The organism is Streptococcus sp. SPS1, assembly GCF_030439915.1.
Taxonomy (GTDB): Bacteria; Bacillota; Bacilli; order Lactobacillales; family Streptococcaceae; genus Streptococcus.
Map to the genome: position 1 here is coordinate 1 of NZ_JAQFJG010000004.1, position 53,220 is coordinate 53,220.

Annotated in this window: 75 protein-coding genes and 2 pseudogenes (1 of these 77 only partly in view); 70 read left to right on the forward strand and 7 right to left on the reverse strand. The window is 40.0% G+C overall.

The features are described 5' to 3' along the window. Nucleotides 1–599: 599 nt before the first annotated feature. Both PCY12_RS04245 and PCY12_RS04250 read right to left on the reverse strand, forming a co-directional pair. Nucleotides 600–1,631 carry an Abi family protein gene (locus tag PCY12_RS04245; protein ID WP_301351724.1) on the reverse strand — a complete coding sequence of 344 codons (1,032 nt, stop codon included), beginning with the start codon at nt 1,629–1,631 and terminating at the stop codon, nt 600–602. A gap of 152 nt (nt 1,632–1,783) precedes the next feature. Then, nucleotides 1,784–2,590 carry a S24 family peptidase gene (locus PCY12_RS04250; RefSeq protein ID WP_301351725.1) on the reverse strand — a complete coding sequence of 269 codons (807 nt, stop codon included), beginning with the start codon at nt 2,588–2,590 and terminating at the stop codon, nt 1,784–1,786. 163 nt (nt 2,591–2,753) lie between these two features. On the opposite strand from PCY12_RS04250, the gene PCY12_RS04255 reads away from it, so the two are divergent. The 5 genes from PCY12_RS04255 (at nt 2,754) to PCY12_RS04275 (ending at nt 4,140) form a co-directional block, all read left to right on the forward strand. Next, nucleotides 2,754–3,029, forward strand: a complete 276-nt coding sequence (locus tag PCY12_RS04255; RefSeq protein WP_301351728.1) for a hypothetical protein — start codon at nt 2,754–2,756, stop codon at nt 3,027–3,029. A 268-nt stretch (nt 3,030–3,297) separates the two neighbouring features. Next, nucleotides 3,298–3,456 carry a hypothetical protein gene (locus PCY12_RS04260; RefSeq protein ID WP_166727863.1) on the forward strand — a complete coding sequence of 53 codons (159 nt, stop codon included), beginning with the start codon at nt 3,298–3,300 and terminating at the stop codon, nt 3,454–3,456. Nucleotides 3,457–3,471: 15 nt separating this feature from the next. Beyond that, nucleotides 3,472–3,681, forward strand: a complete 210-nt coding sequence (locus PCY12_RS04265; RefSeq protein ID WP_001166514.1) for a helix-turn-helix transcriptional regulator — start codon at nt 3,472–3,474, stop codon at nt 3,679–3,681. A gap of 117 nt (nt 3,682–3,798) precedes the next feature. Continuing rightward, nucleotides 3,799–3,984, forward strand: a complete 186-nt coding sequence (locus PCY12_RS04270) for a helix-turn-helix domain-containing protein (protein WP_000274132.1) — start codon at nt 3,799–3,801, stop codon at nt 3,982–3,984. A gap of 15 nt (nt 3,985–3,999) precedes the next feature. After that, nucleotides 4,000–4,140, forward strand: coding sequence for a hypothetical protein (locus PCY12_RS04275; RefSeq protein WP_301351729.1), 141 nt, complete (start codon nt 4,000–4,002; stop codon nt 4,138–4,140). Here the strand turns inward: PCY12_RS04275 and PCY12_RS04280 are convergent. Continuing rightward, a complete protein-coding gene (locus PCY12_RS04280) occupies nt 4,106–4,285 on the reverse strand; it encodes a hypothetical protein (protein ID WP_301351732.1) in 180 nt (59 codons plus the stop codon). The two genes, PCY12_RS04275 and PCY12_RS04280, sit on opposite strands and share 35 nt — an antisense overlap. Before the next feature lie 106 nt (nt 4,286–4,391). Between PCY12_RS04280 and PCY12_RS04285 the strand changes: the two genes are divergently transcribed. Next, nucleotides 4,392–4,589 (forward strand): hypothetical protein, encoded by a 198-nt coding sequence (locus tag PCY12_RS04285; protein WP_301351733.1) that lies wholly within the window; start codon nt 4,392–4,394, stop codon nt 4,587–4,589. A 115-nt stretch (nt 4,590–4,704) separates the two neighbouring features. Here PCY12_RS04285 and PCY12_RS04290 read toward each other — a convergent pair whose 3' ends face one another. Further along, nucleotides 4,705–5,361: a hypothetical protein gene (locus PCY12_RS04290; protein WP_301351734.1), complete on the reverse strand. Its 657-nt coding sequence runs from the start codon at nt 5,359–5,361 to the stop codon at nt 4,705–4,707. A 53-nt stretch (nt 5,362–5,414) separates the two neighbouring features. On the opposite strand from PCY12_RS04290, the gene PCY12_RS04295 reads away from it, so the two are divergent. The 49 genes from PCY12_RS04295 to pcp all read left to right on the forward strand — a co-directional run bounded on the left by PCY12_RS04295 (nt 5,415) and on the right by pcp (nt 38,402). Continuing rightward, on the forward strand, nt 5,415–6,122 hold the full coding sequence (locus tag PCY12_RS04295) for an ORF6C domain-containing protein (RefSeq protein WP_301351735.1): 708 nt from the start codon (nt 5,415–5,417) through the stop codon (nt 6,120–6,122). An 8-nt stretch (nt 6,123–6,130) separates the two neighbouring features. Continuing rightward, a complete protein-coding gene (locus PCY12_RS04300; protein ID WP_000389589.1) occupies nt 6,131–6,274 on the forward strand; it encodes a hypothetical protein in 144 nt (47 codons plus the stop codon). A 103-nt stretch (nt 6,275–6,377) separates the two neighbouring features. Further along, nucleotides 6,378–6,668 carry a hypothetical protein gene (locus tag PCY12_RS04305; RefSeq protein ID WP_020903598.1) on the forward strand — a complete coding sequence of 97 codons (291 nt, stop codon included), beginning with the start codon at nt 6,378–6,380 and terminating at the stop codon, nt 6,666–6,668. A gap of 11 nt (nt 6,669–6,679) precedes the next feature. Then, nucleotides 6,680–6,994: a hypothetical protein gene (locus tag PCY12_RS04310; protein ID WP_301351736.1), complete on the forward strand. Its 315-nt coding sequence runs from the start codon at nt 6,680–6,682 to the stop codon at nt 6,992–6,994. Nucleotides 6,995–7,006: 12 nt separating this feature from the next. Further along, a complete protein-coding gene (locus PCY12_RS04315; protein ID WP_301351737.1) occupies nt 7,007–7,348 on the forward strand; it encodes a hypothetical protein in 342 nt (113 codons plus the stop codon). Next, the gene (locus PCY12_RS04320) at nt 7,339–8,223 is read left to right on the forward strand and encodes a phage replisome organizer N-terminal domain-containing protein (protein ID WP_301351739.1); all 885 of its coding nucleotides are present in this window, start codon (nt 7,339–7,341) and stop codon (nt 8,221–8,223) included. The genes PCY12_RS04315 and PCY12_RS04320 overlap by 10 nt, the downstream gene beginning before the upstream one ends. Next, on the forward strand, nt 8,223–8,417 hold the full coding sequence (locus PCY12_RS10310; RefSeq protein WP_367316711.1) for a hypothetical protein: 195 nt from the start codon (nt 8,223–8,225) through the stop codon (nt 8,415–8,417). Before PCY12_RS04320 ends, PCY12_RS10310 begins: the two co-directional genes overlap by 1 nt. Next, nucleotides 8,417–8,644, forward strand: a complete 228-nt coding sequence (locus PCY12_RS04325) for a hypothetical protein (RefSeq protein WP_301351740.1) — start codon at nt 8,417–8,419, stop codon at nt 8,642–8,644. The genes PCY12_RS10310 and PCY12_RS04325 overlap by 1 nt, the downstream gene beginning before the upstream one ends. Nucleotides 8,645–8,767: 123 nt before the next feature. After that, complete coding sequence (locus PCY12_RS04330) at nt 8,768–9,295, forward strand: DUF1642 domain-containing protein (protein WP_301351742.1); 528 nt, start codon at nt 8,768–8,770, stop codon at nt 9,293–9,295. Then, the gene (locus tag PCY12_RS04335; RefSeq protein ID WP_301351744.1) at nt 9,295–9,633 is read left to right on the forward strand and encodes a hypothetical protein; all 339 of its coding nucleotides are present in this window, start codon (nt 9,295–9,297) and stop codon (nt 9,631–9,633) included. Before PCY12_RS04330 ends, PCY12_RS04335 begins: the two co-directional genes overlap by 1 nt. A 340-nt stretch (nt 9,634–9,973) precedes the next feature. Continuing rightward, a complete protein-coding gene (locus PCY12_RS04340) occupies nt 9,974–10,234 on the forward strand; it encodes a DUF1372 family protein (protein ID WP_301351746.1) in 261 nt (86 codons plus the stop codon). Next, a complete protein-coding gene (locus PCY12_RS04345) occupies nt 10,231–10,632 on the forward strand; it encodes a hypothetical protein (RefSeq protein WP_301351748.1) in 402 nt (133 codons plus the stop codon). The genes PCY12_RS04340 and PCY12_RS04345 overlap by 4 nt, the downstream gene beginning before the upstream one ends. Before the next feature lie 8 nt (nt 10,633–10,640). Beyond that, complete coding sequence (locus tag PCY12_RS04350; protein ID WP_301351749.1) at nt 10,641–11,132, forward strand: DNA-binding protein; 492 nt, start codon at nt 10,641–10,643, stop codon at nt 11,130–11,132. Further along, on the forward strand, nt 11,129–11,302 hold the full coding sequence (locus PCY12_RS04355; RefSeq protein WP_301351751.1) for a hypothetical protein: 174 nt from the start codon (nt 11,129–11,131) through the stop codon (nt 11,300–11,302). The genes PCY12_RS04350 and PCY12_RS04355 overlap by 4 nt, the downstream gene beginning before the upstream one ends. A 46-nt stretch (nt 11,303–11,348) precedes the next feature. Further along, entirely contained in the window at nt 11,349–12,212 is an 864-nt protein-coding gene (locus tag PCY12_RS04360) for a prohibitin family protein (RefSeq protein WP_301351753.1), read from the forward strand. Nucleotides 12,213–12,257: 45 nt separating this feature from the next. After that, a complete protein-coding gene (locus PCY12_RS04365; RefSeq protein WP_301351755.1) occupies nt 12,258–12,683 on the forward strand; it encodes a DUF1492 domain-containing protein in 426 nt (141 codons plus the stop codon). Nucleotides 12,684–12,767: 84 nt separating this feature from the next. Next, on the forward strand, nt 12,768–13,334 hold the full coding sequence (locus PCY12_RS04370) for a tyrosine-type recombinase/integrase (protein ID WP_006154871.1): 567 nt from the start codon (nt 12,768–12,770) through the stop codon (nt 13,332–13,334). Between the two features lie 165 nt (nt 13,335–13,499). After that, nucleotides 13,500–13,706, forward strand: a complete 207-nt coding sequence (locus PCY12_RS04375; RefSeq protein ID WP_301351756.1) for a hypothetical protein — start codon at nt 13,500–13,502, stop codon at nt 13,704–13,706. Further along, the gene (locus tag PCY12_RS04380) at nt 13,703–13,999 is read left to right on the forward strand and encodes an HNH endonuclease (protein WP_218757073.1); all 297 of its coding nucleotides are present in this window, start codon (nt 13,703–13,705) and stop codon (nt 13,997–13,999) included. The genes PCY12_RS04375 and PCY12_RS04380 overlap by 4 nt, the downstream gene beginning before the upstream one ends. Nucleotides 14,000–14,117: 118 nt before the next feature. Continuing rightward, on the forward strand, nt 14,118–14,456 hold the full coding sequence (locus PCY12_RS04385; RefSeq protein ID WP_000393461.1) for a hypothetical protein: 339 nt from the start codon (nt 14,118–14,120) through the stop codon (nt 14,454–14,456). Next, nucleotides 14,453–16,093: a terminase TerL endonuclease subunit gene (locus PCY12_RS04390; RefSeq protein WP_301351758.1), complete on the forward strand. Its 1,641-nt coding sequence runs from the start codon at nt 14,453–14,455 to the stop codon at nt 16,091–16,093. The genes PCY12_RS04385 and PCY12_RS04390 overlap by 4 nt, the downstream gene beginning before the upstream one ends. A gap of 101 nt (nt 16,094–16,194) precedes the next feature. Further along, nucleotides 16,195–16,929 carry an HIRAN domain-containing protein gene (locus PCY12_RS04395; RefSeq protein ID WP_138704235.1) on the forward strand — a complete coding sequence of 245 codons (735 nt, stop codon included), beginning with the start codon at nt 16,195–16,197 and terminating at the stop codon, nt 16,927–16,929. Between the two features lie 80 nt (nt 16,930–17,009). Then, entirely contained in the window at nt 17,010–18,158 is a 1,149-nt protein-coding gene (locus PCY12_RS04400) for a phage portal protein (protein ID WP_301351760.1), read from the forward strand. Then, the gene (locus PCY12_RS04405) at nt 18,139–18,861 is read left to right on the forward strand and encodes a head maturation protease, ClpP-related (RefSeq protein ID WP_138704236.1); all 723 of its coding nucleotides are present in this window, start codon (nt 18,139–18,141) and stop codon (nt 18,859–18,861) included. Before PCY12_RS04400 ends, PCY12_RS04405 begins: the two co-directional genes overlap by 20 nt. 19 nt (nt 18,862–18,880) lie before the next feature. After that, complete coding sequence (locus PCY12_RS04410; RefSeq protein ID WP_301351761.1) at nt 18,881–19,996, forward strand: phage major capsid protein; 1,116 nt, start codon at nt 18,881–18,883, stop codon at nt 19,994–19,996. Between the two features lie 13 nt (nt 19,997–20,009). Beyond that, nucleotides 20,010–20,300: a phage gp6-like head-tail connector protein gene (locus PCY12_RS04415; RefSeq protein ID WP_301351762.1), complete on the forward strand. Its 291-nt coding sequence runs from the start codon at nt 20,010–20,012 to the stop codon at nt 20,298–20,300. Further along, nucleotides 20,293–20,481, forward strand: coding sequence for a hypothetical protein (locus PCY12_RS04420; RefSeq protein WP_301351764.1), 189 nt, complete (start codon nt 20,293–20,295; stop codon nt 20,479–20,481). Before PCY12_RS04415 ends, PCY12_RS04420 begins: the two co-directional genes overlap by 8 nt. Further along, on the forward strand, nt 20,468–20,857 hold the full coding sequence (locus tag PCY12_RS04425) for a phage head-tail adapter protein (RefSeq protein ID WP_301351766.1): 390 nt from the start codon (nt 20,468–20,470) through the stop codon (nt 20,855–20,857). Before PCY12_RS04420 ends, PCY12_RS04425 begins: the two co-directional genes overlap by 14 nt. After that, nucleotides 20,850–21,248, forward strand: coding sequence for a hypothetical protein (locus tag PCY12_RS04430; protein ID WP_301351768.1), 399 nt, complete (start codon nt 20,850–20,852; stop codon nt 21,246–21,248). Before PCY12_RS04425 ends, PCY12_RS04430 begins: the two co-directional genes overlap by 8 nt. Beyond that, on the forward strand, nt 21,248–21,628 hold the full coding sequence (locus PCY12_RS04435; RefSeq protein ID WP_301351770.1) for a hypothetical protein: 381 nt from the start codon (nt 21,248–21,250) through the stop codon (nt 21,626–21,628). Before PCY12_RS04430 ends, PCY12_RS04435 begins: the two co-directional genes overlap by 1 nt. A gap of 22 nt (nt 21,629–21,650) precedes the next feature. After that, nucleotides 21,651–22,235 (forward strand): major tail protein, encoded by a 585-nt coding sequence (locus PCY12_RS04440; RefSeq protein WP_301351772.1) that lies wholly within the window; start codon nt 21,651–21,653, stop codon nt 22,233–22,235. A gap of 49 nt (nt 22,236–22,284) precedes the next feature. Continuing rightward, the gene (locus tag PCY12_RS04445; protein ID WP_301351773.1) at nt 22,285–22,578 is read left to right on the forward strand and encodes a hypothetical protein; all 294 of its coding nucleotides are present in this window, start codon (nt 22,285–22,287) and stop codon (nt 22,576–22,578) included. A 248-nt stretch (nt 22,579–22,826) separates the two neighbouring features. Then, nucleotides 22,827–23,057 (forward strand): hypothetical protein, encoded by a 231-nt coding sequence (locus tag PCY12_RS04450; protein WP_301351774.1) that lies wholly within the window; start codon nt 22,827–22,829, stop codon nt 23,055–23,057. Nucleotides 23,058–23,113: 56 nt separating this feature from the next. Further along, nucleotides 23,114–27,289 (forward strand): phage tail tape measure protein, encoded by a 4,176-nt coding sequence (locus PCY12_RS04455; protein WP_301351775.1) that lies wholly within the window; start codon nt 23,114–23,116, stop codon nt 27,287–27,289. Beyond that, complete coding sequence (locus tag PCY12_RS04460) at nt 27,289–27,987, forward strand: phage tail protein (RefSeq protein WP_301351777.1); 699 nt, start codon at nt 27,289–27,291, stop codon at nt 27,985–27,987. The genes PCY12_RS04455 and PCY12_RS04460 overlap by 1 nt, the downstream gene beginning before the upstream one ends. After that, nucleotides 27,984–29,789, forward strand: a complete 1,806-nt coding sequence (locus PCY12_RS04465) for a phage tail spike protein (protein ID WP_301351779.1) — start codon at nt 27,984–27,986, stop codon at nt 29,787–29,789. Before PCY12_RS04460 ends, PCY12_RS04465 begins: the two co-directional genes overlap by 4 nt. Continuing rightward, complete coding sequence (locus PCY12_RS04470; RefSeq protein ID WP_301351781.1) at nt 29,786–31,312, forward strand: collagen-like protein; 1,527 nt, start codon at nt 29,786–29,788, stop codon at nt 31,310–31,312. Before PCY12_RS04465 ends, PCY12_RS04470 begins: the two co-directional genes overlap by 4 nt. 11 nt (nt 31,313–31,323) lie before the next feature. Continuing rightward, nucleotides 31,324–32,757, forward strand: coding sequence for a gp58-like family protein (locus tag PCY12_RS04475; RefSeq protein WP_301351782.1), 1,434 nt, complete (start codon nt 31,324–31,326; stop codon nt 32,755–32,757). Further along, nucleotides 32,750–32,956: a hypothetical protein gene (locus tag PCY12_RS04480; RefSeq protein ID WP_301351783.1), complete on the forward strand. Its 207-nt coding sequence runs from the start codon at nt 32,750–32,752 to the stop codon at nt 32,954–32,956. Before PCY12_RS04475 ends, PCY12_RS04480 begins: the two co-directional genes overlap by 8 nt. Beyond that, entirely contained in the window at nt 32,953–33,543 is a 591-nt protein-coding gene (locus PCY12_RS04485; protein ID WP_301351784.1) for a hypothetical protein, read from the forward strand. The genes PCY12_RS04480 and PCY12_RS04485 overlap by 4 nt, the downstream gene beginning before the upstream one ends. Continuing rightward, nucleotides 33,536–33,688, forward strand: coding sequence for a hypothetical protein (locus PCY12_RS04490; RefSeq protein ID WP_301351785.1), 153 nt, complete (start codon nt 33,536–33,538; stop codon nt 33,686–33,688). The genes PCY12_RS04485 and PCY12_RS04490 overlap by 8 nt, the downstream gene beginning before the upstream one ends. Before the next feature lie 10 nt (nt 33,689–33,698). Then, nucleotides 33,699–33,977, forward strand: a complete 279-nt coding sequence (locus PCY12_RS04495) for a hypothetical protein (RefSeq protein WP_049512689.1) — start codon at nt 33,699–33,701, stop codon at nt 33,975–33,977. Between the two features lie 15 nt (nt 33,978–33,992). Continuing rightward, on the forward strand, nt 33,993–34,469 hold the full coding sequence (locus PCY12_RS04500) for a hypothetical protein (protein ID WP_301351787.1): 477 nt from the start codon (nt 33,993–33,995) through the stop codon (nt 34,467–34,469). Between the two features lie 2 nt (nt 34,470–34,471). Next, the gene (locus PCY12_RS04505; protein ID WP_301351788.1) at nt 34,472–34,792 is read left to right on the forward strand and encodes a hypothetical protein; all 321 of its coding nucleotides are present in this window, start codon (nt 34,472–34,474) and stop codon (nt 34,790–34,792) included. 5 nt (nt 34,793–34,797) lie between these two features. After that, a complete protein-coding gene (locus tag PCY12_RS04510) occupies nt 34,798–35,541 on the forward strand; it encodes a hypothetical protein (RefSeq protein ID WP_301351790.1) in 744 nt (247 codons plus the stop codon). 17 nt (nt 35,542–35,558) lie between these two features. Beyond that, a complete protein-coding gene (locus tag PCY12_RS04515) occupies nt 35,559–35,894 on the forward strand; it encodes a phage holin (protein WP_301351792.1) in 336 nt (111 codons plus the stop codon). Next, nucleotides 35,894–36,850 carry an N-acetylmuramoyl-L-alanine amidase family protein gene (locus PCY12_RS04520; protein WP_301351794.1) on the forward strand — a complete coding sequence of 319 codons (957 nt, stop codon included), beginning with the start codon at nt 35,894–35,896 and terminating at the stop codon, nt 36,848–36,850. The genes PCY12_RS04515 and PCY12_RS04520 overlap by 1 nt, the downstream gene beginning before the upstream one ends. 431 nt (nt 36,851–37,281) lie before the next feature. Beyond that, complete coding sequence (locus PCY12_RS04525) at nt 37,282–37,644, forward strand: DUF1304 domain-containing protein (RefSeq protein ID WP_301351795.1); 363 nt, start codon at nt 37,282–37,284, stop codon at nt 37,642–37,644. Between the two features lie 113 nt (nt 37,645–37,757). After that, nucleotides 37,758–38,402 (forward strand): pyroglutamyl-peptidase I, encoded by a 645-nt coding sequence (gene pcp / locus PCY12_RS04530; RefSeq protein ID WP_301351796.1) that lies wholly within the window; start codon nt 37,758–37,760, stop codon nt 38,400–38,402. A gap of 26 nt (nt 38,403–38,428) precedes the next feature. Here the strand turns inward: pcp and PCY12_RS04535 are convergent, their stop codons facing one another. After that, nucleotides 38,429–39,286 (reverse strand): DUF975 family protein, encoded by an 858-nt coding sequence (locus PCY12_RS04535; protein ID WP_301351797.1) that lies wholly within the window; start codon nt 39,284–39,286, stop codon nt 38,429–38,431. A 116-nt stretch (nt 39,287–39,402) separates the two neighbouring features. On the opposite strand from PCY12_RS04535, the gene tgt reads away from it, so the two are divergent. From tgt to PCY12_RS04600, 13 genes and pseudogenes are all read left to right on the forward strand, one after another. Continuing rightward, nucleotides 39,403–40,545, forward strand: coding sequence for a tRNA guanosine(34) transglycosylase Tgt (tgt, locus tag PCY12_RS04540; protein ID WP_173250001.1), 1,143 nt, complete (start codon nt 39,403–39,405; stop codon nt 40,543–40,545). 100 nt (nt 40,546–40,645) lie between these two features. After that, nucleotides 40,646–42,463: an acyltransferase family protein gene (locus PCY12_RS04545; RefSeq protein WP_120164283.1), complete on the forward strand. Its 1,818-nt coding sequence runs from the start codon at nt 40,646–40,648 to the stop codon at nt 42,461–42,463. 151 nt (nt 42,464–42,614) lie between these two features. Further along, the gene (nagA, locus tag PCY12_RS04550; RefSeq protein WP_173214452.1) at nt 42,615–43,766 is read left to right on the forward strand and encodes an N-acetylglucosamine-6-phosphate deacetylase; all 1,152 of its coding nucleotides are present in this window, start codon (nt 42,615–42,617) and stop codon (nt 43,764–43,766) included. Nucleotides 43,767–43,928: 162 nt separating this feature from the next. Next, entirely contained in the window at nt 43,929–44,987 is a 1,059-nt protein-coding gene (locus PCY12_RS04555) for a zinc-dependent alcohol dehydrogenase family protein (protein ID WP_173214454.1), read from the forward strand. Nucleotides 44,988–45,136: 149 nt separating this feature from the next. Continuing rightward, complete coding sequence (locus PCY12_RS04560; RefSeq protein ID WP_301351798.1) at nt 45,137–45,502, forward strand: DUF1033 family protein; 366 nt, start codon at nt 45,137–45,139, stop codon at nt 45,500–45,502. Nucleotides 45,503–45,578: 76 nt separating this feature from the next. Beyond that, nucleotides 45,579–46,520: a competence type IV pilus ATPase ComGA gene (gene comGA, locus PCY12_RS04565; RefSeq protein ID WP_301351799.1), complete on the forward strand. Its 942-nt coding sequence runs from the start codon at nt 45,579–45,581 to the stop codon at nt 46,518–46,520. After that, nucleotides 46,468–47,484 carry a competence type IV pilus assembly protein ComGB gene (comGB, locus tag PCY12_RS04570; protein ID WP_301351867.1) on the forward strand — a complete coding sequence of 339 codons (1,017 nt, stop codon included), beginning with the start codon at nt 46,468–46,470 and terminating at the stop codon, nt 47,482–47,484. The genes comGA and comGB overlap by 53 nt, the downstream gene beginning before the upstream one ends. Before the next feature lies 1 nt (nt 47,485). Continuing rightward, nucleotides 47,486–47,809, forward strand: a complete 324-nt coding sequence (gene comGC / locus PCY12_RS04575) for a comG operon protein ComGC (RefSeq protein ID WP_173278621.1) — start codon at nt 47,486–47,488, stop codon at nt 47,807–47,809. Next, complete coding sequence (gene comGD / locus PCY12_RS04580; protein ID WP_301351801.1) at nt 47,772–48,206, forward strand: competence type IV pilus minor pilin ComGD; 435 nt, start codon at nt 47,772–47,774, stop codon at nt 48,204–48,206. The genes comGC and comGD overlap by 38 nt, the downstream gene beginning before the upstream one ends. Further along, complete coding sequence (gene comGE, locus PCY12_RS04585) at nt 48,169–48,471, forward strand: competence type IV pilus minor pilin ComGE (protein WP_261195465.1); 303 nt, start codon at nt 48,169–48,171, stop codon at nt 48,469–48,471. Before comGD ends, comGE begins: the two co-directional genes overlap by 38 nt. Further along, complete coding sequence (gene comGF, locus PCY12_RS04590; RefSeq protein WP_301351802.1) at nt 48,434–48,895, forward strand: competence type IV pilus minor pilin ComGF; 462 nt, start codon at nt 48,434–48,436, stop codon at nt 48,893–48,895. Before comGE ends, comGF begins: the two co-directional genes overlap by 38 nt. After that, entirely contained in the window at nt 48,873–49,274 is a 402-nt protein-coding gene (gene comGG, locus PCY12_RS04595; RefSeq protein ID WP_301351804.1) for a competence type IV pilus minor pilin ComGG, read from the forward strand. The genes comGF and comGG overlap by 23 nt, the downstream gene beginning before the upstream one ends. 32 nt (nt 49,275–49,306) lie before the next feature. After that, nucleotides 49,307–49,432 (forward strand): annotated as a pseudogene (locus PCY12_RS04600) (SAM-dependent methyltransferase); the annotation flags it as partial. Between the two features lie 578 nt (nt 49,433–50,010). Here the strand turns inward: PCY12_RS04600 and PCY12_RS04605 are convergent. Together PCY12_RS04605 and PCY12_RS04610 are read right to left on the reverse strand one after the other, a co-directional pair. Continuing rightward, nucleotides 50,011–50,487, reverse strand: coding sequence for a GNAT family N-acetyltransferase (locus tag PCY12_RS04605; RefSeq protein WP_301351806.1), 477 nt, complete (start codon nt 50,485–50,487; stop codon nt 50,011–50,013). A gap of 148 nt (nt 50,488–50,635) precedes the next feature. After that, a pseudogene (locus PCY12_RS04610) lies at nt 50,636–51,391 on the reverse strand (IS5 family transposase). A 377-nt stretch (nt 51,392–51,768) separates the two neighbouring features. Here PCY12_RS04610 and PCY12_RS04615 point away from each other — a divergent pair. After that, nucleotides 51,769–52,722, forward strand: a complete 954-nt coding sequence (locus PCY12_RS04615; RefSeq protein ID WP_301351808.1) for a class I SAM-dependent methyltransferase — start codon at nt 51,769–51,771, stop codon at nt 52,720–52,722. 50 nt (nt 52,723–52,772) lie between these two features. Continuing rightward, nucleotides 52,773–53,220, forward strand: the 5' portion of a protein-coding gene (locus PCY12_RS04620) for an acetate kinase (RefSeq protein WP_301351809.1). 743 nt of this gene lie beyond the right edge of the window; the window shows 448 of its 1,191 coding nt (coding positions 1–448); the start codon lies at nt 52,773–52,775; its stop codon lies beyond the right edge, outside the window.

The window sequence follows — 53,220 nt, forward strand, 5'->3', positions numbered from 1 at the left end:
AAACCTCCTGTTAACTATTTGAACAATAGAACAAGAGGCTACTAGTAATTTTATTTTCATGCTCAAGGCATATTCGAGTTATCTCATGACTCTTGTTCATCCAGTTTTTTTAACAGGCTAGGAAAAGCCCTATTAGACACCACGGATTTGTATTGTTCATCTTCATTATAAGCTAAACTTCTTTTTCTGTCATGAGTTAGCAGGCTCTGCCTGCTTAGAGTTTTTTTATCATAAAAAGTCCTTTCTTTTCGATTGCTTGCCCGCATAGTTGAAAAGGTGTAGAACTTATGATAAACTATAGGTGTATTTTTTTATCATCTTTTCCATTACTTGCTTGATGGAAAGTTTAATCCTCACACTCAGAAGTTTGCCGATGGAGAGTGTGGGGATTTTTTTGTTTAAATTCAACAAAAAACGGTAACTAAATTTATAGTTACCGTTTCTGCGTGGCAGCTTGTGCCAACCAGATTATTTGCACTAGGATTTCTCCTAGGTTAGTAACTATATATTATCAAATATATATCATTTTGTCAAAAATGGAAAGTTGAGTCCTCACACTGAAAGTTTGCCGTTGGAGATTGTGGGGATTTTTTTATTTTCTATTTTTTAAATATATTTTTTATAGCATGCCACAGGTATCTCCAACGGTAATTTTTGTGGAAATTACGATGCCTTTGTAAATCTGTTTTTAGAACATCTTTTGGATATCCCATTTCGCTGGCTAAAACTAGCCAATCTGAGGGGTATGATGCGTCATGCTCCTTTATAGAATAGAGACATAGTTCTAATAAGTTAAAGCCTTCTTTGTTATCAAATAAGGCTAAAGAATGGAAGAAAGTATATAAATCTCTTTGCCCTTTACCATTTCGGTAATCAGCCGGTGTTATCTTTATTTGGTTATGAAACTTTTTGTGGTAACTTAGACTCGCACTTGCTTTATAATTAAACATGCGTCCACCATGAGCAGCACGATTTCTGAATGCTAATATTAAATCTAGTATTTCTATAAATAAAGTTTTATCTGCTGGTGTTAGTTGAGAGCTAGAAAGACCTGTACAAAGAGAAATAATCTTGTCTTTTTGTGGACCTTTTAGGATTTTAATAAAATTGGTGATATTTCCTAGTGTTGTTTCTTTAAAAAGTATCCATGGAGGTATGTGCTTATGTTTGATTCGATAAGAGTTTAAAGGCTCTACAGGTCTATTGGCTGCGATGTCTTTAAGCATATCCAGAAGAAAATCTCTTTGATATTTTTTGTGTTTACGTTGAAATTTCCCTTTATTGTAATTTTTTCTATCCAGATAATCTGATTCTAAAATACCAAAATCTTCTGCTAGAGTATAAGCTAGGGCTGTTCTTAGAGATAACTCTACTTCCAAAGTCGCTTGCATGACCAAACTTCTGATTTGTTTGTCAAGATTATAAAGTGAAACAAGGTGTTCAAATGTTTCCTTTTCTAAAAATGTTTCAACTTTTTTGGATGAATCAAGTAAAAAAATCTTGTATCCATTTACTATTTCGTAATAACCGTAGTTTCTGAGAGCAAAGTTAGCTGCTTTTCTATCTAAAATAGTTAAGTTTCTATTTTCTAATATTTTAATTTGTTTATTAAAATCGGAAAAAGGTTTCATTTTTTCTCCTATAAAGCACGAAAGAGCCTCAATAATGTATTGAGACTCTTTCGGTAGGATGCATCGGGCATCCGGACCAATTCGTATAAATACATTATAGAGTCTTTTGTTATTTTTGTCAAGCAACTATTTCCAAAATGGAAACAGTTGGTTTATTTCTCTCTATACACGCTGACAACTTCCCCGATAGTGCGGATATCGTTGCTTTCGTCTAGATGTATATCAGCACATTCAGGGTTAAGGCTTTCAAGATATCCCTGACGCAGTTTCTTGACATAGTTAGCGCCGTCTACTTGGAAGATACCGATGGTGTTATAGTCAACCTGTGGGGTATTCTTGATAAAGAGGTAGTCACCATTTTTTATCTTTGGCTCCATAGAGTTGCCGACGACATAAGCGATAGCATCGTAGTCGTCTGGGATTTCATCATCATAGAATGAAACCTCCATATCTAAATCGTCGTCCTGCATCGAGCCACTACCAGCAGAGACAACCCCAGTAACACGTCGGTAAGTAGTCTGTCTGTAGTCGTCCAGTCTGATGATGTTTTCCGATACTTCGTTTTTCTTCGTTTCTTCTTCGTTTTGCTCTGTGTACATCTCGCCGTTTGCTTTTTGTCTCTCCAGAAGCTCCTCAGAAGTCCGTAGGACGATTTTTTTATTATCTGGGGTTAATTGTACCACCTTGTCCGTTATCTGCTGTGTGAGCGAATCTGGGGACGCTGTGGGGGTGTCTGCTTTACGAATAGGTGGAAATAAATCGTCAATGGTTACGCTGAGAGCAGAGGATATTTTAAACAAAGTATTCTTTTTAGGAGTACGGAAACCTTTTTCATAGTTTGCTATAGTTGTATCCCCCATATCCACTAAAGTAGCTAATTCTTTTTGTGTTAATCCACGTTGCAACCGATATTCTTTTATTTTTGTACCAATGTATATAGCTAATTCTTTGTCAGTCATATATTTCTCCTGAGTGTTTTCTTAAGTAGATTATAACAAAATATTCACGGAAAGAAAAGTTTTTTTGTTTTTTCGCAAAAAAACTGTTGACACTTCACGAAAAGTGAGGTATAATATAATCAAGCTTAAGGAAATAACAAAAAACAAACCGGAGGGAAATAACATGAATACATTAAACGAGAAAGCAATCAACATCTTTAAAGCAGTAGCTAAGGAAACTTTAATCCAAGGCACTTACGAGGAAAACTTCCTTTACAGCCAACTTGAAGCATTCTGTACTAACTGCCGTCAATTCGCTTTTGGATGGACAGAGTTAGCAGAAGAGATTGAACGTCAAGAGCGTTACCTTCTCGATTCTGGTTTCACTCAAGAGGAAATCGATGACATTCGTTTTGATGCAGCATTTGCAGGAATGTTTGATAAACTAAATGTAGCCTGATTGGTATCACCAAGGTTCGAATCCTTGGCAGGTTGTTGCTCCAAGAGCAAAATAAAACAGGAGGTGCAGCCAATGAGGCGACAGGAACAAAGACCTAAAAAAAGAGAATTCGGCTTAAAAATCCAAATTCTCTGGTTCAAATTCGAACTTCACTACTCAATAGAGTGGTAGAAGTTTACAAGGGGCTGACCTAAAGCCCCTCCCCTTTAAAGGGGTACTGTCATTGTATCATATAGGCTGTATCTCCTGCAAGAAAAAGGAGAAAAAAATGGATTGGAAAAAATTCTTGTTTGGTAACTTTGATTACGAAAAGATAAATCAAGACAATCATGCAAAAACTTCCTTGGAAATTCGAGGTGGACTTATTCCGAGTATATTGTTCTGGTCTGGTATTATCGTACTAATTTTATATTTAATTTTCAGATAGGGAGGTGATTATGGTTTGCAAATTCTTTTATATAAACTGAGGAAGGAGAAAAATATTTCTCAGAAAGAAATGGCAGATGTTATCGGAAAAAGCGAGAATAGCTATCGTAACAAAGAATTAGGTAAACAAGATTTTAAACTGAGTGAAATGTTCAAAATCGCCCATTATTTCGGTAAAGAATTGGGCGATATATTCACACCTCAGACTTCACGAAAAGTGAAATAAAACACCTAAAATCAAAAAAGGTCAAACTTTTTTCAAAATCGATAGAATAATTCTATCAAAACTGTTGACAAGTACCAACAGTTTTGAAAAGACCTATTAGTAGAAAGGAAAAAGTCAATGTATGGAGCGAAAATGAGGGAGCTGAGAACGGCTCAAAAGCTGGGCTTGCGTGAGCTTGCCAAGCGAACCTTGATAGACTACACGACCTTGTCACGGATCGAGAACGACCTGAAGGCGGTGACGCTGTCGCAGGCGGTGGTCATTGCTAAGGCGCTAGGGTGTAGGGTAGAAGATATGTTGTAGGAGGAAGGAGAGGGGATGCTAAAACTGAATATCTCTTTAAGAAGTACGTCTGTAGATGAAGCTATTGAAAAAATAGCTCGCATTAAAGAAGCACATCCAGAAGATGTGCTCCAAATAGATGTTACGATTCTGGATGATTATCTTTTAAGTTCGTAACAGTTTCATAGAATCGCTTGTAGAATTGTTCAATGGCTTCTTCTGTTAATCCAGATTTTGGAACACTTTGTGCAACTCGAATATTAAAGTGTTCGACGGTAATTTTTGTAAGTTCTAAAGCGATTTCTTTGTCAGATAGTGTCATTACATCACCCCCTTTCTGATTTTATTATAGCAAAAAGGGGAGAACAATAGAAAGGAAGACAGTGGGAAACTATTTTAACACTGGGGAAAGTAAGAAGAGGAATAATATGAACAACGCAGCGCAAAAAGTAACACGGATTGACAAAGATGCCTGGGAGATTGCTGCAGAGCTGGCGAATGAGTACGGAGTATCTATTTGTAACATCATCAGCGAGAGCGTCCGCTACTGTGCAGAGAATGCCGAATTTAAGGAGATGGACGTTGTCGTTAAACGATTGGTAATCGGCAGTAAGGTGCTGGAGTAGGAGGAGAAGATGAATGAACTCGAAAAAAAAGCCCTCAATGAAGTATTGAGGACCGTTAGACTTATAAATGAAAAAGTTGCTGAGATTGGGGAACTGCAAAGTCAACAAGAGCTAGCTATTTCTTATCTTCGGGGAATAATAGACGGTTCTGTGTCCGATTAATCGTCTTTCCAGCTCGTCTAATAATTACCTTACCGCCATGCGATGTTTTAAAATCAAAATCATGCGTGTGTACGAGAGGAGAATAAGACTGTTGCTTTTCTAACAGATTTAGTATCTTGTTTAGCTTTTTAGTTATTTTATCATCAAGCTCATCTAATGTAACGCTTTTATCAATACGACTTTCAGGCATTTCGAAGTTTTCAAAACTTAGTATTTTAGATTTCAAATTCTCTTTAGACTCTTCAATTTTTGCCACATCGGTATCGTAGAATACGGTACGAGTCGTCATAACATCAAAAGGAAGATTTCCTCCTACTTTTATGATTGGGACTAGTGGAAGTTCAAGCGCCTGTCTGAAACCTAACTCGTAGAATGCGTTGGGATTATGGTCTGTCATATCTGCTATAACCATAGGAGCAGTTTTAAGGTAATTGATAATTGTAGTGTTGATGTTGTCAACCGCATTGACGTGGTCAACACGTACAGGCTTATAACCAAGGTCTTCACAAACGGGGGCGATAAGATATTTATATACATTGTCAGCTCGCTCTCTGGTAGGTGTTCCAGATTCGCCAATAGCAGTTACAATAAAACAAATTTTTTCAGTCATTTTTTTCTCCAATCGTTTTTATTTTCATTATACCAAATTTAGAAAGGAATACTATGAACGAAATTTTTAATTTTTACGGACAGGAAGTCCGTACTTTGACAATTGATGACGAGCCTTGGTTCGTCGGGAAAGATGTGGCGGATATTCTGGGGTACCAAAATGGTAGTCGAGATATTAATCGTCACGTAGATGATGAAGACCGTCAAAACTACCAAAACGGTACTTTTGGAAATAGAGGTGTTACTGTTATCAACGAATCTGGTCTCTACTCTCTTATCTTATCCAGCAAGTTGCCTCAAGCAAAAGAGTTCAAGCGCTGGGTGACATCAGAGGTTTTACCAGCTATTCGTAAGCAGGGCGGATTTATCCGCGAGGATTTGGACGAGGATGCCTTTATTGCTCTCTTTACTGGTCAGAAGAAATTGCGTGAGCAACAGGCGACCATGCTAGAAGATATTGACTACCTCAAGAGTGAGCAACCGATTCATCCAAGCTATGCTCAGTCGCTCCTGAAGAAGCGCAAGGCTAGGGTTGTGGCATGCCTGGGTGGTATTGATAGCCCAGCTTATGCGGATAAGATTTTTGCTCAGTCGGTATTTAGACAAGCTGAGATTGATTTCAAAGATCATTTCAATATTAGTCGCTATGACCTGCTACCCAAGAAGCATGCGGATGCCGCTCTTGCTTACTGGATGACATGGGAGCCAAGCACTAATACTAAAATGAAGATTATGGAACTGAACGCTTTTAGTCAAGCGTAGGGGTAGGCATGGAAGATAAAATCATCGAACTTGCTGATTACTTCATCAGCGAATCCACAACGTACAGAGAAGCTAAAATAGCGTGTGAGAAGCTATTAAAACAAGTCAGCCATGAGATAGAACTCAGGGCGATGGAAAGTAAGACAGTTTGACAACAACGCAAAAAAGCACCTAACGAAGTCAGGCGCATACTTAAATAATTAAAGCCATTATATCACAAAAATGCTTGCCCGCATAGTTGAGAGGATGTAGAAAATGGAAGGTATCACGTTACAATTACGATTGGACGGCGAAAGTGCTGAATTGTTCACCAATCAATTATTGGCCTTTGCTGAAAAGCAGGTCAAGGAGCAGTTAGAGAATGATCGCATGCCAATCAATCAACAAGCTTTGATGAAGAAGTTTGGCTTCACTCATGGCTATATCAAAAAGTTAGAACGTAAAGGATTGAGATTTCGTAAGCAAGGAAAAGATATTATGTATGATGTCAATGATGTTTATGAGATTTTGGAATTAGAGAAAGAAGTACGAAAATTAAGAGCGTAAGGAGAAATAAGATGTTTGAACCACCGATTTTAGACCAGTTAATGGGTGTTGGAGCCTTGCTGATTGGATTTGCAGGGGCTTATCGTCATATCAAACTACAAGAGGAGCGTAATGAAAAAGAGAGACAAGAAGAGCAAGAATTTGCGTCTATGATTATTAAAGGCTATAACCATGCTTACGAACGTGGTAGAGAGGCAGAACGTCAAGAAATCCGCAAGAATATTCGTCGTCCGTTCAAGGGCTTCACCTACGACAATGAACCGCCTGTAGGCTTGCGTCCTGAACCATTAGCATTGCCAGAACCTAAAATGCACATCTTGAAGTGAGGAGGTCAGGAAATGGAAAGATTGATTCAATGGCTGGATGATCAGATTATGTATATTAAAGAAGCGATAGAAAGGGGATCAGCTACAAGACATGCTATTACGATTTGGGAATATGATCATAAAAATCTATTACTAGTCAAAGAATACATAACTGACTATGAAAAATTAACCAAGGACTATGAAAAAATTGTTAAGGACTTTGAAAAACTAACAAAAGACTATCATGATGTGATCTCTCAAAATCGTCTGCTCAAGCTTGAAAAACTAGAGTTAGAAGGTAGGCACATCTATGAGGATATGCGGATGAAGTACCGCGCTAACCGTAGGAAATGGGGTGTGAAATTATGGCGTTAAAAAACAAGCGGTATTTCTGGATCCAGCTTGCTCAGGACTTCTTTAAGTCAAAGGAGATGAAACTACTTCGCAAGATTGCTGGCGGAGATACACATACCATCATTTATCTCAAAATGATGTTAATTAGCTTGGAAGACGGAGGGCATATTTACTATGATGGACTTGCAGACAATCTAGCCGAAGAAATCGCTCTTGTCATTGACGAAAATGTTGAAGATATTAAAATTACATTGATTTTTTTAGAAAGCAAAGGATTGTTGACTAGAAAAAATGACAGGGACTATTTCTTAGAGCAAGTTCCTGAGATGGTAGGTAGTGAAACAGCAACTGCCAGAAGGGTTCGCAAGTTTCGAGAGAACAAACAGGCGTTACAATGTAACACCGATGAAACAAAGTGTAACGGAGATATAGATATAGATAAAGAGATAGATATAGAGATAGAGAAAGATATAGATAAAGATAAAAATAAAAATCCAGTCGAGCTCATCGTGGAAGAATATCAATCTCGTATTGCTCCGTTAGATGGAACTCAATTTGAAATCTTGAAAGAGTTCATCATTTTGGATGGAATGGAAGCGAAAGTTGTTCTGAAAGCAATTGGTTTTGCTGCTGACAATGGTAAACGGAATTTTAGTTATATTAAAGCAATTTTGACGAATTGGAAAAAAGACGGGGTCTTGACGATTGCAGCAGTCGATGAACGTGAGCGAGCCTACAAAGAAAGTAAAATCAAGGGTCAGTCAGAGAATCAAAAATCAAATGTTCCTGAATGGTCTCAACCTAACTATGTGAATACCACGAGCGAGGAGGACAAGGAAGAGCTTGAAAAACGGAAACGTGAATTACTTGAAAGGCTTGAGAATAGAGGTGGCTGATGTTTATTTTAAGACATGGGACAAGAGAGGATAAGCCGTTTCTGAGGTCCGTGGTTATCGGAGTGACTGGATTGGACATTTCATGTTCTGAGGAGAAGAAAGCCATGCGGTTTGTTTCTCGGGCGGCTGCCGTACAGGTTGGAAAGGCTTTGAGGGGTTCCTTTGGGAACTTTTACCCTGTTGAGCTGGAGTGATGTTAAATCTCTACTTCGTCTACAACGGGCACTGCAAGTTTTACCTTGGGACGTTTGACAATGTGGATGAACTTATCGAACAGATGAAAGATCATCAGTGGGCTTTCTCAGGTATTACCAGACCAAAATTCAAGAAACACATCGGAAAAGACGATGTACGTTTTGATTATGGTGCGGTAGATTGCTATTACTTAGCAACAAAATCAACGTGCCGCGAACCACGTTAAAAGCGAGCTAGAATATACGTCAGACTTGGACGAATGACGTATAAAGAATTTGCTAGCTCTTGTGTCTTTGAGCCATGAGGGGCAAGAGCTGGATTTTTTAAAAACAAGTTGGAGGAAGCGAAGATGAATAAGCAGGAATTGATTGATTATTGTAACGTCTTAAAAGAAAGTAAAGGTAGATTTATCAATTGTATTGATGTAGACAGAATCATCAATACAATCAAACAACTAGACGAACCCAAACAGGTCAAAGTTAAGCCGTTTGTGGCGGATTGGTATGAAGAGAATAAGGATGATTTTGAAACAAGTTTGTTTCAATGTATCTATGAGCTTTTTAAAAAGCGTAATGATAGCGAGCTAAATGAATTTGAAAATTGGGTAATTGATGAAAATACCAAACCATTTAAAACCCTCGTCAACATGCACCAATTTGGCTACGAGGTCGAGAAAGAGAAGCGGTATCTTGTGAAGATGAAAGGTATGTCCGAAGAGAATACATATTTGACATTTAGATTTGGCCATACGTGGATGCTAAGCAATTTCGAAGAGTGCAAAGAATTTCGCTTGCACCACACCCGCAAACAACTCGAAGAAGCTGGCCTCGGCTGGGTATTTGATTGCCCAGGGATTGAGATTGAGGAGGTTGAGTGATGAGTTATGATTTGGAAATCTTAGGAAAAATAGAAAACGGACAATATATTTGTATCGATGAACCTAGATATAGTTCTCCAACTTACAATCTTGGAAAAATGTTTAGGGTGGCTATGGATTGGGATTTCGACCAAGGCACAATTTACAATATCGCTGATGTTTTAGATAACATTCAACGTGGTATCTCTGAATTAGAACGGTACCCTGAAAAGTATGTGCAGTATGAACCTAAAAATAGATGGGGAACAGCCAGCGATGCATTGGAGGTTTTAAAGTCATTGAAAGAGTGTATTTTAGAACAAGATATTGACGCTAAGTATTTATATGTGAGGTGGTAAATTGAAACGACCAAACAGATACCCGTACACTAAAAACCAATGGGTTGAAGAAACCGTTGATCACTATACATATAAAAGCGATATTTGCTATACAAGTCACATTTTAGAAAATAGACTTACTGGAGAAATTAAGAGCAAGGAGGTGTGGTGATGCAAAGATACAAGCAACGATTACACAAGATCTACATGACCATGTCGAAGCCGTAAAAGAATATGGTGGTTATAGAAGCATATCAGAAGTGGTCAATAAAGCACTTGAAAAGTTAGTAAATGAACATACCGACAATGAAATATATAAATATTATTTGCAAAAAGTAAGAGATGGAAGAGAGGTCACAGATTGAAACGATTCATAGCTATCTGGATTCTTCTATCTGCTGGACTAAACATCTGGCAGATGGACAGGATTGCAGAACTAGAAAAGAAAAAGCCGATGGTTATCTACAAGGCTGATAATGCAGGCGCTGAGATATTCGGTAAAGTCGTCGAGAAAGGACGACATGGAAAGCTATACACGCTAACGATACGTGATTACGGTGTGTTCGTGGTTACGAAGGAAGTGTATGATAAAGTGAAAGTTGGGAATGAGGTAAGAATATGAATTATAAAGTGACAGTCGATGGCAAGGAAATCGAATACGGTGCATTGGTTGAAAAATCGCGTTTTTCAGAAAAAGAATGGTCTGCTATTTATGCGGAAATCGTAAAACAAAATCAGCCAGAAGTTTTTGAAAGCAAGAAAGCAGATACTGACTACATAGATGTATTTGGTGCTCTAATTGCTCTTGAAGAGCGATATGAAGCATTGCTTGAGCTATTACCTCAAGATCAGTTCTCTTACGCTGGCACACATCCAAAATGGGTAGCTGATGCAGTGGCAGAGAACACGCTGAATAAAGAGGACACAATGCTAGATGTGTCGGATTTGATTGGACGATGTGAAACTCTGGAAGAATTGAAGAACGAACTGACAGAGTATTTTGATTTAGAAGAATTGTAGGAGTTATCATGAACACACTAGAAAATGTAAAACAATGGTTTATTGACCGTGATTTAGAAAACGGTGGACGGTTAGACAAGCAGTCACTTAAACTTAGCGAAGAGTTCGGTGAACTATGTTCAGGCTATCTTAAGAAGAACGAGCAACTGACCAAGGATAGTATCGGAGATTGCGCAGTCGTGATTGTCGGTTTGGGATTGTTGAGCAAAGTGGATGTGGATAGTATTTTTGAAGAGTCGAAGAATGTTAGAAAGAACGATATTATGACATCATTCGCGTACGCAAATACATGTATTAGCAACATTCAAACAGAACAACATCTGAAACTTATGACCTTACGTATAAAATCATTGACTCTATTGATTGGTCATCTAAAATCAATCAGTAAATCGCTAGGTTATAGCTTCGATGAATGTTTTGAGTTAGCATACCAAGAAATCAAAGACCGCAAGGGTAAATGGATAGATGGTTCGTTCGTCAAAGAGGAGGATTTGGTATGATACCGAAATTTAGGCTGTGGAATAGAATTACATCACAATTACATCTTGTTGATGGATTATACTTCGATGATAAAGAAGCTGAATATGTAGATGATGATAACGTACTAAGATTTATTGGCTTTAAAAACATCGAACTCATGCAATCAACAGAGATGGTACAGGTACAATAACACTAGTTTTTGATGGGAAAATAATTTAAAAAAAGGAGTAAAAACAATGTTTACACGATACAATCATGAAACAGGAAAAACGACACTCACAAAACTTGCTAAGGGCGGTATCATTACAGTTGCAGCTGTTGCTTCACTTGGTATTTTTCGTCTCACGGCCGTGAAGCTTATCCCGGCTAATACAGTTGGAGTTAAGGTTAGCGCAATTGGAGGTGTGCAAGAAAATACCATGCAAACAGGATATCATCTAAAAATGCCATTTATTGACAAAGTCTACACCTTATCTACATCTGTTCAAACAAAAACAATGGAGAAAATCACGACTCAGACAAAAGACGGTCAATGGTTGAATACAAATATTGATGTGAAATATCGTATCAATAAGGAGAAAGCTATGACGGTATTCTCTAACTACACTACCTTGGAAACAGTAAATGATAGTGTAGTATCTCCAGCAGTTCAACGTGCTATAGAATCGGTAACAGGTAATTATGATATCTATGATGTGCTGGGTGACAAGCGTAATGAAGTTTATGAAGCGATTGATAAGGCTCTCAAAGAAAAATTTGAGTCTTACGATTTGGAGTTTGTATCATTTACCATCACAGACCAAGATGCAGGAGACGAGATTGAAGCAGCAATCAAAAATGAATCTGTAAAACAAAAAGAAATTGATACTGCTAAACAGGAACAGGAAAAAGCTAAAGTTGAAGCCGATACCAAGAAAGTTCAAGCTCAAGCTGAAGCAGACGCAGGCATCATCAAAGCAGAAGGTGAAGCCAAGGCCAACAAAGCTAAGTCAGATTCAATCACAGATAATCTTATCCGGATGAAAGAAGCAGAAGCCAGAGAGAAGCATGGCTGGGTCACTGTTAACGGTGCAGGTAGTGTGATCACGAATCATGAGTAAAAATTATCAATTTGGTAAAAATAAAAACATGTCAGGAGGTAAGATTTGGCAATAGACATCAAAAAAAGATTGAAGGCTTTGCCTTATATCGATATCAAAGCTAAGTCAAAGCACCAAGAAATCATCAGTTTGAAGTCAGGTATTTTACGAGGGCAGCAGTTCGACAGCATGCCAAAATCAAAAAGTAATAAGAATCAAACTGAAGAATTGAATGTGTTGATTATTGACAAGTCAGAACAGCTATATAAAGAAATCAAACAAATGTACCACGAACGTGACGAACTCGTTCAAGCGATTGAGTCGCTCGATGATCCAGTGGAAAACATCGTGATGCGATTATTGTACATTGACGGATTATCTTGGAAAGAAGTTCAAATAAAACTAAATTGTAGCCCTGCCACCATCCAACGAGCAAAATATAAAGCGTTACTAAAATTATCTAAAATGTATGATAAGAATGATAGCAAATGATAATTTTAATGTGGTAAATTAGTATCATGAAGAATAGCAGAGAAAAACCTCTGCTTTTTTTGCATTAAAAGGAGGTGAGGATATGTGGTAGTTGTTGAACCAATCCGAAATAGAGATGATGTTCAGCTTATGATTGAATGGCTGACATTGCATAGCGCAGTCAAAGAGTCAGATAGACAACGTAACCTCATGCTCTTTTTGTCTGGTGTTAATCTGGGTTTTCGTATTGGCGATATTGTTAAACTTAAAGTAAAGCACGTTAAAGGCTGGCATGTCCAGATTGTTGATGAAAAGACAGACAAGCCAACCAAACGAAAGATGCCAAAGAAATTCAAGAATGCTATGCGACAGTACATCAAAGACAAGAAAGATGAAGACTTCCTCTTTCCAAGCCGAAACGGAAAGCACCAGCACATAAAACCTAACACAGCTTATAAAATCATCAAGAAAGCCGCTGAAGAAGTTGGTCTAGAAAATATAGCGACTCACTCGATGAGAAAAACCTTTGGCTTATTCATGTACGAACAAACCAAGGATGTCGCTCTGATAATGGACCTACTGAATCACTCAAGCCAGAGTATTTCACTTCGGTATATCGGCAAAAATCAAGATTCACAAGACAGAGCCATGACGAAATTTCAGGGCTTTTAATTTTTTTATTTTAACATCAATTCATTGTTTTAAGGTTATGATGATTTCATTTCGCGCATGCAAGATAAACGCTTGATAAAGCTGAGTTAAAACTCATGTAGCGAGTTCACTAGAATATGTAAAATAAGGAATTGAGAGAGTAAAAACAAAGGAGATTGAACAGTTATGAAAGGTATTATTAAAAGACTTTTTAATAAAAGAGCGACTAAACAGAAACCATTAGGAAAAATTGTAGCTGGAGTCGAAATTGAAAATTGCTCAGAATTAAAAGAGTTAACTCAAGAATATTGTGAAGCAATCAAACACTTGAACAATTGCATTGACAAGCTAAATAAATTTGAGCTCAAAGTATCAACATCAATAATCAAATGATTGAAGTTTCAACTCGAGAAGAACGAAACCAGTTTTACAATTCCAGCGAGTGGAGAACTATAAGAAGGCAAGCACTTAAACGAGATCATTACGAATGTGTATGGTGCAGGGATGAAGGTAAGGTCACGACTACTAACTTGGAAGTTGACCACATCAAGGAGCTAGAGTTCTATCCAGAGTTCGCTCTTGACTTAGATAATCTTAGAACACTGTGCAAAGCATGTCATAATAAGAGGCATAATCGTTTTGATAAGAATGACAGAAATTTCCGAAAAGATGAATGGTGGGGTTAGGTGAATGAACCTTAGACACCCCCCGGTCAAAAAAATCGGAAATTTTCAAAGATGTCGGTAAGCGGTCTGCACTCGACTGTCCAAATTTTTAACAAAAAATTAAAGGGGGTGGGGGGTAATGGAAGAATACTCGGAAAAAAATATAAAAGAATTAGAAAATCAGCTACTTTCTAAAATCGGCTATTTCAGTCCTAGAAAAAAGGATGCGATTCAGTATGAAAAAGTCAATCGCTATCTTTATCTTGTCCGGCTGCTTTATGAGCTGAAAGCTAAACTTCATGAAGACGGATTGGTCATCACTGTTCACAATGGACAACAGAGATTCCAAAAAGCGAATTCTCTCATCAAGGAAATCAACACAACCAGCAATCAGCTTTTGGCTATTGAGCGATCGTTTGATTTTGAGGTTGAAAATTCTCCTGTTGAGAAACCGACGTCTGGAAGTGACCTGCTATGATTTCTCATCCGCTGGTTGATGACTACATCAAAATGGCCGAACGTGAAGAAATTGTCGTCAACAAGGAAAGGAAGTTGCTGTTTAAAATCATCAAGGAGAAAATCTATCCTCGTGATGATTTGTATTTTGATAATGACTTAATTGACAAGTTCATTCGGTTTGCGGAAAAGAATTTTTTCCCTCTGGCCAAGTATCAGCTTTTCTTGACTCCGTTTATCTTTCTTTTTCGGAAGGAAGACGGGGAGCCGCACTTCGACGAGTATCTATACACACTTGCTCGTGGGGGTGGTAAGAATGGTTTTATGTCGGCGAGATCCTCGTTTTTTATCAGCCCTATCTATCCTATCAGAGATTATGATGTGACCATCACTGCTAACTCTGAGAAACAGGGTAAGGTTTCCTTTGAGGAAGTCTATGAGACTATTCAAAGGCGTGGTCTTGAGGACCATTTCTATCTAACTAAAATGTCTATCACAGGTCGAGCGAACAACTCGGTCTTTTCTTTTCGGACGAATAATCCGAAGACCATGGACTCGGCTCGAGATGGTTGTCTTGAGTTTGACGAGATCCACCAGTTTGAAGATGATAAGGCCGTGAAGGTTCAAAGGTCTGGTCTTGGGAAGATTGCGCATGCTCGGACTTTCTACAACGGTACGAATGGGTATGTGCGTGAGGGATTTTACGACAAGTTGATAGAGAAGTCTATGCAAATCTTGAATGGAGAGGTTGATGATTTCAGGCTATTCCCTTTTATCTGCAAGCTAGACAATGCGGATGAAGTGGATGACATGAAGAACTGGCCAAAAGCTAATCCGATGTTGGATGAAAGCACGCCTTACGCTAAGAGATTGCTTGCTCGAACCAAGGCTGACTATGATGATCTTGAGCTGGAGCCGTCTGGTCGCCAGGAGTTCATGACTAAACGGATGAATCTTCCTGAAGCAGACCTTGAGAAAGATGTGACGACTCGTGAAAAATTACTTGCTTGTTTACGTTCGCCTAGTATTGACTTATTGGGTAAGTCCTGTGTTGCAGGATTTGACTATGCTAGTATTCGAGATTTTGCGAGTGTTGGTTTGTTGTTTAAGAATGGGGATGAGTTTATCTGGAAACAACATTCATTTGCTCGTAAAGCGTTTTTGAAAGCTTTCAAACTAAAAGCCCCTATTCAGGAATGGGCAGATAGAGGTTTGTTTACGATTGTGGACGGTCCTAGCATTGATCCGCGGTTGTTGGTTGCGAAGCTGGAGGAATGGAGTAAGTTTTATCAGATTGAGCTTGTGTGTGCAGATGGTTTCAGAATGGACTTGTTAAAACCTCTTTTGGAAGAGGCTGGTTTTGAATATGAGTTCTTGCGCAATCCTGGGGCTATTCAATCCAAGGTTGCACCAATAATTGAAGACGGATTTGCCAATGAACGGTTTGTCTTTGAGAATGATAACTCTATGATTTGGTATACGGATAATACCTATATCAAAGAGGACAGGGATGGCAATAAGCGTTTCTTGAAGAAAGAGCCTGTCAGAAGAAAGACGGATGGTTTCCATGCCTTGATTGCTGCTCTATACAAACGTGAGCTTGTACATGAGTCAAACGTTGGGAAATTCCTTGACATGTTAGAGGATTGGGAGTTTTAGGTAATGACATTATTGTAATTGAATGTAGCTCTGTTTTTTGATATACTAATTCTGATATTTAATGCAATATTATTTTGCTAGTAGGATTAGGAGATGGACGAATGAACAGACAGGAACAATTACTTGAATTAGAGAATGAAATAGCTAAAGCAAATAAGGAAATTGATAATTTAAAATCAGGTATGACTCCTGGTCAGATGATTTCAGTGATTTTTCTTTTTATAAGTATTTTTATGATTTTTATACTTTCTGGTTTTTTTGTTAAATTCTTTGGTTTTATATTAGCTTTTCTGTCCATCTTAGGAATAATTGGTGCTTCTAATCAAAAAAGCGAGAGAGTTAGTTGGTTGGAACAATGTTGTATAGACTTGGAATGTGAAATAGAGAAAAAGAAACAAGAGTGGTTAGAAGAGGATATAAAACCAAAATCTGATTCAGGTAAAAAAACTGATAATAAGCAAGAGTTCACAGATAAAGAAATTGAAAGTGGTCTTGTTTGGAAACGAAGATTTACCGTTGTGGGGACTTTTTATCGAGATTCTGGAGAAGTTCCTTTTTATAAGTTACAAAAAGATTTAGATCATTTAGAAACGGTTAAAACAAATAATTTTCAATTTAAACCAGAACCAGACAATCCTTATCATGGTAATGCGATAAAAGTAATAGTTGAAGGTTATTTTGTTGGTTATGTACCTAGAGAGTTAGCAAATCAACTTATCCATTATATGGAACCGTCTAAGTATAGGACAGAGGGTTATGTAAGAATATCTAAGGTAAGCCTAAAACGAGGTAAAGAAATAAAATATGCAGTTGTTCCTAAAATCTACACTAAATAGTAGTTTAAAGCACTAGAGAAATCTAAGTGCTTTTAATTTTGGGTGGGTGGTCGGCAAAAATAAGAGGAAGGAGGGGAAGCATGGGGTTCTTAAATTTATTTAAGCGTGATGCGCCTGATGTTGGTTTTGATTTTGAAGAGTTGGAACGAATGTTGGGGCGTTTGCAGTTAAAGAGTTTAGCGATTGATAAGTCGGCGGAGTTTGTGGCTCGTATTTTTGCTAAGTCGGAATTTCGATATATGGTGGAGAATCATCATGTGGTGTCAGACTGGGATTATATTTTAAATGTACGTCCCAATAAGAACGAGTCGGCCTCAGAGTTCTGGCAGAAGGTCATTTATCGCTTATTGACGAAAAATGAAGTACTCATTGTTTTGTCTGATGATAAGCAGTTACTGGTAGCTGATGCTTTTACTCGTAGGCGTTATGCTCTGTATGATGACACCTTTGAGATGGTGTCTGTCAGGGATTATACATTTCAGAGGAAGTTTGCTATGAGTGATGTCATCTTTCTCCAGTATAATAACAATCGCTTGCAAGAATATGTATCTGACTTGTTTTCTGATTATGAAAAACTGCATACTCGTCTGGTGGAAGCTTTAGCTAGAAATAATCAAATTCGTGGGGTTCTAGCTACAAAAGCGAATGGAACCTTTGACGATGACAAGAGAAAGAAACTGCAGAGATATGCGGACAATCTTTTTAAGTCCTTTACGTCTAAGACGGTTGCCATTGTACCGACAATGGATGGTGTGGAGTATTCGGAGTTGACCAATACGGTAGGAACTTCAAATTTATCAGTTGAAGAATTGAAAAAACTGAGACGTCAATTTGATGATGAGGTTGCGGATATATTAGGTTTGCCGACGGCTTTGATGCATGGAGATATGGCTGATTTGTCTAATAGTCAGAAGATGTTTAACAGTTATTGTTATGAATCGCTGGTTAAAAAAGTAGGTGATGCTCTAAACCATGCTATTGTGAGCTCGGCTGGATACGCCAATCAGAAAAAATTTGTGATTTTTGGCGAGGGTGGACTGGATAAGTTTGCTCTGGCTGAGAACATAGATAAACTCATCTCATCTGGGGCTATGACTCGAAATGAGGTGAGATTGGAACTTGGTCTTGAGGCTGTTCCTGGTGGGGATTCTTTCCTTATCACTAAGAACTATCAGGGCGAAAACGAAATAGAGAAAGGAGGAAATGAGGATGACAATCATTCAGATTAAGGGAGCGATTGTATCCAATGATGACCGCTGGTTTTATGATTGGCTAGACATGGATGCAACTGCTCCTAAGGATATTGTACTGCCGACGACGGGAGAAGATGTGGAGGTGCACATCAATTCTGGCGGTGGTGATGTGTATGCTGGTAGTGAAATCTATACGGCATTGCGTGCTTATCAGGGGCATGTGACGGTAAAAATCGTGGGAATTGCTGCTAGTGCTGCAAGCGTCATCGCTATGGCTGGTGATCAGGTGGAAATTAGTCCTACAGCGCAAATCATGATTCATAATGTATCTGCTGGTGTGCGTGGTGACCATAAGGCGCTCTTGCATGAGGCTGGTGTGTTGGAAGGTTTTAATAAGTCAATTGCGAGTGCTTATATGGATAAGACTGGTAAGGCTTTAGATGATTTGTTGGAACTAATGGATCGTGAAACGTGGTTTGATGCTCGTTCTGCTGTTAATCATGGCTTTGCAGATAAGGTCATGTTTGAAAGTCAAGAAGCTCCTGTGTTGGTAGCTAGTCAGACACCTGTGATTCCTCGTGATTTTATCGAAAAAATCCGAACTGCGATGACACCAGATTTGGAGTTATTGGCAGACTTGGTTCGTGATAGGTTGAATAATAACTCATCTATTCTAGAAGATAAGAAAAAAGAAGACAAGACGACTGAACCTGTGGGGTTGGGTCGTTTTCCATTTTAAGAAAGGAAATAAAAAAACAATGATGAAACTTGGTAATGAATTTACAACTGCTCGTCAGAACTTTATGAATGCAGTAGAAACTGGTGCTCCTATGGAGGAGCAAAATAAGCTCTATAACGAGATGATTGAAGCATTGACAGATAAGTTGCAAGACGACGCTAGAGAGGCTGCTCGTAAAGAAATCGCAACTATGAATCCATACGATGCGCAGTTGACTGCTGAAGCTCGCGAATTTTTCAACAACATTGAGAAACTTCCTCCTGCAGGGATTGAAAAGTTCTTCCCTCAGGAAACAATTGACCGGATCTTTGAAGATATGGTGGCGGCTCGTCCCCTTCTTCAACACATCGGCTTGCGTAATGCAGGCATTCGCTTAAAATTCCTCAAGTCTAGTCGTTCAGGGCAAGCGGTTTGGGGTAAAATCCATGGGGAGATTCAAGGTCAGCTTAAACAAGAGTTTGCTGAAGAAGAAGCGATCCAGTCTAAGTTGACTGCTTTTGTTGTAATCCCTAAAGACTCTGAAAAATTTGGTCCTGCTTGGTTGCAATCTTATGTCTCTATTCAAATTACAGAGGCCTTTGCTGCTGCTCTTGAAGCTGGTTATTTGAATGGTGATGGGGACAACAAGCCTATCGGGCTATCTCGTACTCTTACAGGTACTGCAGAAAGTGAAAAAGTAACTTATGCTGAGAAACAGGCTCAGAAAAAACCATTGACTTTCGCAGACTCTGCTACCGTGGTAAAAGAGTTGACGGAGGTTTATAAATACCATTCTACAAAAGCTGACAATACCACTCCTGTTGCAGTAGAAGGTAATTTGGTTATGGTAGTGAATCCTGCAGACGCTTGGGATGTGAAGAAGCAATATACGTCTCTCAATGCTCAGGGTGTATATGTAACAGCGATGCCTTATAACCTCATCTTGGTTGAGTCTGTTGCTCAAACTTCTGGTAAGGTGACGACGTTTGTCAAAGGTCGCTACGATGCCTTTGTAGGTGGTGGTATTGAATTTGGACGATTTACCGAAACCTATGCTTTAGAAGACTTGAATCTCTACACTGCTAAGCAATTTGCTTATGGTAAAGCGCATGATGAAAAGACTGCTGCTGTGTGGACACTGAGCATTGCAAAATAAAAGGTGACGAAGGATGGAGACTGAAGCTAAACTTCATTCCCTCCTTATTCCTTTTAAGGAGCGGATGAGAATTTTTCATAGCGGAGAAGATGCGAATCTCTCAAGGATGTTAGAAAGTTCTCAAATGGTTATTACCCGCTTGGTAGGAAGTGGGAATATACACGATCATCAAACAAGGGAACTCATTTTAGAACGTGCTCGCTATGTCTATAATGACCAAGTTGAATTTTTTTATGAAAACTTTAAAGCGGATATTTTAGCATTATCGTTAAATGGGATAGAAATGGAGGATAGTGATGATTAAGGTATTAAAAGAGTTTTATGACCTCAAGGAAGGAGTCGTTAGGCAAGTCGGAGAAAGTTTTGAAGCGACAGAAGAGCGATTTGCTGAGCTAAAGGAACATTTACCTGACTATGTCGAGTTGGAAAAGTCGTCCAGAAGTCGTAGCTCTAAGGAAGTAGTGAGTGTAAATGACCAAGAGTGAGGGACCAAGCTATCGCTATAAAAAGCCTGAGGCTCAAAATGGAGACCTAAGAACTCCCTTGACTTTCTATACTTCTAAGGTTAAAGAGGGGGTTGATGGTCGTGATATGAGTTACGAGAAGGTTTTTTATACGATGGGTCAAATTTATTCTCCCAGTATGAAAGACTTTGAGATTGCGACTGGAAAAGCGATGAAAGCTAAGATGACTTTGAAAATTCGTGACCCTCTGACAGATTATCAGCCTGACAGTCGGCATTTTGTCGAAGTGGGGGATATCCGTTTAGTTGGTAAGAAATGGCAGATCATTGATGTGCGTCCGGATTATGATAATAGGGATTTTTTGATAGTTATTATCGGAGGTGGTCGTGATGTCTAGTGGAGCTAATCTGAAAGGATTTGATGATATTTTGAGGAATATTGAGGCTCGACTAGGAGAGCCAGTAGTTCGTAGAAAGGTCAATAAGGCTTTGAAGGAGACGGTTGAGGAGTTTGAGCCAACTTTCAAACAGGCTATAGCGGTGTACGCTGACACTGGGAAGACGGTTGGTGCGGTCGTTCATGGAAATGTGACTGGTACATCCAGCGGAGTTCCAATGGTTAAATTAGGTTTTAAAAGTCCTCGTTGGACTCTTATTCACTTAAATGAATTTGGCTATGCAAAGAATGGGCATCCTCGTGGCTTCGGTATTATGCGTCGCTTTTTTGAAGGCAGTAAACCAGTCTTCAAATCCAAAGTTGGCATGAAGTTAAAACAGGAGTTTTTGTAATGATTAAGGACAAATTAACTGAACTCTACAACGCTTTGGAAGAAGATGAGTCTTTATCTGGTATCAGCATCAAGTCATTTGAACGTCCTGAAACTTTGGGAGATGACGAGACCAGTATTGTCATTATTCCTGTCGGACCTCCAATGCAAACCGCTCATGGTAGTAATACTAGCCTGGCAAAGACTTTTCTCTATCAAATCAATGTAGAGTCTACTAATCGATTGGAGTGTAAAGAACTCCAAGGAAGAATTGAAAAAATAATGGAAGATCAGGGATTTTATCAGACCGAAGGTGGTCTGGAACAATGGATTCCTGATATCAAACGCTATGTAGATGCTCGGACCTATAAAGGTCAGAGTGCTCTATACGAAGAATACTAAATGAAAGAAAGAGGTGCTATAAATGGCATTAGTTGGTTTTAAACGTATGACAATTCGTGTGTTGGATGGTAACGCTACTCCAACGCTCGGACAAAACCTTTTCGTAATCGAAGGTAAAACTGGTGAGGGTGCAACTCGTACTGCTAAAATTTCTGGTCTTGCAAGTGATCCAATTAAAACGTATGGGAGCGATATTGCTTACCATGTTTCAAATCGTGGTGTTGGAGATGTGAAGATGGAAATGACTGCAGTTGATATTCCTTCTACAGTGCTAGCTAAAATTCTGGGTCATCAGGTCAAGGATGATATTATTGGAATTGGTGCTGAAACAGTCTCACCATTTTGTGCAGTGATGCTTGAATCTAAGACTGCAAATGGAACTCAAGCACAAGTAGGATTTTTCAAGGGTCAGTTCTCTATGGATGCTGAGGAACTTGAAACTCTTAAAGACAAACAAGAAGAACTTCCAGATGATAATTTGAGTTTTGCAGCAATCGCAAGTGATGATACAGAAACGAAAGGTTTATATTACATCAAATATATCGGTAAGGATGAGGAAAAGCTCAAAAAGTTCAAAGGTCAGCTTAAAATGGTTGCTGCAGGGTAAGAAGAGGGTGCAAGCTCTCTTTTTCTCTTTTTTCTAGAAAGGAAAGTATATGGCTAAGGTTAAATTTACAATCAAAAATGACAAGGGAGAAGATGTCCTAAAAACGAGCAAGGAAATCACAACTCGTGATTATCGTGATTATTTGGTCATGAACGACTCTTTGACAAGTGATTTATCTGAGGTAGAGAAGCTTGATAAGCAACTGGGATTTATTGCTAGTTTATTTGATGATGTGACAGTAGAACAATTGCTAGAATATACAGATTTTGCAAAAGTTATTTCTATTTTTACAGAAATCTATTCTCACCTGGTGGGTGATGTAGACCCAAAGGGAAAGAGCTAGCACCTGGGCAAGCTATTCAACGTTTTTATGGATTTATCAAGCAAGTTACAGAGGGTCCTTATGGTATGAGTATTCGTGATGTGATGGATACTAGCTGGGAGGACTTGATGGGGGTCTTGGGAACAATGGAAACGAGTGAACAAGAAGAAGTGCTTGACTTGGCAGATTTTTTAGAGAGTCTATAAGTCATTGCTTTACAAATAGGAAAGGTAGGCATATAATAGAGCTATATAAGGGAGGTGGAAGAAATGTCTCGAAAAGAAAAGGCACGCAAGCGATTTTGGTTTTGGTTTACCATTTTTATCCTTTATCTTGCTTTTGGCTTGTATTGTATTTGTACAAATTTTGGAGATACCTTGGGCATGCTCTTGCTATCACCCTTTATCTTTGCTTCCTTGCCACTCTATGCTTATCTATTTCTTGGTTTGTTTATCTGGGCTTTTATGAGCCTGGCGATGGATGATTTTTATAAAGAATGATGAAAAGTCCGTAAGGGCTTTTTTCTTTGCTCTGAGGAGTTAGGAAGGAGAACAAAATGGCAAACGGTACGCCGTTAGGAGCAATGTATATAGAGCTAGGGCTGGATGTATCGAATTTCAATCCTACTCTAACTGGTGCAAAAAACGCTGTAAAGTACTTTCAAAATAATGTCCGTTCTTTGGATAGTACTTTAAAAGGGAATGAAAAAAACGCTAGCTTACTTCAAGCAAAATACAAGACTTTAGGACAAGCCATTGATTCACAACGTAAAGTTTTGGATGAGATGAAGAAAAGTTTTGACAAACTTGATCCTGGAGCGGCTAACTTTGATAAGGCTGCTGCTGATATTCAGCGTGAGAATGCCAAGTTAGCAGCAATGGAAGGCCAGTTACGTGGTGTTGAAAAAGCTTTGCAAGATGTAGGGCGTGAAAATAGTTGGTCTGGTAAGATGGATGCCTTGAGCGAAAAATTTGCTAAAGGTGGAGAAAAATTGCGGGCTATGGGCGATGCAATGAAGCCTGTGTCTGCTGCTTTATTAGCTGGTTTTACGCTTTCTACTAAGAAAGCTATTGACTTTGAAAGTCAGATGAATACAACTAAATCTCTGTTAGCTGATACCATTCCAACAGCGGATGAACTGAACAGTACCACACAAAAGCTGGGAGAAAGTTCAAAAAATTGGGCGAAGCAGTATGGGATTTCTACTGCATCTATCAATGAGGGGATGCAAGAAATTATCAAGAAAGGTTTTGATGCCAATCAAACAATCGAAGCCATGCCTGCTATCCTAGACGCTGCAAAGGCGTCTGGTGAGGACTTCAATACGGTAATGAACGCCACTACGAATATTTTGCAACAATTTGGGCTATCTACTCAGGATACAGAGCGAGTAACCAATAGCTTAACCTTTGTCGCCAATAAAACGGCTGCTGGTTTTGCTGATATGGGGGCTGCAATGGAGTATGTTGGTCCCGTTGCTAAAAACGTTGGTATGGACTTGGAAGAGACTGCCGCTGCTGTTGGTCTTTTGTCCAACAATGGTATTGCTGGTGAAAAGGCTGGTACGGCTCTGCGTGGGGCTTTGACAAGGCTGCTAAAACCATCTGAGCAAAACGCTGAGGCAATGGAGAAGCTTGGTTTTTCTGCAGAAGAATTTCGTAGCGGCGCGATTAAGCTACCTGATATTTTGGATCGTATCAAAAAGAATACGGAAGGGATGACAGATGCACAGAAATCGGCCTTGATTGCTACAGCCTTTGGTACAGAAGCTCAGACAGCGATGAATATCTTGGTTGACCAAGGTGGAGATGCTTTGCGTAATCTTGCTAACGAAACCAAGGGGGCGACAACTTATACCAAGGATTTAGCAAATGAATTATCTAAGTCTTCTAAAAATGGTGTGGAACGTTTTAAATCTAGTTTAGAAGTTTTACAGATTAACATTGGTCAGAAATTATTACCATTACTAACTCCTGTGATTGATAAGGTGAACCAATTTATCGACTGGCTAAGTAAGGCTCCTCCAGCCGTACAGAGCTTGGCGGTTGGTATTGGTGGTTTTTTGGCTTTAGGATATCCTTTGTTAAACTTCCTAGGTAATGGTGCGACAGCTCTTAGTATCTTGATAAAACACGCTGGTAAATTAGGAGGACTGTTACAAGGTGGTCTCGGTCTTGCTAAATTGACAGAGCGTGCTGCTAAATTAAAAGGACTGTTACAAGGTGGTCTAGGTCTTGCTAAGGTAGGAAGCGAAGCTACTGTTTTAGCGGAAGGAGCTGGCGCTGCTGCATCTAGTTCTAGTCTCTTGTCTGGAGCTATTGGGGCTTTGACAAGTCCTATTGGTTTGCTGGTGGGTGGTGCTGCTTTACTAGCTGGAGGATTGGTCTATCTAGGGAATAAGAAAGACGAGGCGCGCATTAAGGCGGAGGAATTTGGGTCTCAGTTGAGTGATACTGCAAGGAAAGAGTTAAGAGATTTCCAAAGTAAGGTAGATGATACCAGCACAGCAGTTGCTAACTTTGGAACCCATGCTGGCGCTGCTGAAAAAGTTTCCGAGGCTTTTAGAAAACTTCATGAAGAGGTAGCTGCAGGCGCTGAAAAAGCCAGTCAGAGAATGGAAGAACTGGCTAAAAAGTGGGGTATTAGCGATGAAGAAATCGCTAAAATGAAAGCAAGAAATGACCAAGTAGTTTCAAATACCGATGCAATGGCTAATCAGGTCAGTGAAATCTACAAACGTCACAATGGCGACGCTAGCAAGTTTTCTCAAGAAGAAAAAGAAATCGTCTTGAATAACCAAAGAGAGATGATTAAAGCTAGAATCGAAATGATGGAATTATCTGGCGAACAACAAAAGGCTGCACTTCAGGCTCTGAATGGAGATATCGGCAGTTTAAATGAGACTCAATTAAAACACACAAGAGATGTGTTGAAGAAGGCTCTGGACGAAGAAAATCAGTTATACAAAACATCAAAAGATGAATTGAAACAGATGCTTGAAGGTAAACTCATTGATCGAGAGACTTATAACAAAAAACTGCAAACTCTTGAAACAGATCATAACCAAACCATGGAAGCTTTAGGTACTAAGTATTACCAGGTTATGCAAAATCTTGACTCTAAGGTCAAAGCTCGAACTGGTCAAAGCTGGAACTACTGGGAAGAGGCTAAGAGGGTTCTCGAAGAATATGGTTTGTCTTATGAAGTAATCGGTCAAAAGGCAGCAGAAGCTTCTCAAAAAATGGGTGATTCTAATAGTATCCTTGCTAAGTACACTAGCGAAATGAGCAAAGAGACAAAAGAAGCGAATGATGCTTGGTCTTTACTTGTTGGTAATATCAATGAGAATGGGAACTTTGAGATTAAATCCAATGTAAAAGAAGTAATTGGGGAAGCGACTAAATCTGCTGAGGGTTGGGAGCAATTGCAATTTATTGTTAAAAATGCGAATATCAACTCAAATGCTAGGGTAACGATTGCTGAGGCTCTTGTTGAGTCTGGTAAGTGGTCAACCATGACACTGGAAGAAAAACAGTTGATTGTCCAAAACCAAGCAGGACTGCAAGCTATCTTTGATAGTGAAAACCATCTTAGAATCTGGAACAGTATGCCTGCGGAAGTCAAGCAACTGCTTTTGGAAAATACAGATGTGATGAATAAGGCTGAGGAAGCTTCCAAAGCGCTCTATAACTACGATGTATTGACTCCTAAGCAGAAAGAGTTGCTGGCTACGGATGAGAATTTCAGAAAGGCTGTTGCGCGTTCGACTGACACGCTAACGACTTGGAATGCAATTACTCCATTTACAAAAGATTTGAAACTAGATCCTACAAATGTTTTGAACAACGGGCAATTGTCAATAGATAAAATCATGGCTTGGAATCTATCTAATCCAGAGAATAAGTCATTAAATGCTACTGACAATACTAGTGAAGCAGTTGCTAGTGCAAAAGCAAGTGTAAACTCTCCGAAACAAGAAGCTCCTATCAATTTGTTTGCGACCGATCAGACTGGTGGCGTAAGAAACGAAACGAGCAATGCTATCAACGCGATTAAGCAATATAATCCAGTGGATATCCTTGCCAAGAATAGCACTTCTAGTACTGTTAGTGAGGTCAAAAGTGGCGTTAATAGTATTCAAGACAAAACGGTTACAATCAATGCTCAAGATAATGCCTCTGGAGTTCTTGCAGGCATTAGGAGTTGGATTACTAGGGTAACTGGTGATTTCTTTACGAATGTTTTTGCTAGTCGGCATGCTCAGGGTACCAACTACCACCCTGGTGGTCTTGCTATGGTCAATGACCAACGCAATAGTACTTACAAGGAATTAGTCACTCTTCCAGATGGTAGGAGCTTCATTCCTGAAGGTAGAGATGTCTTGCTTCCTCTTCCTAAAGGAGCTAAAGTTTTACGAGCAGATAAGACGAAACGCTTGATGCGTGAGATGGGGGTTCCTAAATATGCTGCAGGAGTTGGCATTCCGAGTGATGCTAAATTTATTCGTGAGATGGAAGAAGCGCAAGCTAAAATAGTGGTTCAAGCCAAAGGAGATACAAATAGCAAAGACAGCGATAAAGTCGTGTCTGAGATAGCGATTCTGAGAGCAAGTATGGAGAAGATCCTTACTGCTATCCTTGAAAAGCCGTCAGATACTTACCTGGACGCTGATAAAATTTCAATGAGCGTCTACCAACGTCAAGGTGCGATTTATGCTAGGGAGGGAATTTAATGTTTTACATGATTATCAATGGTTTCAATACATCAACTATCCCTCACTGCGTGGTGACGGATTTTGGTCAGGTGGAGGGTGCTAAGCCTAGGGTGGTTGAAGATGCTAACCTCTATGGAGCCAACGGAAGTTATCGGGTGCTAGATGGGGGCTACGAGAGTTATGAACGGACTTTTTCGTTCTACATTCCTAAGTTACTGGATGTTTCTACTATCGTGGAGAAATTTCAGCCTAAGGACAATGTGCTAGAGTTTAGCTACCAGTTGGGGTCTGTCTTTTATGCGGATTTTATTGGTGCGACCTATAGCTCTCATGGTATGCATGCCTGGAAACTAGAGCTTAAGTTGAACATGCAACCGTTCCGCTATCAGAAAAATGTTGCTCCTCTTATCTTTACCGCAAGCGGTAATGTCAACAATCCAGGTTCTGTCTATAGTGAGCCTGTGATTGAGATTGAGGGGGACGGAGATATTTCTTTGACTATTGGACGGACAACTATGCACTTGACCATTAGACGAAAAGTGACCATTGACTGTAGGCATAAGAAACAAAATATCTATAATGCAGATGGTGCGGTTCAAAATACGCTACGTAAACGTGGAGGCTTCTTTGAGTTAGCAGTCGGGAATAACGGTCTGGTCTTTACTGGTGCGGTCCGTAAGGTCACAGTTAGGCCAAATTGGAGGTATATCTTATGATTTATCTTACTGAAGGCAATACGCCTTTAAATGAGGCCTACAATGACGAAATCGTCCAGGAACGGAACAATACCTATCAACTGACCTTTCGTTTTCCTACATCGGATCCCAAGTGGGAATTGCTGAAAGAGGAAAACTTTTTGACAGCAGATGACCTGCATGGCGAGCAGGATTTTTATATTTTTGAGGTTGAAAAGCAACAAGGATATATCCAAGTCTATGCCAATCAGGTTATCAGCCTGTTAAATAACTACATCGTCAGCTCTATTGAGGTTGACCGTGTCAGTGGTACAAGGGTATTGAGCGCTTTTGCTGGTGGTATTACCAGAGACAATCCTTTTTCTTTCTTCTCAGATATTGATAATAGACATACGCTCAACATAAAGGATAAGAATGCTATGGAGGTCTTGGCTAAAGACAAGCATTCTATCCTTGGTCAGTGGGGCGGAGATATGGTGCGAAATGGCTACAATTTACGCTTGTTGAAAAATGGCGGTTCTGAGAATGAATCGCTTTTTATGTACAAGAAAAACCTGTCTAGCTACCAGCATAAGACCTCAACGAAGTCTTTAAAAACTCGGATAACCTTTAAAACGACTGTTAAGGGTGAGGGAGAAAATGCGGTTGATCATGATTATATGGTGGTGATTGATAGTCCTTTGCTTGGGAACTATAGCCAAATCTACGAAGATGTCGTGGAGGTCAATGACCAAGATGTGACAGATGAGGCTAGCTTGATTGAATACGGTAAGCAGTATTTTCGGACGAGTATGTGCGACATGCTAGAAGATAGCCTTGAAATCTCGGTTGTCGGCCAGAGCGATGTAGCGGTTCGGATGTTCGATGTGGTCAGCATCTACCATGAATGGTACGGTCTTGATGTTCGTAAGAAAATCACGAAATACACCTATTCGCCAATGGCAAAACGCCTGAAATCAATTGGTTTTGGGACATTCCAATCCAGTCTTGCGAATGCGATAGGTGGGATTGTAAATGATGCCGTTTTGAATGAAAGCCGAAATCTGCATCAGATTTTTGAAGAACGTTTGAAAAAGGAAATCGCCAACGCTGACCGTGCGTTTGACGCTGAGTTTGCCAAGCGTGAGAAAGCTATCACGGATGCCATCGAGCAGTACAAGGCTAAGGCGGAAGAGTTTGGCGCTAAAATCCATGAGGAAATGGAGAAAGAGCGTCCTGAGTTCGTGAAGCGAATCCGTGAAGAGTTGATGAGTGGTGCGGACTCCATCTCTGAACTAAGCAAGAAACTGGAACAGGTTAGTGAGACTGCAAGAGTCAACGCTAGCTTGATTGGTGGGGACGGCAATACTCAGTACAATAAGAATCGCCTCAATGGTGGCACGGCTAAGAAAATCAGTTACGGAACGGATTTTGTGGAAGTCGGACACAATGGAGAGGGCTTTGAACTTGGTAAGCAGTACGTCATCAGCTGGTCAGCAACCTGCACGCCTTACGGTAAGACGGATGTGACTGTGGTAGTCAATAAGACACCCTTCTATGGTGGCCACGTTCATTTAGCGCCTGCTAATACGGTCATGCCAGCGATTGATAAAGACCTGACCCAGAAAGAAGAGCAGGTCTTAGCAGTTTACTACGGTGCTTATCGTCTGACATTCTCAGGGGACTGGTATCAGAACGTAGAGCAGTCTGTGACGATTGACAATCAGACAAGACGGATTGAACTAGCGCCAGTCTACAAGACGGTTGCGGATGGGCAAAATGCTAGATATGAGGGGAGTTGGAGCGAGAGTCCAACTTTTATTTTTGATGGAGGTAGAACATGACGGAAACAATCCCAGTAAGGGTTCAACATAAACGCATGTCAGCACGAGACTGGGCAAGTAGCACTCTGGTCTTGCTTGACGGAGAGCTAGGTATTGAGAGTGATACAGGAAAGGTCAAGGTCGGAAATGGCCGTGACCGATTTTCAGCTCTTCAATATCTAACTGGTCCTAAAGGTGACCGTGGAGAGCGTGGCTTGAAAGGGGAACAAGGTATCCAAGGGGAACAAGGTATCCAAGGAGTTAAAGGAGAGCGAGGGGAACAAGGTATCCAAGGGCCACCAGGACGCGATGGTGTGGTTACATTTGAAAGTCTAAGCACGGAACAGAAAAATTCGCTCAAGGGGGAAACAGGTTCAACAGGAAGCTCTGTATTTGTCAGATATTCAGAACATAGTGATGGGCATGATATGACAGATGTCGTTACAGAAAATAGTGTCTATATTGGAATTTGCACAGCTCCTACAGCACCCCAAGAATATACGGCTTATCAGTGGATGAGAATTAAAGATGACAATTTAGATGTCACAGTTGAAAATAATATTTTAAAAATCCAAAAAGGAAGTAAGGTGAGTGAAGTGACGCTACCAAAAAATGATCTTGTCATTGCCTACCAGTTGGCGAATCAGCTTGTCAATCCAACACAAAAGAATTCATTTACGTTGGCCTTAAATACAAAAAAAGGATTAGGAGCAGCGTTGATTGTCATAAAAGGAGATAACCCTGATAATCCATCCCCAGAAAACCGCCCTCTGCTATCTGTTGAAACTTTTGAAGATTTGAATCAGTTGGAGGGGGAACTATTATCGTGGATTTTACCGATTAGTGGCTATCAAAATTGGGAAACAATGCTCATCAGTAATTTTGAGATATTAGATTTATATTTAAAAAATGTGACAGTTGTTCCAGATAATGTAAAACAATATTTGAGTGCTGAAATGAATAAGAACTCAGTGCTGTTTCAATTCTTAGCAGGTCATCCGAATGTTTCAAAACTTATAAGCGGTACTCCGATTGACTTCGGCACACTGAATCACCTGAAAGAATACCTTGCTATAATCGAAAACGGCACCTTGCTAACACAATTGTTTAGCAATCCGAATAACTTAAATTATCTGTTCTCAAATGCAACGGCTGTCCAAACTCTGTTCTCAAATGCAACGTTTATCCAAGCTCTTATTGCTCATAATGATGTGTTACAACAACATGCTAAAACGCTTTACACTACTGTATCCACATCTAATAAATGGATCAATACGGGATTCAGATCAGCTTATTCCTCTATAATATTTCCAACTTCCGCAAAAAGTATTGTATTTGTAAATGCAGGAGGCTATTATTCTAATGGAGTAGGTCGAGTTTCCCATCCTGACAAAACAATTGCAGGGGAAGGTCGTATGACAAGGATATCTAGTGAACGCAAATTAAATACAGACAATCTAATTGTGACGCTTCCAGGTGGACAAGGTAATTCAACATCTGGTACCGCTGGTTTCATCTATGAGATTTGGACACTGAAAGAATAGGAGGCTAACACATGGACATTACCATTCAAAACGTTCGGTCGCCTGCTCTTGAGCACAACGGGCAGTATTACAAAGTCTTTCAGCCGCGGACACGAGATGAACAACTGAAACTTCATCATATGGGCTGTGTGGGAGACACGGTGCTAACGGATATCCAGCTGGAGCAGGGGGATTTCCCTACTAGCTTCGTGGAGCCCACTGTCACGCAACGCACCTTGTCAGGTCTCTTCAAGGATATGCGTTCTATTGAACTGGAATTGAGAGACCCAAACAGTACTCTCTGGAGCAAAATCCAGCAGAATAATCAAGGGGCGCTGACCCAGTTCTTTGATGAGAATGTCAAGAGTGCCATCGCTCAGACTGCTAAAGAAATCAGGCAGGAAGTGCGAAATGCTGCTAACAGTGCGAGGGTTGAAGTGACATCGGAAGGTGTGACCATCGGCTCTACTACTTTAACTGGTGAGCAGTTAGCCTCTACCATTTCCGCAAGTCCGGGAGGGGTCGATATCATCGCTCCAAAAGTTCGAGTGAAGTCTGACATGATTGTGGATGGTGCGGTGACTGCTGGGAAGTTAGCAGCTGGTTCTGTGACTGCTGACCATATCCAAACAGGTGCCATCGCAGGCGATAAAATCAGCGTAGACGATGCCCTGATTCGGAACCTGACCGCTAGAGATGCCTTGATTGACAAGCTGACATCTAAACGCATCTTTGCGACAAAAATTGAATCAGTCATTACTAGCTCAACTGTTTTAGAGGGCTATAAGGGATGGATTGGTGGATTTCAATTAGGAACACATGATTCAGGTTCTGGTCGTTGGCTTACTGGTCGGAATCACTTCTCGGTTGGAATGGGTGATGGTGAAGGTGGCAGCGGACGTACAGCACTTTGGGTAAATTGGGGATCTGATTGGAGCGAACCTGGATACTATGCATGGTTCGTAAAAAATAATGGCAAGATGTATTGTTATAATACTGCTGAATTTTGGAAAACACCAATTATCCACGGCGACCTGAAAGTTACAGGTAGAATATTCTATGACAATGGTACTTGGATATATTCAAGTGAGTACGAAAAGATAGGACGAAGCAGTAAAGATTATTTTTATTTGGAAAAAGCTAGTGGTTCCAGAGACTGGTTTCCAGCTTGGAATGATGCATCTGACCGACGATATAAGGAGAATATCAAAGATAGTGAAGTATCTGCTCTTGAAATAATCAATAACCTTAAAACTTACAGTTATCGTAAAAATATTGATGGACAAATTGAAGATATAGCTTGTGGTATCATGGCTCAAGATGTCAAAAAGTATGCATCTGACGCTTTTCGTGAAACGCCAGATGGAATCTATACCTATAATACCTTTGCTTTGGTTCCTTACTTAATCAAGGCCATCCAAGAACTAGACCAGAAAATCAAAGAAATGGAGAACACACATGGATAATAACACAATCGACAAGCTAGTCGCTGAGTCACTCGTTAACCGTTTGGGTGATATCGAATTGAACTATGCGTATTTAAATGTATACCATACGCTGGCTTTGGCTGAATTGCAGGCCTTTAAGGCAGTGCTGGAATATGACCCAGCCCTCAAAGAACTATTTGACGAAACGCAAGCAAAAATGAAAGGAGCTAACAAATGAGCTATGAACTTGCAATCAAGCCCTACTTGAAAGGTGGGGAAAATGTAACAGTTGTCGCCATCAAGATGGAAAACAAGGGGCGCTATTCTTATGAGCAGTGCGAATTGCCAGGGAATCGCACGCAGGACAATGAAGAGGTGTTGATTCAAGCAGTGCTAGACCATATCCGTACTGAGTTAGACCCAACCAGCGCCATTGTCAAAAACCAAGAACAATTGGCTAAGACGACGGAAGCGCTGGAGAGAGCCAATCAGCTCATGGATGGCATGCAGAAGGTCAATCTCCAGAATGCTCAGGATATTGAGGATATCTTAGCGCGATTGGAAGGGCTGGAAGCTCAAGGAGAGCCTGACCAGGCGGAGAAAGAGGAGACGGACGAGGACACCCCTCAGGTTACGGACACAGAAAACCAAGCTGATGAACCAGCCCCAGCGCAGCCAACTACTGAACAACCAGTAGCAGAAGCACCTACACAACCAACCCCAGCGGTAGAAGATAACAAAGAAAGCGAGAAAGAAGATGACATTTCTGAAACGACAAACCAAGAGAGCCCTAGTGAAGACAATGGAGGTAGCAACAATGAGTAAGATTACACTAGACCAAGCAAAAATCGACATGTACATCAACCTACTGGAACGTGGAGCAGTTGACTTTTCATGGGTACATAAACGCTGGAAAGACCGTGTGCGCAAGGAATTGAAGCGCCGTGGTTTGAACCATTTGGCAAACTAGCGAGGTGTTTATGACAGAGATTGAGCACTTATTGATTCGGTTTCTCTTTTCTCTGATTCCTGTGGTTGTCTTGTATTTTTCCATGAAGGACAGGGCAACCAAACAGGAAAATCGCATTACAGCCATAGAAAAAGACATTGAGAACTTACGCGAATTTCGAATGTCGGCTAACAAAAGATTGGATAACCATGACGAACAAAATAAGGCTATTCTGGTGCTGGCTGAACAGGTCAAATCGCTAGGTGAAGATGTGAGAGAACTGAAAACCTTGATACAAAGTAAACAGTAAAGAAAGAGGTGCAGAATGGTCTGTAATCTCAATATGACCAATTTGCGGCAAATTGACGGTGGGCACCTGATTAAGCAAGGGGACTTGGCTTCCACCTTTGGTTTTGCCCTCTTAGACGAGGACTACCAAGTCATTTCCTCTCTGGAAGGGGAGGAGGCGCTGATCAGTCTAACCAAGGAGGGCTACCAGTGGAAGAAGCAGGTAGCTGTTACCAGTCAAGGTGTGAGTTTTCATCTGGATGCTATCTTGCCGATTGGGAGTTATCGCTTGGAAATCACGGCTGGAGGCTATGTTTTCCCCAGTGATAAATCTGTCCATATCAAGATAGTCGCCTCAGATAAAGAATTGGTCACAGAAGAAGTCCATGCTTTAAAAGAGCTGGATATAGCAAAAGAAGTCGAAAAACAGCTTGCAGGTAGAACTGCAAGCGAAGGTGGAGTATGTCCGGAATTTCCAGACTTACTCATGCACTATAATTTAGGGAAGGTGTGAATATGGACACAAGTAAACTAATTGCATTCGCTCAAGCATTAGGAGCGGATAACAAGACAATGAAGCAGTTGGTCGATACGAAGATTGACAATGCTACTTTAATGCAGGCTATCGAGCAGGCTAAAACCGAAGTCAAAAACGACATTTTGGGCGAGGGTGTCCCTGAAAACCTTGACACACTTAAAGAAATCGCTCAGATGATTGCCAGCATGAGTGGCGATACTGAAGGCGCAGTTGTTCAAAAACTAGCCGACCTCGGCCGTCGTATTGATGAGTTTGCCAATCTTGATTTGGTCGCAACCTATAATGCAGCGAAAGCGTGATTGCTATGAGCAATTTAGAGGAATTTGCTCAAGCGGTTGGCCGTGATGTGAAGGTGCTGAACCAAAAGCCTGAACCAAGGCTGACCTTGACAGGCAATACCCTCGGTATTGTCGGGGGTAATAATGTCACTTTACCGCTACCAGATAACGTAGGCCATGAAATCCGTGGCACTGGCTCACCAGAAGGGCGTATCACTGCCGAAATCGGAACAACCTATGTAGATGTCAATGCGACGAATGGCGCTCTTAAGTGGATAAAAGAAAAAGGTAGTGGCAACACAGGTTGGCGTGTTTTGATTGGTGATACAGGTTGGAGAACGTTAAATGTTCTGAATAAGTTAGGAAACGCTAAAATTCAAATCAGAAGAATTAATGACGAAGTTATTGTTAAATTTGACGGGCTATCATACGGCTGGTTTGGAATGAAACCAATATCTCAACAGAGCGGTAATATCATTAATAAAACAATCGGCTCAAAGAAGTATACGTGGGTCAAAGTAGATATAGGTAAAGGAAACGAGGTTATTCCAAAAGGATTTAGAAGCTCTAGCTCAATACTCTCAGGATTATATGGAGATTTAGGAGATTTATTAGGTAGCACTTATTTAGGAGGAACATCGGACCAAAACGCTCTTCAATTGAGATACGCTATGTCAAAAGAAGAAGTAACAGATACTATACTATCTCAAATACGAGTTAGTCCTATCGTATTCACGACAGACGACCCGTGGCCAGCAACATTGCCATAAATAGAAAGGAAAAACATATGACACAATTTAATGAATTTATTATCGCTTTTGCGACAGGCTTTTTAGCGGTAGTCGCAGGCAGCATGGTAAAAACAGTAAAAGATTATCTTTTGCGAAAAGGCGGAGAAAAAGCGGTTATTATCGCTGAAATCCTAGCCAAGAACGCAGTTCATGCCGTGGAGCAGGTAGCTGTTGCGACAGGTTATAAAGGTGATGAAAAACTGGCACAGGCTCGTGCTAAAATCCGTGCAGAGCTGACCAAATATAACATCAGCATGACGGACAAGGACTTAGACACTTTTGTTGAGTCAGCCGTGAAGCAGATGAACGACGCTTGGAAAGGACAAGAGTAATGGATATCGATACAAGCAGACTACGTACGGACTTGCCACAGGTTGGGGTGCAGCCTTATCGACAAGTCCACGCCCACTCAACAGGCAACCGCAACTCAACAGCTCAGAATGAGGCGGACTACCACTACAGAAAGAACCCTGAGCTTGGGTTCTTTTCTCATGTCGTTGGTAACGGTCGTGTCATGCAAGTAGGCCCTGTAAATAACGGATCTTGGGACGTTGGAGGCGGTTGGAATGCTGAGACCTATGCAGCAGTTGAATTGATTGAAAGTCATTCAACTGAAGAAGAGTTCATGACAGACTACCGCCTTTATATCGAATTGCTACGAAATCTAGCAGATGAAGCAGGTTTGTCGAAAACGCTTGATACAGACGACTTGGCAGGTATCAAAACGCATGAATACTGTACGAATAACCAACCTAATAACAACTCAGACCACGTTGACCCTTATCCATATCTAGGCAAATGGGGCATTAGCCGCGAACAGTTTAAGCAGGATATTGAAAACGGCTTGACAATTGAAACAGGCTGGCAGAAGAACGATACTGGCTACTGGTACGTACACTCAGACGGATCTTATCCAAAAGACAAGTTTGAGAAAATTGACGGAACCTGGTATTACTTCGACGGCTCAGGCTATATGCTTGCAGACCGCTGGCATAAACACTCGGACGGCAATTGGTACTGGTTTGACCAATCAGGCGAAATGGCTACAGGCTGGAAGAAAATCGCTGAGAAGTGGTATTATTTCAACGAAGAAGGCGCCATGAAGACGGGTTGGGTCAAGTATAAGGATACTTGGTATTACCTTGACGGTAAAGAAGGGGCGATGGTATCAAACGCCTTCGTCCAGTCCGCAGATGGAACAGGCTGGTACTACATCAAACCAGACGGAACAATGGCTGATAAGCCAGAGTTCACAGTTGAATCAGATGGCTTGATTACGACTAAATAATTTTAAAAAATAAAATGAAAGGAAACTTTCTAAATTGTTCTTTCACCGCAGGCTCAAGCTTGCGGTTTTTTATTTTGCAAAAAGACGCATTTTGAACGATTAGAAACCAAAATAGAAGTCCTATTGTCCAAAAAAGCGTTTACATGAAGAATAGAGAGGTGTTTTGTCAAAAATAAAAACAGTGAAATTAGTCACTGATCCTTTTGTAAACTATTAGAATTAAATTAAAACATTCTCAACTATACGGGCAAAAATGAATACGAAGATGAATACGATTTAAAAAAATGATGGAAATTAGTGTAAATGATTTAAAAGAAAAATAAGTAAAAACTCAACTATCAACAAGCAACGGAAAGTGTTTATAAACGCAAATTCTTTATTAAATAAATTGGTTTTGGGTATTGAGAATATAGAAATTTAAGGAGAAATAGATGTCAATTATGACAATCATTTTAGCAACGATTGTTGCTTTGGAGCATTTTTACATTTTTTATTTGGAAAGTATTGCAACGCAATCAGAAGCGACTAGTCGTGTCTTTAACATGGACAAGGAAGAACTGGCTCGTCCGTCAGTAAGTTCATTGTTTAAAAATCAAGGGATTTATAATGCTTTGCTAGGAGTCTTTCTCTTGTATGGCATTTATTTCTCGCAGAATTTAGAAATTGTGACTATTTTTGTCTTGTTTGTGATTGGGGCGGCGACTTACGGTTCTCTAACAGCAGATAAGAAAATTATTTTGAAGCAAGGTGGGCCAGCTATTTTGACCTTGATTAGCATTTTACTTTTTAAATAAACTCAAAAGGTCAATCCTAGTCTCGCTAGTCCTTTTCACTCCAGAATAAGGGAAATATGTTATACTTGTCTTTAAGAAAAGAGTTTTATTGAAATGGTTTTGAGGAGTTAGAAATGAAAGTATTAGTGACAGGTTTTGAGCCCTTTGGAGGGGAAAAGGTCAATCCAGCCTTGGAGGCCGTTAAAGGTTTACCAGCTGAAATCCATGGTGCTGAGGTCCGTTGGTTAGAAGTGCCAACAGTCTTTCACAAATCGGCCCAAGTATTGGAAGAAGAGATGAACCGTTATCAACCTGACTTTGTTCTTTGTATCGGCCAAGCAGGTGGAAGAACCAGCTTGACGCCTGAACGAGTAGCCATTAACCAAGACGATGCACGCATTCCTGATAACGAAGGTAATCAACCGATTGACCTTCCCATTCGCCCAGATGGTGCTTCAGCCTACTTTAGTAGTTTGCCGATTAAAGCGATGGTTCAAGCTATAAAAAAAGAGGGATTGCCGTCCTCTGTTTCCAATAGTGCAGGGACTTTTGTCTGCAATCATTTGATGTATCAGGTCCTCTATTTGGTAGAAAAGAAATTTCCACATGTTAGGGCAGGGTTTATGCACATTCCTTATATGATGGAACAGGTAGTGAATAGACCGACTACCCCAGCTATGAGTTTAGTGGATATTAGGCGAGGGATAGAAGCAGCAATCGGCGCCATGATAGAACATGGGGATCAGGATCTCAAGTTGGTAGGTGGAGAAACTCATTGATAGAAAAAAGCTTGAGGGAAAAACCTTCAAGCTTTTGGACGTTTTCGAGCCAGTACTGCTCGGTAGAAAATTATTTTATTGATTTGAATGTAGGGTAGGAGTGTGAAACTAGCAATTCCAAAGGTAATCCAATTGAGGAAATACCAAGGAAGGAGTTGTAAGTCTAGAACAAAGCGCTGAAATTTGTAACCTTTCATTAAGAAACGGCTGGTTTTAAGGATTTGTCCTGGTTTGGCTTGTCCTAAGTCTAGGGTGTCACAGAGGAGAAATTCTACCTGCGAATAGGCATAGTATTGTGGAATATAGAGACTATTTCCGACAATCATCAAGAGGATACTTGCTAGAAAGTAAAGACCAAAGGTCATGAGGAAACGCTCAGTTTCAACTGACGTGAGATCCAGATTGGGAAATTCAGGATGAAGGGCAACGAATTTCTTTGCAAGAAAGCTACTGTAAAAAAGGAAGTGAATTCCAAGCAAACTAGGAATGCTCCATAAGAAGAGATAGAAACGTTTGAGAAGGAGAGTCAAAAAGGTTTGTGAAAAGTGCTCTTCGTTAAAGAGAGTGAGACTATTTTTGACGGATAGTTCTGTATCTGGATTCTTGATGAGTTTCAGAGTTGTATAAACTGAACTGGTTAGAAGAATAGTTCCGATAAAGGAGACTAATAGAGGAAAAAGGTAGGCTTGGAATACATGACCAAGAACGCTTAAAAAGGGTTGTTCTAAAACACTCTCATTGATACGCTCTAAGGGATTGAGGAAGCCAGACAAGATGACCAGTATACTAGGTAAGAGATAGACGAGAAAGAGGCGGGGATTTTCAGCCTGAAATTGTCTAGCTTGCAGACGAACGGTTTTTAAATCAATTTTTGGGTATTTCATTCTCTCATTATACCATAGTTCGTGACAGTTCCGGCTTTTTTTGATAAAATCATACAGTATGCCCTTGGGCACAAAGTATGAACTGGGACTGTCTTTCCCAGCTTCGGAGGTAAAAAATGTCAGATTCACCAATCAAATATCGTTTGATTAAGAAAGAAAAACACACGGGAGCTCGTCTGGGGGAAATCATCACTCCCCACGGTACCTTCCCAACACCTATGTTTATGCCAGTTGGGACACAAGCCACTGTCAAAACTCAGTCGCCTGAAGAATTGAAGGAGATGGGTTCAGGGATTATCCTGTCAAACACTTATCATCTCTGGCTTCGTCCTGGAGATGAACTCATTGCACGCGCTGGTGGTCTCCACAAATTCATGAATTGGGACCAGCCTATTTTGACAGATAGTGGTGGTTTTCAGGTTTATTCCTTAGCAGATAGCCGTAATATCACAGAAGAAGGAGTAACCTTTAAAAACCATCTCAATGGTTCCAAGATGTTCTTATCGCCAGAAAAAGCTATCTCTATTCAGAATAATCTAGGTTCAGACATCATGATGTCCTTTGATGAATGTCCTCAGTTTTATCAACCATACGACTACGTTAAGAAATCAATTGAGCGTACCAGCCGTTGGGCTGAGCGTGGTTTGAAGGCTCATCGTCGTCCGCATGACCAAGGATTATTTGGGATTGTGCAGGGAGCAGGATTTGAAGATTTGCGTCGCCAATCGGCTCATGACCTTGTCAGCATGGATTTTCCAGGCTACTCTATCGGTGGTTTGGCAGTGGGAGAAACCCATGAAGAGATGAATGCAGTCTTGGACTTTACAACTCAATTGCTACCTGAAAATAAACCTCGCTATTTGATGGGGGTCGGAGCACCAGATAGCTTGATTGATGGTGTGATTCGTGGGGTGGATATGTTTGACTGCGTCCTGCCGACTCGTATTGCTCGTAACGGAACTTGTATGACCAGTCAGGGGCGTTTGGTTGTCAAGAATGCCCAGTTTGCTGAGGACTTTACGCCACTGGATCCTGAGTGTGATTGCTACACATGTAAGAACTATACACGCGCCTACCTTCGTCACCTGCTCAAGGCCGATGAAACCTTTGGTATCCGCTTGACTAGCTACCACAATCTTTACTTCTTACTCAACCTGATGAAGCAAGTGCGACAAGCCATCATGGCTGACAATCTCTTGGAATTTCGTGAGTATTTTGTGGAAAAATATGGCTATAATAAGTCAGGACGCAATTTCTAAAATGGAATTGATATAAGCTAAAAATCCTAAGTTTTCTCTTAGGATTTTTCTTCTTTTTTTGATAGAATAAAGTGTACAATGAAAGGAAGAATAAACTCGTATGCGCATTAAATGGTTTTCCTTGATTAGGATTATAGGTTTACTTTTGGTACTCTTGTATCACTTCTTTCAGACCATCTTTCCTGGAGGTTTTTTCGGGGTAGATGTCTTTTTCACGTTTTCAGGCTTCCTGATTACGGCTCTACTCATCGAAGAATTTTCTAAGAATCACGAGATTGACTTGATTGGATTTTTTAGGAGACGCTTTTATCGGATTGTTCCACCTGTGGTTTTGATGGTCTTGGTAACCATGCCCTTTACTTTCTTAGTTCGACAAGATTATGTAGCTGGAATTGGGGGTCAGATTGCAGGTGTCTTAGGCTTTATGACCAACTTCTATGAACTTCTAACAGGTGGGAGTTATGAATCTCAGTTCATTCCTCATTTGTTTGTTCATAATTGGAGCTTGGCCGTTGAGGTTCACTACTATATTCTTTGGGGATTGGCAGTTTGGTTCTTATCTAAACAGGCTAAATCAAATGGTCAGTTGAAGGGGATGGTTTTTCTTTTATCTGCCACTGCCTTCTTGATCAGCTTCTTCTCCATGTTTATTGGTAGTTTTCTAGTAACCTCTTATTCCTCTGTTTACTTCTCCAGTTTAACTCATGTCTATCCATTCTTTTTGGGAAGTATCCTAGCAACTATTGTAGGCGTTCGTCAGACGACTTCCCTCGTCAAGCAGTTGGATAAAATCTGGGATTTACGAAAGACCCTGTTGATTTTTGCAGGAGGTTTTGCCTTCTTACTCATTTTGACCTTCTTTGTCAAATTTACCTATCTCTTTGCCTATCTTATTGGCTTCTTGCTTGCCAGCCTTGCAGCTCTTGCTATGATTCTGGCGGCGCGTGTCTTACATGAAAAGACTCCTAACGTGCAGGAGCCAAAGATGATCAGCTTTTTAGCGGATACTAGCTATGCGGTTTATCTTTTCCATTGGCCTTTCTATATCATTTTTTCACAGTTGACATCAAATCTTCTTGCTGTATTACTGACTTTGATTTTTTCTTATGGCTTTGCTAGCCTATCATTCTATGTATTGGAGCCGTGGATTGCAGGCAAGAACACACCTATTATACAAACTCTTCGTCCCCTGCCTTATATTCACGCAATTCTTGCAACAAGTACAGGAATCTTGGCCTTCATTGTCTTCTTAGTAACTCTGTTGGCACCACAAGTGGGAGCGTTTGAGACAGATTTAACTGTCAATGGCTTGAAGCAAGCTGCAACAAATATTGCCCAAACAAAAGTGATGGCAGAACGAGCAGAAGCTGATAGTTTGGGGATTGCTGATGGTACTATGTTAATTGGTGACTCAGTGGCTTTAAGGGCAAATACAGCTTTGCAGACAGCCCTTCCAGGAGCACAGATAAATGCTCAGGTCAGCAGAACAACCAAGAATGCCAATGAAATCATGCTAAACAATAGCCAGAATAAATTTTTACCTAAGATGGTGGTCATTGCGACTGGGGTAAATAATCCTGAAAATTACAAGGAAGACTGGGACAGTATCGTGAAAAATCTTCCTAAGGGCCATCATATGGTTTTGGTGACTCCTTATGAGGGAGATAAGACAAAAGAGACCTATGCCATCGTTGAGAAGGCGGCTGCCTATATGAGAGAATTGGCAGAGAAGACACCTTACATTACGATAGCAGATTGGAATCAAGTTGCGAAAGAGCATCCAGAAATCTGGGCAGGAACAGACCAAGTCCATTTCGGAAGTGACACTAGCACTATTGAAGTAGGAGCAAAATTGTATGCAGATACCATTGCTACAGCCTTGCAAACAGCTCAAGACAAACCAGTCAAATCAAAATAACCTGTATTACAGAGAAAAGAGTTGGAGAAATCCAGCTCTTTTAAAATATCTCTAGAAAATAGGTCTATACCATTTACAAATAAAAAAGAAAGGTTTATAATGTAATTGACATAATAAATTGTAGAATCAATCTTTTAAGGAGGTTAACATTATGCCTAACTATATTAAAGCAGATCAATTTTTCTACCCACACGGGGTTCGTCGTGGTGGATACTTGGAACTTGTGGACGGCAAGTTTGGAAAACATGTAGAGCAAATTCCTGAAGGAGCAGAGGTGATTGACTATACAGGTTATAGCATTGCACCAGGTCTTGTGGATACTCATATTCATGGATATGCAGGTGTAGATGTGATGGACAACAACATTGAAGGGACATTGCATACTATGAGTGAAGGACTTCTTAGTACCGGTGTTACCAGTTTCTTGCCCACAACTTTAACAGCCACTTATGAGCAATTGCTTGCAGTCACTGAAAATCTTGGAAACCATTATAAAGAAGCAACAGGTGCTAAGATTCGTGGGATTTATTATGAAGGTCCATATTTCACAGAAACTTTTAAGGGGGCACAAAATCCAACTTATATGAGAGACCCGGGTGTTGAGGAGTTTCATTCTTGGCAGGATGCTGCAAAAGGGATGCTAAATAAGATCGCTATTGCACCAGAACGTGATGGGGTGGAAGATTTTGTACGTACTATTACAGGTGAAGGTGTGACAGTTGCACTTGGACACTCAGATGCGACATTTGAACAAGCTAAGAAGGCAGTTGATGCTGGAGCTAGTGTATGGGTACATGCCTATAATGGGATGCGTGGTTTAACACACCGCGAACTCGGTATGGTAGGAGCTATGTATGAGCTCCCACATACTTACGCAGAATTGATTTGTGATGGTTATCACGTAGATCCAAAAGCTTGTGAGATTTTACTTAAGCAAAAGGGGACAGAAAACATCGCTCTTATTACGGACTGTATGACAGCTGGTGGGCTTGAAGACGGTGACTATATGTTGGGAGAATTCCCTGTTGTAGTAGCAAATGGAACTGCACGTCTCAAATCTACTGGTAATTTGGCAGGTTCTATCCTCAAACTTAAAGATGGTATGAGAAATGTAGTCGAGTGGGGTATTGCAAATCCACACGAAGCGGTCATGATGGCCAGCCTCAACCCAGCAAAATCCGTTCACATCGATGATGTCTGTGGTCAAATCCGTGAAGGCTACGATGCTGACTTTATCGTACTAGATAAAGATTTGGAATTGGTAGCAACCTACCTAGACGGTGTGAAACGTTATCAAGCATAAGAGAGAAGGCAGAAGTTAGAGACTAGCTTCTGCTTTTTTATCTATATTACTTTACCGGTAAATGAAAAAGTTAAAAATATCACAAAAAATCTTGAACAAGCAAATGAAAAGGTTTACAATTATATTATAAATAGTACAAATAAAAAAACGGAGGAGTGCTTTATGAAAGCCTATACTTATGTTAAACCAGGACTTGCTTCTTTTGTTGATGTAGACAAACCAGTTATTCGTAAGCCAACAGACGCTATTGTGCGTATCGTAAAAACCACTATTTGTGGAACAGACCTCCATATTATCAAAGGGGATGTTCCTGCTTGCCAAAGTGGTACCATTCTTGGTCACGAAGGGATTGGGATTGTTGAAGAAGTTGGGGAAGGAGTTTCTAACTTCAAAAAAGGCGACAAGGTCTTGATTTCTTGTGTCTGTGCCTGTGGTAAATGCTACTACTGTAAAAAAGGAATTTATGCCCACTGTGAAGACGAAGGGGGCTGGATTTTCGGTCACTTAATTGATGGTATGCAGGCTGAATATCTACGTGTCCCTCATGCAGATAATACTCTTTACCACACTCCAGAAGACTTGTCAGATGAAGCCTTGGTTATGCTATCAGACATTCTACCTACTGGATATGAAATTGGTGTCTTGAAAGGGGAAGTAGAACCTGGTTGCAGCGTAGCCATTATTGGTTCAGGTCCAGTTGGATTGGCTGCTCTTTTAACAGCTCAATTCTACTCACCAGCTAAATTGATTATGGTGGACTTAGACGATAACCGCTTGGAAACTGCTGTATCATTTGGTGCGACTCACAAGGTTAATTCTTCAGACCCTGAAAAAGCCATTAAAGAAATTTATGATTTGACAGATGGCCGTGGTGTAGATGTCGCTATCGAAGCTGTTGGTATTCCTGCAACATTTGATTTCTGTCAAAAGATTATTGGTGTAGACGGAACAGTTGCCAACTGTGGTGTACATGGTAAACCAGTTGAATTTGATTTAGACAAACTTTGGATTCGCAACATCAATGTAACAACTGGTTTGGTATCTACAAATACAACTCCACAATTGTTGAAAGCACTTGAAAGTCATAAGATTGAACCAGAAAAATTGGTAACTCACTATTTCAAACTCAGTGAAATTGAAAAAGCCTATGAAGTCTTCAGTAAGGCAGCAGACCACCATGCAATTAAGGTCATCATCGAAAACGATATTTCTGAAGCCTAGGTAGTAAAAAGATTTTGGAACACAAGCAAATAGAAATTCAGTCATCCATCAGATGACTGGATTTTTTATCAAAAAATTAAGAATGAGCATATTTCTTTTCTTGTCTGGCGGAATTGGTTATAATATACGGTACAAAGGAATGAATGAATATGTATCGTGTTATAGAAATGTACGGAGATTTTGAACCGTGGTGGTTCTTAGAAGGTTGGGAAGAAGATATTGTAGCAAGTAAGAAATTTGACCAGTATTATGATGCTCTCAAATACTACAAAACTTGCTGGTTTAAATTAGAACAAGAATCCCCTCTTTATAAAAGCAGAAGTGACTTGATGACCATTTTTTGGGATCCAGAAGACCAACGCTGGTGTGATGAATGTGATGACTATTTACAACAATACCATTCTTTGGCTCTTTTGCAGGATGAGCAGGTTATCCCAGATGAAAAACTACGCCCAGGCTATGAAAAACAAACCGGTCGGGAAAGGCATCGTTCTTGCCGTATGAAATTAAAATAGAGAAAAAGTAACTTTTTTGGAGTTGCTTTTTTTATTTTCCCAAATCTTTGCGAATAGTATAGGTGAGGAGGTAAGTATGGTTCAAGAAATTGCACAAGAAATCATTCGTTCGGCTCGGAAAAAAGGAGCGCAAGACATTTATTTTGTCCCCAAGTTAGACGCCTATGAGCTTCATATGAGAGTCGGAGATGAGCGCTGTAAAATCGGTTGTTATGACTTTGAAAAATTTGCGGCCGTCATCAGTCACTTTAAGTTTGTGGCGGGTATGAATGTGGGAGAAAAGCGACGCAGTCAACTTGGTTCCTGTGATTATGAATATGATCAGAAGATGGCGTCCCTACGTTTATCTACTGTAGGTGATTATCGAGGGCATGAGAGTTTAGTCATTCGTTTGTTGCATGATGAGAAGCAGGAGTTGCATTTTTGGTTTCAGGATATTGAAGAACTGGGCAAGCAGTACAGGCAACGGGGACTCTATCTTTTTGCTGGTCCAGTCGGCAGTGGTAAGACAACCTTAATGCACGAATTGGCTAAATCTCTCTTTAAAGGACAGCAAGTTATGTCCATCGAAGATCCTGTCGAAATCAAGCAGGATGACATGCTCCAATTACAGTTGAATGAGGCAATCGGACTAACCTATGAAAATCTGATAAAACTTTCCTTACGTCATCGGCCAGACCTCTTGATTATCGGAGAAATTCGGGACAGCGAGACGGCGCGTGCAGTGGTCAGAGCCAGTTTGACAGGGGCGACAGTCTTTTCAACCATTCACGCCAAGAGTATTCGAGGTGTTTATGAGCGCTTGCTGGAGTTGGGTGTGAGTGAGGAAGAATTAGCAGTCGTTCTGCAAGGAGTCTGCTACCAGAGATTAATCGGGGGAGGAGGAATCGTTGACTTTGCAAACAAAGGCTATCAAGAACACCAGCCAACTAGCTGGAATGAACAGATTGACCAGCTTTTTAAAGATGGACATATCACAAGTCTTCAGGCTGAAACGGAAAAAATTAGCTACAGCTAAGCAAAAAAATATCATCACCCTGTTTAACAATCTCTTTTCCAGCGGTTTTCATCTGGTGGAGACTATCTCCTTTTTAGATAGGAGTGCCTTGTTGGATAAGCAGTGTGTGACCCAGATGCTCACGGGTTTGTCTCAAGGAAAATCATTCTCAGAAATGATGGAAAGTTTGGGTTTTTCAAGTGCCATTGTCACTCAGTTATCCCTAGCGGAAGTCCATGGAAATCTCCACCTGAGTTTGGGAAAGATAGAAGAGTATCTGGACAATCTGGCCAAGGTTAAGAAAAAACTAATTGAAGTAGCGACTTATCCTTTGATTTTGCTAGGTTTTCTTCTCTTAATCATGCTGGGGCTACGGAACTACCTACTACCACAACTGGATAGTAGCAATATTGCCACCCAAATCATTGGCAATCTGCCACAAATCTTTCTAGGCATGGTAGGGTTTGTTTCCATACTTGCCCTTTTAGCACTAACTTTTTATAAAAGAAGTTCTAAGATGCGCGTCTTTTCTATCTTAGCACGCCTTCCCTTTCTTGGAATCTTTGTGCAGACCTATTTGACAGCCTATTATGCGCGTGAGTGGGGGAATATGATTTCGCAGGGAATGGAGCTGACGCAGATTTTTCAGATCATGCAGGAACAAGGTTCACAGCTCTTTAAAGAAATCGGTCAAGACCTAGCTCAATCCCTACAAAGTGGCCGCGAATTTTCTCAAACCATAGCAACCTATCCTTTCTTTAAGAAGGAGTTGAGCCTCATCATCGAGTATGGGGAAGTCAAGTCCAAGCTGGGTAGTGAGTTGGAAATCTATGCTGAAAAAACTTGGGAAACCTTTTTTACCCGAGTCAACCGCACCATGAATCTGGTGCAGCCACTGGTCTTTATCTTTGTGGCACTGATTATCGTTTTACTTTATGCGGCAATGCTGATGCCCATGTATCAAAATATGGAGGTAAATTTTTAACATGAAAAAAATGATAACATTCTTGAAAAAAGCTAAGGTTAAAGCTTTCACACTTGTGGAGATGTTGGTGGTCTTGCTCATCATCAGTGTGCTTCTCTTACTCTTTGTACCTAATCTGACCAAGCAAAAAGAAGCAGTCAACGATAAAGGAAAAGCTGCTGTTGTTAAGGTGGTGGAAAGCCAGGCAGAGCTTTATAGCTTAGATAAAAATGAAGATGCTAGCTTAAGTAAGTTACAAGCAGATGGGCGAATCACAGAAGAGCAAGCTAAAGCTTATAAAGAATACCATGCTAAACAAAATACCAGTCAAACCGTTGCAGATTAAGGCATTTACCATGTTTGAAAGTCTATTGGTTTTGGGTCTTGTGAGTATCCTTGCCTTGGGCTTGTCAGGCTCTGTTCAGTCCACTTTTGCAGCGGTAGAGGAGCAGATTTTCTTTATGGAGTTTGAAGAACTCTATCGGGAAACCCAAAAACGCAGTGTAGCCAGTCAGCAAAAGACTAGTCTAAACTTAGATGGGCAGACGATCAGTAATGGCAGTCAAAAGTTGACAGTTCCTAAAGGGATTCAGGCACCATCGGGACAAAGTATCACATTTGACCGAGCTGGGGGCAATTCGTCTCTGGCTAAGGTTGAATTTCAGACCAGTAAAGGAATGATTCGTTATCAATTATATCTAGGAAATGGAAAAATTAAACGCATTAAGGAAACAAAAAATTAGGGCAGTGATTTTACTGGAAGCAGTGGTTGCTTTAGCTATCTTTGCCAGCATTGCGACGCTCCTTTTGGGACAAATTCAGAAAAATAGGCAAGAAGAAGCAAAAGTTTTGCAAAAGGAAGAAGTCTTGAGGGTAGCTAAGATGGCTCTGCAGACAGGTCAAAATCAGGTAAACATCAACGGAGTTGAGATTCAGGTGTTTTCTAGTGAAAAGGGATTGGAGGTCTACCATGGTTCAGAACAGTTGTTGGCAATCAAAGAGCCATAAGGTCAAGGCTTTTACCCTGTTAGAATCCCTGATTGCCCTCATTGTCATCAGTGGAAGTTTACTTCTCTTTCAAGCTATGAGTCAGCTTCTCATTTCAGAAGTTCGCTACCAGCAACAAAGCGAACAAAAGGAGTGGCTCTTGTTTGTGGACCAGTTGGAGGCAGAATTAGACCGTTCGCAGTTCGAAAAAGTGGAGGGCAACCGCCTCTATATGAAGCAGGATGGCAAGGAAATTGCGATAGGTAAGTCAAAATCGGATGATTTTCGAAAAACTGATGCCAGTGGACGAGGTTATCAACCTATGGTTTATGGCCTCAAATCCGCTCAGATTACAGAGGACAATCAACTGGTTCGTTTTCGTTTCCAGTTCCAAAAAGGCTTAGAAAGGGAGTTCATCTATCGTGTGGAAAAAGAAAAAAGTTAAAGCGGGTGTTCTCCTTTATGCAGTCACCATGGCAGCCATCTTTAGTCTTTTGTTACAATTTTACTTGAACCGACAAGTCGCCCACCATCGAGACTATGCTTTAAATAAAGAAAAGTTGGTTGCTTTTGCCATGGCTAAACGAACCAAGTATAAAGCCGAGCAAGAAAGTGGGGAACAGGTTTTTAATCTAGGTCAGGTAAGCTATCAAAACAAGAAAACTGGCTTAGTGACGAGGGTTCGCACGCCTAAGAGTCAATATGAGTTTCTGTTTCCTTCCGTCAAAATCAAAGAAGAGAAAAGAGATAAAAAGGAAGAGGTAGCGACCGATTCAAGCGAAAAAGCGGAGAAGAAAAAACCAGAAAAGAAAGAGAATTCCTAGCCAATCAAACTACTTTGTGCTAAACTAAAAACATGAAACATGATTTTAACCACAAAGCAGAAACTTTCGATTCGTCTAAAAATATCTTCCTTGCAAACTTGGTTTGTCAAGCAGTCGAGAAACAGATTGATCTTCTATCAGACAAAGAAATTTTGGATGCTTCTTGTATGAATAATCGGGGTAGATACCTATCCGAATTTTTAAATTTTTCTAGTACAAAGAAGTTACTAAGGAACATCGCGAAAGGTTCTGTTAATCAATCCAATATAAAGGCAAGGAGTAGTAAATACGAAACAAATTTTAAAATTTTTTAAATTGAAATTTGGCTTTTAACATGAGGGGTCTCCCTTCACCAAATTTGAGTCTGCCTATCCCTTGACTATTCTTTCCTTTCACAAACGAGTCGCTTATTCAATTATAAGTTTACGTGCTCCTAGTCACAGTTCTTGTGCTTGATGGAAAGAATGACACCTATAAAAATGCGAGGTAGTGGCTGTACCACTTACTTATTCACCTCCCCGTGATTTGTAGTAGTGATAGGCTTTCTCACTATTATTATAAAACAAAATAAAGAGCACAACACTTTTTCATTCTGTATTGTACCTTGAGTGAAACGAAAGGAATGAATTATAAACATAAAAGTTTAGTATATAGATTATTTCTCTCAAAATATGTAAATAAGATAGAATACTAAATTTATAGCAGACTTAGAGAAAAGCAGAAACTAGCAATGACACTAGTTTCTGCTTTTCTCCATAATAATTAATTTCCCCCTTTTTCCTTCTAAATCTTTTTTCACAACAAAAAAACCGGAATTTCTATATGCTTTTTGAGCCAATATATTTTTCTCATTTACAGCTAATACAATATGGTTAATTTCTAATTTTAAAGTTAAGTCTATGAACTCAAATATTTCATTCAGAGCATTAGAACCATATCCTTGCTTTCTGAAATTATCATCAATAGAAAATCCTCTAATAAGCGCATAATCATTTTGATAATAGCCATACTCTTTAGGACCCGTGTTTAGGTGTAGGCAAAAAAATCCAATTACTTTATGGTCTTTATTAAGTATTACTATTGGGTATCTATACTTATCTTCTTTAGACTTTTCAATAATATTTTTTGGGGTATCAGTATGTGTAATATCATTTAAAGAATAAGAACTTAAAGAATGGTAATGGTCAACTTCACTATACAAAGATAATTTCATGATAATTAATTCCGTTCTCTTTATGTAGGATACATAACTAAATAGGACTCTAGGTATGTAGATTTTTTATGAAATGTCCTATAAAAATCAGATATATTTAGAGTTATTACTTTAGTCCTTTATTTTCATTATTAGACTTCCTGCAAAACTAGAATCCTAGTTCATGATTGATAATGCCAGCAATCGAATTCATTCGTAATCCGAAGCGTTTACGATGATTTCGATAGGTTGTTGAAAACATTTTAAACGTTTTTACTGTGGCAAAAATATTCTCAACCTTGCTGCTCTCCTTAGATAGTGCATGGTTACAGGCTTTGTCTTCAAGAGTTAATGGCTTAAGTTTACTTGATTTCCTCGGAGTTTGTGCTTGAGGATATATCTTCATGAGTCCTTGATAAGCACTGTCAGCCAAGATTTTACCAGCTTGTCCGATATTTCTGCGACTCATTTTGAACAACTTCATATCGTGACAATAGTTCACAGTGATCTCCAAAAAACAATTCTCCCTTGACTTGTGACAATTGCTTGAACCTTCATAGCGCGGCATTTCTTTTTACCAGAATAATTCTCTAATTGTTTTTTTAGGGCGATTGATTTTTACTTCCGTCGCATCAATCATTACCGTGTCCTCAGAACTGAGAGGAGTTCTTGAAATCGTAAAACCACTTTGAACAAGAGTTACTTCAACCCATTGACTCCGATGGGTTAAGTTGCTTTCGTGAATACCAAAATCAGCCGCAATTTGTTCATAAGTTCGATATTCTCGCAAATATTGAAGAGTGGCCATAAGAAGGTCTTCTAGGCTTAATTTGAGTTTTCGTCCCCCTTTTGCGTGTTTACCTTGATAAGCTGTTTTTAATACAGCTAACATCTCTTCAAAAGTCGTGCGCTGAACACCAACCAGGAGCTTAAATCGTGCATCAGTTAGTTGTTTACTTGCTTCATAATTTTATTGTATCATATTTTTGTTTCACAGGAAGTCTAATAAATAAAAACTCTTTAAAATTTTGTTGGGAAAATGGGAAAAGATATAAATGGAAACTTAGTATAACACTTGGAAAACTCTGTAAAAATAGTAAGTCAATTCATGCTTCGTTTTTTCTCTAGGGAAGTTGGGCGGCTATATTTCTATGACCATTTGTCGGAATAAACATCCCTGCCAAGGGTCTATAGAAAAACTTTTGTTATCAGATTTAGATGCCCAACTTGTCATTTATACTCTTTCATATAGGACTTTCTATAAGGATGGAAAAAAGAAGGGAAATTTGATAAGATAGGAATATGGATTTTGAAAAAATTGAACAAGCTTATACCTATTTACTAGAGAATGTCCAAGTCATCCAAAGTGATTTGGCGACCAACTTTTATGACGCCTTGGTGGAGCAAAACAGCATCTATCTGGATTGTGAGACTGAGTTAGAGCAGGTCAAGGAGAACAATCATGCCCTTAAACGCTTAGCGCTTCGCAAAGAAGAATGGCTCAAGACCTACCAGTTTCTCTTGATGAAGGCTGGGCAGACAGAGCCCCTACAGGCCAATCACCAGTTTACACCAGATACCATTGCTTTACTTTTGGTGTTTATTGTGGAAGAGCTGTTTAAAGAGAAGGAGATTACGATCCTCGAAATGGGTTCCGGGATGGGAATTCTAGGCGCTACTTTCTTGACCTCGCTTGATAAAAAGGTGGATTACTTGGGAATGGAAGTGGATGATTTGCTGATTGATTTGGCAGCAAGCATGGCAGATGTAATTGGTTTGCAGGCTGGCTTTGTCCAAGGAGATGCTGTTCGTCCACAAATGCTCAAAGAAAGCGACGTGGTCATCAGCGACTTGCCTGTCGGCTATTATCCTGATGATGCCGTTGCGTCGCGCCATCAAGTTGCTTCTAGTCAAGAACATACTTACGCCCATCACTTGCTCATGGAACAAGGGCTTAAGTACCTCAAGTCAGATGGATATGCTATTTTTCTCGCTCCGAGTGATTTGTTGACCAGTCCTCAAAGTGACTTGTTGAAAGGCTGGTTGAAAGAAGAAGCAAGTCTGGTTGCTATGATTAGTTTACCTGAAAATCTCTTTGCCAGTTCTAAACAATCTAAGACTATTTTTATCTTACAGAAGAAAAATGAAATAGCAGTAGAACCCTTTGTTTATCCACTTGCTAGCTTGCAAGATGCAAGTGTTTTAATGAAATTTAAAGAAAATTTTCAAAAATGGACTCAAGATACTGAAATATAAAATAGATTTTGTTATAATAGATGAAAACGCTTAAAAAGGGGTATCGTGTTATGACAAAAACAATTGCAATCAATGCGGGAAGTTCAAGTTTGAAATGGCAATTATACTTAATGCCAGAAGAAAAAGTGTTAGCCAAAGGTTTGATTGAACGTATCGGTTTGAAAGATTCAATTTCAACTGTAAAATTTGATGGCCGTTCTGAACAACAAATTTTGGATATCGAAAATCACACTCAAGCTGTTAAAATCTTATTGGATGACTTGATTCGTTTCGATATTATCAAGGCTTATGATGAGATTACAGGTGTTGGACATCGTGTTGTTGCCGGCGGAGAATATTTTAAAGAATCAACAGTCGTTGAGGGAGATGTTTTAGAAAAAGTTGAAGAGTTGAGCTTGTTGGCTCCTCTTCACAATCCAGCCAATGCGGCAGGTGTTCGTGCCTTCAAGGAATTGTTGCCAGACATTACCAGTGTAGTTGTTTTTGATACTTCATTCC

Bases quoted from the DNA above. Each gene is read 5' to 3' on its own strand.
- PCY12_RS04245 (WP_301351724.1), bottom strand. From the start codon at position 1,631: ATGAAACCTTTTTCCGATTTTAATAAACAAATTAAAATATTAGAAAAT.
- PCY12_RS04250 (WP_301351725.1), bottom strand. From the start codon at position 2,590: ATGACTGACAAAGAATTAGCTATATACATTGGTACAAAAATAAAAGAA.
- PCY12_RS04255 (WP_301351728.1), top strand. From the start codon at position 2,754: ATGAATACATTAAACGAGAAAGCAATCAACATCTTTAAAGCAGTAGCT.
- PCY12_RS04260 (WP_166727863.1), top strand. From the start codon at position 3,298: ATGGATTGGAAAAAATTCTTGTTTGGTAACTTTGATTACGAAAAGATA.
- PCY12_RS04270 (WP_000274132.1), top strand. From the start codon at position 3,799: ATGTATGGAGCGAAAATGAGGGAGCTGAGAACGGCTCAAAAGCTGGGC.
- PCY12_RS04275 (WP_301351729.1), top strand. From the start codon at position 4,000: ATGCTAAAACTGAATATCTCTTTAAGAAGTACGTCTGTAGATGAAGCT.
- PCY12_RS04280 (WP_301351732.1), bottom strand. From the start codon at position 4,285: ATGACACTATCTGACAAAGAAATCGCTTTAGAACTTACAAAAATTACC.
- PCY12_RS04285 (WP_301351733.1), top strand. From the start codon at position 4,392: ATGAACAACGCAGCGCAAAAAGTAACACGGATTGACAAAGATGCCTGG.
- PCY12_RS04290 (WP_301351734.1), bottom strand. From the start codon at position 5,361: ATGACTGAAAAAATTTGTTTTATTGTAACTGCTATTGGCGAATCTGGA.
- PCY12_RS04295 (WP_301351735.1), top strand. From the start codon at position 5,415: ATGAACGAAATTTTTAATTTTTACGGACAGGAAGTCCGTACTTTGACA.
- PCY12_RS04300 (WP_000389589.1), top strand. From the start codon at position 6,131: ATGGAAGATAAAATCATCGAACTTGCTGATTACTTCATCAGCGAATCC.
- PCY12_RS04305 (WP_020903598.1), top strand. From the start codon at position 6,378: ATGGAAGGTATCACGTTACAATTACGATTGGACGGCGAAAGTGCTGAA.
- PCY12_RS04310 (WP_301351736.1), top strand. From the start codon at position 6,680: ATGTTTGAACCACCGATTTTAGACCAGTTAATGGGTGTTGGAGCCTTG.
- PCY12_RS04315 (WP_301351737.1), top strand. From the start codon at position 7,007: ATGGAAAGATTGATTCAATGGCTGGATGATCAGATTATGTATATTAAA.
- PCY12_RS04320 (WP_301351739.1), top strand. From the start codon at position 7,339: ATGGCGTTAAAAAACAAGCGGTATTTCTGGATCCAGCTTGCTCAGGAC.
- PCY12_RS10310 (WP_367316711.1), top strand. From the start codon at position 8,223: ATGTTTATTTTAAGACATGGGACAAGAGAGGATAAGCCGTTTCTGAGG.
- PCY12_RS04325 (WP_301351740.1), top strand. From the start codon at position 8,417: ATGTTAAATCTCTACTTCGTCTACAACGGGCACTGCAAGTTTTACCTT.
- PCY12_RS04330 (WP_301351742.1), top strand. From the start codon at position 8,768: ATGAATAAGCAGGAATTGATTGATTATTGTAACGTCTTAAAAGAAAGT.
- PCY12_RS04335 (WP_301351744.1), top strand. From the start codon at position 9,295: ATGAGTTATGATTTGGAAATCTTAGGAAAAATAGAAAACGGACAATAT.
- PCY12_RS04345 (WP_301351748.1), top strand. From the start codon at position 10,231: ATGAATTATAAAGTGACAGTCGATGGCAAGGAAATCGAATACGGTGCA.
- PCY12_RS04350 (WP_301351749.1), top strand. From the start codon at position 10,641: ATGAACACACTAGAAAATGTAAAACAATGGTTTATTGACCGTGATTTA.
- PCY12_RS04355 (WP_301351751.1), top strand. From the start codon at position 11,129: ATGATACCGAAATTTAGGCTGTGGAATAGAATTACATCACAATTACAT.
- PCY12_RS04360 (WP_301351753.1), top strand. From the start codon at position 11,349: ATGTTTACACGATACAATCATGAAACAGGAAAAACGACACTCACAAAA.
- PCY12_RS04375 (WP_301351756.1), top strand. From the start codon at position 13,500: ATGAAAGGTATTATTAAAAGACTTTTTAATAAAAGAGCGACTAAACAG.
- PCY12_RS04380 (WP_218757073.1), top strand. From the start codon at position 13,703: ATGATTGAAGTTTCAACTCGAGAAGAACGAAACCAGTTTTACAATTCC.
- PCY12_RS04385 (WP_000393461.1), top strand. From the start codon at position 14,118: ATGGAAGAATACTCGGAAAAAAATATAAAAGAATTAGAAAATCAGCTA.
- PCY12_RS04390 (WP_301351758.1), top strand. From the start codon at position 14,453: ATGATTTCTCATCCGCTGGTTGATGACTACATCAAAATGGCCGAACGT.
- PCY12_RS04395 (WP_138704235.1), top strand. From the start codon at position 16,195: ATGAACAGACAGGAACAATTACTTGAATTAGAGAATGAAATAGCTAAA.
- PCY12_RS04400 (WP_301351760.1), top strand. From the start codon at position 17,010: ATGGGGTTCTTAAATTTATTTAAGCGTGATGCGCCTGATGTTGGTTTT.
- PCY12_RS04405 (WP_138704236.1), top strand. From the start codon at position 18,139: ATGACAATCATTCAGATTAAGGGAGCGATTGTATCCAATGATGACCGC.
- PCY12_RS04410 (WP_301351761.1), top strand. From the start codon at position 18,881: ATGATGAAACTTGGTAATGAATTTACAACTGCTCGTCAGAACTTTATG.
- PCY12_RS04415 (WP_301351762.1), top strand. From the start codon at position 20,010: ATGGAGACTGAAGCTAAACTTCATTCCCTCCTTATTCCTTTTAAGGAG.
- PCY12_RS04420 (WP_301351764.1), top strand. From the start codon at position 20,293: ATGATTAAGGTATTAAAAGAGTTTTATGACCTCAAGGAAGGAGTCGTT.
- PCY12_RS04425 (WP_301351766.1), top strand. From the start codon at position 20,468: ATGACCAAGAGTGAGGGACCAAGCTATCGCTATAAAAAGCCTGAGGCT.
- PCY12_RS04430 (WP_301351768.1), top strand. From the start codon at position 20,850: ATGTCTAGTGGAGCTAATCTGAAAGGATTTGATGATATTTTGAGGAAT.
- PCY12_RS04435 (WP_301351770.1), top strand. From the start codon at position 21,248: ATGATTAAGGACAAATTAACTGAACTCTACAACGCTTTGGAAGAAGAT.
- PCY12_RS04440 (WP_301351772.1), top strand. From the start codon at position 21,651: ATGGCATTAGTTGGTTTTAAACGTATGACAATTCGTGTGTTGGATGGT.
- PCY12_RS04445 (WP_301351773.1), top strand. From the start codon at position 22,285: ATGGCTAAGGTTAAATTTACAATCAAAAATGACAAGGGAGAAGATGTC.
- PCY12_RS04450 (WP_301351774.1), top strand. From the start codon at position 22,827: ATGTCTCGAAAAGAAAAGGCACGCAAGCGATTTTGGTTTTGGTTTACC.
- PCY12_RS04455 (WP_301351775.1), top strand. From the start codon at position 23,114: ATGGCAAACGGTACGCCGTTAGGAGCAATGTATATAGAGCTAGGGCTG.
- PCY12_RS04460 (WP_301351777.1), top strand. From the start codon at position 27,289: ATGTTTTACATGATTATCAATGGTTTCAATACATCAACTATCCCTCAC.
- PCY12_RS04465 (WP_301351779.1), top strand. From the start codon at position 27,984: ATGATTTATCTTACTGAAGGCAATACGCCTTTAAATGAGGCCTACAAT.
- PCY12_RS04470 (WP_301351781.1), top strand. From the start codon at position 29,786: ATGACGGAAACAATCCCAGTAAGGGTTCAACATAAACGCATGTCAGCA.
- PCY12_RS04475 (WP_301351782.1), top strand. From the start codon at position 31,324: ATGGACATTACCATTCAAAACGTTCGGTCGCCTGCTCTTGAGCACAAC.
- PCY12_RS04480 (WP_301351783.1), top strand. From the start codon at position 32,750: ATGGATAATAACACAATCGACAAGCTAGTCGCTGAGTCACTCGTTAAC.
- PCY12_RS04485 (WP_301351784.1), top strand. From the start codon at position 32,953: ATGAGCTATGAACTTGCAATCAAGCCCTACTTGAAAGGTGGGGAAAAT.
- PCY12_RS04490 (WP_301351785.1), top strand. From the start codon at position 33,536: ATGAGTAAGATTACACTAGACCAAGCAAAAATCGACATGTACATCAAC.
- PCY12_RS04495 (WP_049512689.1), top strand. From the start codon at position 33,699: ATGACAGAGATTGAGCACTTATTGATTCGGTTTCTCTTTTCTCTGATT.
- PCY12_RS04500 (WP_301351787.1), top strand. From the start codon at position 33,993: ATGGTCTGTAATCTCAATATGACCAATTTGCGGCAAATTGACGGTGGG.
- PCY12_RS04505 (WP_301351788.1), top strand. From the start codon at position 34,472: ATGGACACAAGTAAACTAATTGCATTCGCTCAAGCATTAGGAGCGGAT.
- PCY12_RS04510 (WP_301351790.1), top strand. From the start codon at position 34,798: ATGAGCAATTTAGAGGAATTTGCTCAAGCGGTTGGCCGTGATGTGAAG.
- PCY12_RS04515 (WP_301351792.1), top strand. From the start codon at position 35,559: ATGACACAATTTAATGAATTTATTATCGCTTTTGCGACAGGCTTTTTA.
- PCY12_RS04520 (WP_301351794.1), top strand. From the start codon at position 35,894: ATGGATATCGATACAAGCAGACTACGTACGGACTTGCCACAGGTTGGG.
- PCY12_RS04525 (WP_301351795.1), top strand. From the start codon at position 37,282: ATGTCAATTATGACAATCATTTTAGCAACGATTGTTGCTTTGGAGCAT.
- pcp (WP_301351796.1), top strand. From the start codon at position 37,758: ATGAAAGTATTAGTGACAGGTTTTGAGCCCTTTGGAGGGGAAAAGGTC.
- PCY12_RS04535 (WP_301351797.1), bottom strand. From the start codon at position 39,286: ATGAAATACCCAAAAATTGATTTAAAAACCGTTCGTCTGCAAGCTAGA.
- tgt (WP_173250001.1), top strand. From the start codon at position 39,403: ATGTCAGATTCACCAATCAAATATCGTTTGATTAAGAAAGAAAAACAC.
- PCY12_RS04545 (WP_120164283.1), top strand. From the start codon at position 40,646: ATGCGCATTAAATGGTTTTCCTTGATTAGGATTATAGGTTTACTTTTG.
- nagA (WP_173214452.1), top strand. From the start codon at position 42,615: ATGCCTAACTATATTAAAGCAGATCAATTTTTCTACCCACACGGGGTT.
- PCY12_RS04555 (WP_173214454.1), top strand. From the start codon at position 43,929: ATGAAAGCCTATACTTATGTTAAACCAGGACTTGCTTCTTTTGTTGAT.
- PCY12_RS04560 (WP_301351798.1), top strand. From the start codon at position 45,137: ATGTATCGTGTTATAGAAATGTACGGAGATTTTGAACCGTGGTGGTTC.
- comGA (WP_301351799.1), top strand. From the start codon at position 45,579: ATGGTTCAAGAAATTGCACAAGAAATCATTCGTTCGGCTCGGAAAAAA.
- comGB (WP_301351867.1), top strand. From the start codon at position 46,468: ATGGACATATCACAAGTCTTCAGGCTGAAACGGAAAAAATTAGCTACA.
- comGC (WP_173278621.1), top strand. From the start codon at position 47,486: ATGAAAAAAATGATAACATTCTTGAAAAAAGCTAAGGTTAAAGCTTTC.
- comGD (WP_301351801.1), top strand. From the start codon at position 47,772: ATGCTAAACAAAATACCAGTCAAACCGTTGCAGATTAAGGCATTTACC.
- comGE (WP_261195465.1), top strand. From the start codon at position 48,169: ATGGAAAAATTAAACGCATTAAGGAAACAAAAAATTAGGGCAGTGATT.
- comGF (WP_301351802.1), top strand. From the start codon at position 48,434: ATGGTTCAGAACAGTTGTTGGCAATCAAAGAGCCATAAGGTCAAGGCT.
- PCY12_RS04605 (WP_301351806.1), bottom strand. From the start codon at position 50,487: ATGAAATTATCTTTGTATAGTGAAGTTGACCATTACCATTCTTTAAGT.
- PCY12_RS04615 (WP_301351808.1), top strand. From the start codon at position 51,769: ATGGATTTTGAAAAAATTGAACAAGCTTATACCTATTTACTAGAGAAT.